Genomic DNA, 57430 nt, shown 5'->3' with positions numbered 1-57430 from the left:
TAAGGAATCATTCTTTTTATATAGGAATTAATGATGTTTCCTAAATATCAATGCATAGTAAACCATTGTTATTCCAAGTAAAGTCATTAGTACCTGATTTAGTAATTCTTCACCAGTTTGAGGTAATTGTTTTACAACAGTACTTGTAAACTTACTTACTCGTTTCGGTGTTTTTGGTGTGATGGTGGTCGTTGGTGATAATTGATTTGTAACCGTTAGTTGATAGGTTAATTCGGGTAAGTTATCTGTTAACTTAATTTCATAAATCTTATTATCTAATAGGTAATCCTTTGGCGCCTTAGTTTCTTTCAAATAGTAGGTTCCAAGAGGTAAATTTGAAAATATTAATTCTCCGTTTTTATCAGTAACTTTAACTTCAATCGTTTGTTTTTTATCATCAGACAGTGTAAACTCAGCATCTCTAAGACGTTTATTAGAGTTTTTAGCTTGCTTAGTTATCTTAATTGCCCCTAAGGAAGTCTCTTTTTTCTTATTGCTTAATGTGATAACTTGTAATAAATTAGGCGTTTTTTCGTTAATTATCACAGAGTGTAAGGTATTATCTAAAACAAAGCCATTCGGCGCTTTAGTTTCTTTCAAGTAATAAGAACCAAAAGCTAATTTAGAAAAGCTAATCTCCCCATTTTTATCAGTTATTTTTGTTTCAAGTACCTTTTTGTCTTTATCAAGAAGGGCAAATTCAGCTCCTTCTAATCGGTTTTTGGTTTTATCATCAGTCTTAATTAGCTTGATACCACCAAGAAGCACATCCTGTTTTTTATTAGTAAGAGTGATTTGCTGAACTAAACCAGGAGTTTTCTCATTAATCACCACAGAGTGTAAAGTGTTATCTAAAACAAAGCCATCAGGCGCTTTAGTTTCTTTCAAGTAATAAGAACCAAAAGGTAATTTAGAAAAGCTAATCTCCCCATTTTTATCAGTTATTTTTGTTTCAAGTACCTTTTTGTCTTTATCAAGAAGGGCAAATTCAGCTCCTTCTAACTGATTTTTGGTTTTATCATCAGTTTTGATTAACTTGATATCACCCATTTTTTCTTCTTGTTTTTTATTTTCAACAGTTAGTTGGTAAATAAAATCTGGTGTCTTTTCATCAATAGTAACTGTAAATTGTTGTTTATTATTTTCGTAACCTATTGGTGCTATTGTTTCTTCAAGTAAGTACTGTCCAAAATCTAAATTATCAAAAATAATTTCCCCATTATCATCAGTTGTTTTTGAATCAATGACTGTTTGATTGATATCTTTTAATGTAAAAGTGGCTCCAGTTAAAGGTTGTTTAGTAAGATTATCAATTTTATTAATTTTAAGCTGACCTTTATCTAAATAAATTTCAGCAGAAGCAGCTAATTTCTTTTCAAGGGTTAGGTTTTCAACAGCTCCTAAAGGTTGAAAGTTTGAGTTACTGGTGTAGTAGGCAACACCAACAAAAAATGATCCTTTGATAAGAGATGTCAGATCAACTTTTAAAGGGGTGCCAGCTTTGTAAATTGAGTTAAGAAAATTTTTATCAATACTGATAATTTTTCCCTCTTGAGAATCTTCCATAGATACATTTTTGGTGATATTTTGATTATTATAACTAAAAGAAAATTGATCTGTTTCAAAAAAATCAACAGATGCTAAATACTCATTAGGGATTGTGTTGAATTGAGCAAGATAACGCAATCCATCATCACTTAATTTAAATTTTTGACTAAGTGGGCTTATCGCTACTTCTGCTCGTTTAAGAATTTCCTCAGCAGATAAATCATTAGCGTGAGTGTTAGCTTCAGCGATTAAATCCATGATTATTTGGTTATTTGTTACAACGGCTAAATCAGCATATTTAGCTGGGTTAGTGATTGCCCAAATAGCTAATTGAGTTGCTGCATAACGAGTTTCTTCATTTTCATTTGAAATAACACTATTTCCATAATAGTAATTTTTGAGTAACCATGAAGTGATAGGGTTATTTAAAATCTCACTAGCACTATAATAATTATCGTAAGGGTACCATTTATCAGCATCTAAACAAAAAAACTTAGCGCCACTTTCATCTTCAATGTAGGCTAAACGTGTCACAATTGTATTTAAATCAACTAAATTAGTATTTGGATTATTTTTGATATCCGTAGTTATTTTTACACTTCCAGTTGGATTATGAACGGCAGGCTCTCCAAATACTGTCTTGTCAGTAGAAATGAATAGACAAAAAACAAACAGCAATAGCCCAATAAACATTTTTTTCTTCATACAAATCCTCCTTAAAAAATCACAATGACCTTTTATCCGACTTTAGACAAGCAAATCACCTCCTTTAGTTACTAAAAAAGATAATGAGTTCATTGTACATATTCATTTTATACTAATAGTTAAGAATTTGCTAATTGTTTTTTTGTTTAAACGTTTTTTTATGTTCGTTAACATTTTTTTACTATATATTTATTAAAATAAGAATATAATAGTTCGTTTAAATAGTGGGTTTATTGTGTTTAAAATGTTTAAAAAAGTGTGAAAACTTGCTTTTTTTCTTAAACATGTTAAAGTTAATGGATATTAATATTATTTATATGCAACATTAAGATTTATTTTTAAGAAGTTTATACGTTTTAGGCGCAGCTAAAGAGCTGCATAAGATGCTTTAGAGGTAGGGATTGCATTGTTTAAGCGAGAAATATATAGTAATTGAGTAATAGTACTGGTAACACTTTAAATATAAATAGAAGATTAATTAGATAGCCACCTAAGGTTTTAGGTGGCTATCGTCAATTATTGAGTTAAATTAATTGTTTAAAATTTCTTGTACGCGTCCAACTTGATTATCTTCAACTAGCATGACTTTGATGCCATGAGGATGAGAGGGACTATTGGTTAGTATTTTTTTGACGTGTCCTCTAGTTAATTGCCCACTTCGTTGATCTTTTTTTAGAACAATTGCGACTAGCTGTCCTTCTTTAATATCTTTTCTGTTTTTTCCGTTCATGATTTCCCTCATTTCTATTTACCAATCATAGCATAGATCTTTTTGCATTTAAATTTAGTTGTCAAATGATTAATTATCCTTCATACTACATAATAGTAACCAAGGAAAAGAGGAGAGAGTATGCGTTTAGTGATTGATGGAGATGGCTCTCCTGTTAAAGAAGAAGTGATTAAACTTGCTGGAAAATATCAGTTGCCGGTTTTAATTGTCACAAGTATTGACCATTTTACGACAAAAGAATATCCAGAATTTATCCATTTTATTTATGTTGATAAGGGAGCTGATGGAGCCGATTATCGTATTGTGAAAGAAATGAAAGAAAATGACATCGTTGTCACACAAGATTATGGTTTAGCTTCCTTGCTATTGAGTAAAAAAGTTCGAATTTTTCACCATAATGGTAAAGAGTATTTACCAGAAACAATTGATTCTCTCCTAACACAGCGCTATATTGGTGGACAAATGAGAAAAGCTGGTAAGAGAACAAAAGGACCAAAGCCTTTTACTCAAAAAGACAGAGAACACTTTACTGATATAATGACAAGAGTTATAGAAAACATGCTAAAAATAGCAAAAGGAGCAAATAATGAATCATAATGACCGATTAACCCGATTACGCTACGCTTTAGACATTAAAGACAGTGACATGATTGAAATTTTTCGATTAGGGGGAGAAACAGTTACCAAAGAAGAATATCTCTCAATGTTAAGAAAAAAGAATGAAGACGATTATGAATTAGAATTGTCAGATGAATCATTTGAACGGTTTTTAAATGGAATAATCATTTCTCAAAGGGGAGCTAAAAAAGATAGCCCTGAACCTGTTTTTGAACTTAGACAAGGAAATGCTAACAACGTTATGTTAAAAAAATTAAAAATTGCCTTAAAACTAACAAGTGATGAAATGTTAGATATTTTAGATGGTGTTGGTGTGACTGTTTCAAAAAGTGAAATGAGTGCATTTCTTCGTAAAGAAGGTCATAAAAATTATAAAACGTGTGGAGATAATTATACACGTAACTTTTTAAAGGGATTAATTGAGTTATATCGCAAGTAAATCAAACAAATATAAAACCATCTAACTCCAAATGCTCATGTTAGATGGTTTTTTAATATTATTATTTTTTCAATTCCTCTTCTATTTTTAATCGTTGAACTTTCATCGTCGCAGTTCTTGGAATTGCGTCATAATCCCAAATCAAAGGTTTGCTGAGAAGTGGGAAATCATTAATGGCTTGGAACCATTCTTCCCAGTTCATTTCTTTATGTTCACTCACTGAAATAATGGGTTGAGGAACATTATCCTTTCCTCTGACAATGACTACCTCATCTAGAAAATCTAATTTATCTAAAAGTAAATCTTCAATCTTCAGAGTACTCTCGATATCACGAATTAAATCCACTTGGCGGTCTAATAGGAATAAATCTCCATTTTCATCTTTGTAACCAAAATCTCCACTATCCCACCAAGGACCAAAGGTGTTTTCTGTAAAGCGTTGGTCTTCTTTGTAGTAAGTGAGCGCTCGTCCTTTTGATAACATATGAATATTTCCTGAAATATTAGGAGCCACTTCTTCATTTTTTTCATTAACAATCTTAACTTCAGTTAAGCCAAGCATCCCATTACCCATATTTCGAGCATCTAAATTTTTGATACTATCTCTTGTGTGGAATCTCATAATCATTGGACCACATTCACTTTGACCATAGACTTGCATAAAGACAGGTCTTTTGGCAGTAGAGGCATTAAGGAAAATTTCCATTGTTCCCTTGTTAATCGCGTCAAAAGTCGAGTGGAAATAAGTAAAGGAAGTAAAAAGATGAGGATGTTCCTTAACTAAATTGCTCCACTGAACGAAATCATTAGGATGAGTTTCTAAAGCGTAGGGATGAAATCGGGATAACGTTTGTTCTAAATCATCTTGTTGACTACTTCCAATCCATAATATAGGAAATCCTTTTGACATTAAGGAAGATATGCCGATATTAAATCGTGAATGAACGGGTGATATATGAAAAGCAACTAATTTTTTCTCAGGCATTAAATCAAATACGCTCTTTTGCCATTTAGTCCGCCAACCCATGGAGTTAGCAGAATGAGCAATTAATTTTGGAATACCAGTTGTTCCAGAAGTATGCGTCATATAGGAAATTGAATGAGTCTCTAAAAAATCTTGAGAAACAAGTTCAGTAGTAGGGATTTTTACTAACTCTTCAAGTTCAATTAACTGATCAGGTACAATACTCGAAATAAGTGGCGCTTTTTCTATTGTTATTCTGTCATAGATAAGCCAAGGATTTTCTAGACGAGCGCACATAACAGTCATCGTTTCAACAGGTAAGTGATAAGAAATCATGACAGGAATCGCTCCGAGATAGCTAATAGCAACTGCAAGTAAATAGGTATCAAACATTGGAGATTTATACAGGATAACTTTATCTCCCTTTTTGATTCCTAATTTATATAAACGATTAGCCTGGTTGATAATGGACTGATTTGCTTGATGGTAGGTTGTTTCTGTTCCTAGTTCAGGAAACCCAATTAGCTCCTTATCAAAGTAGATAGCTACCTCAGGAGATTTTTTAGCAGCAACTGAGAAGTTGGAAAATAAATTTAATGGTTCATAAGTGTTTTCAGGAAATTTCATTCTTAATATTCCTCTTTTCTCTTTTTTAATCGATTTATTATAACAAAAATAAATTTTTTTGTATAATATTTCACAACTTTTTAAGGGTGATTAATTAGTATATTTCTTATTTTCCATTATATCTAGTTTTTTTAACTGGACAATCGGTTTATTTTCTTATAGATTAGTATCTGGCAAATGATTGCTAGTTGTGGTGAGATTAGGTAGGTATATGGGATGGATATTTTAGTAGTAACAAGCATTATTGGCACAGTTGCTTTTTCATTATCAGGAGCAATGGTTGCTATGGAAGAAGATTATGACGTGTTAGGTATCACCGTTTTAGGTTTTTTAACAGCTTTTGGTGGTGGCGCACTTAGAAATATGATTTTAGATTTACCGATGTCTATTTTTTGGCGTCAAACAAATTTGTTTTATGTCTCCTTTGCAACGATTTTTTTGGTTTATTTTTTTCCAAAAAAGTTAATGTCTTGGAAAAAATTAGAGATGTTTTCTGATGCAATAGGGCTAGCTGCATTTAGTATTCAAGGGGCTTTATATGGACTTGATATCAACGGACATATTGGTCCAGTTATTGCTGCGGCAATTTTGACTGGAACAGGTGGCGGTGTGTTAAGAGATTTACTAGCTGGAAAGAAACCCAATGTTTTGTGTACAGAGATTTATGGCAGTTGGTCTATCTTAATTGCTATTTTCATGTACTATACAGTTCCAGTGAATCCAGTGATTTACTTAGTTATTATAGCTTTAACTGTGGGCTTAAGATTTGCTGGAAGTGCCTATAATTGGCATTTACCCAAAGCGTTCTTTTTTAATGCTACTTCTTTAAACCAGCTATCAGAAGAAGAACAAGATTTTTAAACATTCAAAGAAATTAAGGCCTTTCTTGTACTGGCTTTGGTTTCTTTTTTTGTGTCTTTATATAGAAAGGAATGATAAAAGTGGGAGAATCAGTTATAATAGCCAAGGAAAGAGGGATAAAATGACGCAAGCGTTAAAATTATTAGAAGAAAAATTTGGCTATCAGTCTTTTAGAAGAGGGCAAGAAGCAATTATAAATAAAGTATTGTCAAATGAAGATGTATTAGGGATTATGCCTACTGGTGGAGGAAAGTCAGTTTGTTATCAACTTCCTGCTTTAATGTTTGATGGTTTAACAGTGGTTGTGTCACCTCTTATTTCTTTAATGAAAGATCAAGTAGATGCCTTAAATGATATGGGAATTCCAGCTACTTATGTAAATAGCACTCTGAATTATCAAGAAATACAGCGCAGACTTGGAATGGCGGCAAGAGGTGATGTGACCCTTCTTTATGTTGCTCCTGAAAGGCTAGAAACAGCTGATTTTCTTGAATTATTACGTCATGTCACCGTTGATTTAATTGCTGTTGACGAAGCCCACTGTATTTCACAATGGGGACATGACTTTAGACCAAGCTACTTAAATTTAGCAGAGCGCATCAGAGCGTTCAATCCAAGGCCAAGAATTATCGCCTTAACAGCAACAGCAACGCCTGAAGTGGCTAAAGATATCTGTGATTTATTATTAATTCCTGATGAGAATGTCATTCAAACTGGATTTGCTAGAGAAAATTTAGCGTTTCAAGTTATTAAGGATCAAAAGGATGTTTATTTATTAGAGTTTTTAAAAATGAATCAAGGTCAATCGGGAATTATTTATGCCAGTACAAGAAAAGAAGTAGAACGAATTTATCGTTTGATTAAACACAGTGGGATTTCCTCAGCCATGTATCACGCAGGGATGTCTGAAATGGACCGGGCTAAAAATCAAGATGACTTTTCTTATGACCGAACACAAGTAATGGTAGCAACGAATGCTTTTGGTATGGGAATTAATAAAAGTAATGTTCGATTTGTTATTCATGCCCAGATGCCAGGCAATATAGAATCCTATTATCAAGAAGCAGGACGGGCAGGAAGAGATGGTTTACCTAGTGAAGCCGTGTTACTTTATAGCCCACAAGACGCTCAAATACAACAATATTTTATTGAACAATCAGAAGCCAATATTGAGTATCAGCAAAATGAGTACTTAAAATTGCGTGAGATGAATCAATACGCACATACAGAAGGCTGTTTACAAGCTTATATTTTACGCTACTTTGGCGAAAAGGGAGAAAAATGCGGTAGGTGTAGTAACTGTTTAGATGACCGAGAATCTGTTGATATTACAGTAGATGCCCAAAAAGTTCTATCTTGTGTGAAGCGAATGGATGAAAAATTTGGCAAATCACTCGTTGGAAAAGTATTAACTGGTTCAAAAGATCAAAAAATAACTCAGTGGCATTTTGAAAAATTATCAACATATGGCTTAATGAAAGAATGGACGCAAAAAGAAATCACTCAACTAATTGATTATCTGACAGCTGAACAACTGTTGATCCCATCAAAAGGTCAGTATCCTTTATTATCTCTTTCTGATGAGGGAATTAATGTTCTTTTAGGTAAGAAAAAAGTATTCAGAAAACAATTAGTAGTGAAGCAACTTGTTGTGGATGATGAGCTCTTTAATAAACTAAAAGAATTACGTTCAGACTTAGCATCTGAGCAAAATTTACCACCATATGTTGTCTTTTCAGATAAAACATTACAAGAGATGGTTGAAAAACAACCACAAACTTCTCTAGATTTTCTTCAAATTAAAGGTGTAGGACAAAATAAATTAGACAAGTACGGCGAAGCATTTATGGCGTTAATTAAGGAAAATAAAGAAAAATAACGTAACTTACTTTTTATGATAAAATAAAACCAAGACAGATAAGAAAAGAAAGGGTACTTACTAATGACGATGTCAAAAGATCAATTAAGTGTTGAAGTAGCTAAACTGTACTATCAATTAGAGTATGGTCAGCAACAAATTGCAACGGAATTAAATATCTCAAGACCAACCGTTTCAAGACTATTAAAACACGCAAAAGATAAAGGGTTTGTGACAATTACAATTACTGATCCCTATAGTGAAACCCTTGTTTTAGCCAATAAAATAAAAGAAAAGTACGAATTAAAAGACGTGCGAATTGCTCAAACACCAAGTGATAATTATGACTTAATTGTTGAGCAAATTAGTTTAGAAGCAGCCATTTTTTTAGAAGAGACCGTCGTTGAAGGTGATATTATTGGGATTGGTTGGGGAACAACTATTTATGAAGTAGGTAAGAAATTACGTCCTAGCCAATTAAAAAATGTTCAAGTGGTTCAACTAAAGGGGAGCATTACCCACTCTAAAGTGAGTACATATGCCCATGAAACCCTTTCTCTATTTGCAGATAACTATCATACAACAGGGACAGCACTCCCCCTTCCAGTAATCTTTGATAATAGTGAAGTAAAAAAAGTGGTTGAAAAAGATCGCCATATTCAACATATCATGCAATTACAAGAAGATTCAACTATAGCAATGTACACAGTCGGAACAACAAGAGAAGAAGCATTACTATTTCAATTAGGGTATTTGACGGAAGAACAAAAATTACAATTACAAGAAACAGCAGTAGGGGATATTTGTTCTCGTTTTTATGACGAGTCAGGTCAAATTGCTTCTAAAGAAATAAATGAGCGTACGATAGGCATTGAACTATCTGAATTACCTAAAAAGAGAGTGTCTGTTTTAGTTGCTGGTGGAGATCATAAACTTGCAGCAGTGGATGGAGCGTTACGAGGAAACTATGTTAACACCTTGATTACCGACTATTGGATGGCGCGTCAATTAGCTAAATGAAATTATGTTCAAAAAAAACTTTACATTTGTGCTGATAGGGAGTATACTCTGTTTATAGACAAATAGAGAGGAAGATTTATTTATGACAAACTTAGCAAAAATGATCGATCACACTAAATTAAAGGCAGATACAACAGAAGCAGATATTATTACATTAACTGGTGAAGCAAAAGAACATGGCTTCTGGTCTGTATGTATTAACCCAACTTGGATTCCATTAGCTAAAAAAGAATTAGCTGGAAGCGACGTGAAAATTTGTACAGTTATTGGTTTTCCTTTAGGAGCAAATTCATCAAAAGTTAAAGCTTTCGAAACTGATACAGCTATCAAAGATGGTGCTGATGAAGTAGATATGGTTATTAACGTTGGTGCTTTAAAACAAGCACAATATGACGTTGTTTTAGCTGACATTAAAGCAGTAGTAAATGAAGCAAAAGGCCGTGCGTTAGTTAAAGTTATTATCGAAACTGCATTATTAACAAAAGAAGAAATCGTTAAAGTATGTGAGTTAGCCGTTGAAGCTGGTGCTGATTATGTTAAAACATCAACTGGATTCTCAACAGCTGGAGCAACAGCAGAAAACGTTAAATTAATGAAAGATACAGTTGGCGACCGCGCTTTAGTTAAAGCTTCAGGTGCTGTTAGAACAACTGAAGATGCAGAAAACATGGTAGCAGCAGGTGCTTCACGTATTGGCGCTAGTGATGGTGTTAAAATTATTGGAGCAAGTACTGATTCAAGTGCTGCAAGTGATTATTAATTAAAAAACATTGACTTAAGAGTCGGGAGTTAGTTCTAGAAACTAACTTTCGGCTCTTTTTTTGTTAAAAATGAAAAACAGGTTGAAACAAAAATGTTTTTATTTTATCTTTAACGTAGTTTAAAGAAATAATATGTGAAAAAATAGTATTAGAATTAGATTAGAATGTACAGAAACTAACAAAATAAAAAAACACGAACATTATCATATCAAGCTTTCTAATGGGTATTAAAATAATTAATAGCTAAATAAAAATTAACAATTTGTTTCCGCTTACAAATCGAGGTAAATTAAAGGTGTCAAAAGGAAATAAAGAATGAGGTGAAAGAAATGATAACGATTTCTGTTGCAGGAGGATCTCAACCAGAGATATTAGCACTCGTAAAAAAAGCAAAGAAAGAGTATTCAGAGGGGCTTAAGTTTGTAGTGTTTGACACAAATAAAAACATTGCAGATGAGAGTATGTGGGATTATTTTCACTGTGAAGATGAATTGGATGTAGCAAAACAAGCCGTAAGTTTTGTGGCAGAAGGAAAAGCTCAAATTTTACTAAAAGGGATCATCCAAACTCATACACTATTAAAAGAATTACTTAATAAAGAACATGGACTAAAAACTCAAAAAGTTCTATCTCATGTTGCAATGGTTGATTTACCAACACATGACCAATCCTTCTTATTAACGGATTGCGCAATGAATATTGCACCAGACAAAGATAGCTTGATTGAGATTGTGGGCAACGTAAAACAAGTGGCTCATAAGATTGGCATAACACATCCAAAGATAGCTCTTTTAAGTGCTGCTGAGAATTTTAATCCAAAAATGCCATCATCTGTTTTAGCAACTGAAGTAACAGAGCATTTTAAAGATGAAACAGACAGTACCGTATTTGGTCCAATTTCTCTAGACTTGGCTTTATCAAAAGAAGCAGTAGAACACAAACGTTATGAAGGTCCTATCATGGGTGATGCAGATGTCATCGTAGTTCCAGCAATTGATGCAGGAAATAGCCTTTATAAATCACTAACAATTTTTGGTGGTGCGATGGTTGGCGGAACAATTATTGGGACAAAAGTTCCAGTTGTTTTAACTTCTAGAAGTGATTCTACCGATAGTAAATTACATTCGTTAAAATTTGCGATGAAGCAAGTATAAATAAAAAGGAGCGAACTGAATGGAAGCTATATTAGTTATTAATCCTGGTTCAACGTCAACGAAGACGGCAATATTTTCTGATCACAAACTAATTGCTGAAGAGACAATTAGACACAGTGTTGAAGAAATTGCACAATTTGATAGTGTGATTAGTCAAACCGAATTTCGTTATAAAATTATTTTATCTTTTGTTGAGAAGCTTGAGATGTCAGACAAATTAGTTGCTGTTGTAGGTCGAGGTGGTTTATTAAAACCAATTCCTGGTGGAACGTATAAAGTAGAAGCTGAGATGTTAGAAGACTTACGTACAGAAAAATATAATACACACGCATCAAATCTTGGCGGTATTTTAGCTAATGAGTTCGCAAAAGAATTGAATATTCCAGCCTTTATCGTTGACCCAGTTGTAGTGGATGAAATGAAACCGCTAGCAAGAATTTCTGGTCTTAAAGGAATTGAACGTCGAAGCGTGGGACATGCACTTAATCAAAAGGCTGTTTCAAGAAAAGCAACAGAGGAACTTGGTAAAACATATGAAACAAGTTCAGTAATCGTGGCTCATTTGGGTGGCGGCATTAGTATTGGTGCTCATCAAAATGGCAAGATGGTTGATGTGATTAATGGATTAGATGGTGAAGGTCCATATACACCAGAAAGAAGTGGATCATTACCATTAATTGATTTTGCTAATTTAATTATTTCAAATAATTTAGAATTAGGTGATGTGAAAAAACTTATTGCTGGAAATGCAGGTCTTAAATCTTATCTTGGTGAAACAGATTTAAGAGAAGTTGCTAAGAGAATGGAAAATGGCGAAGAGGAAGCGAAGTACTATTTAGATGGTATGTGCTACCAAGTTGCTAAAGGTATTGGGGAACTTTCAGTTGTGCTACAAGGAAAAGTAGATGCAATTGTTTTAACCGGTGGAGCTATTTACTCAGACTATATCTTAGGTAAGATTAGTCAGTTTGTAGAATGGATTGCCCCAGTTAAAGCTTTCCCAGGTGAAATGGAAATGGAAGCTCTTTATGAAGGTGCATTTCGTGTTTTAGCTGGTGAAGAAGATGCCTTGGATTATGGTGCTGTAGAGATTGTAAAGTAGGAGTGATGTAAAAAATGGCAGAGCAAACAGATTTACTGATTTTAGGTGGCGGAACTGGTGGCTATGTAGCTGCAATTCGTGCTGCTCAAAGCGGATTAAGCGTAACAATTGTTGAAAAATACAAATTAGGTGGAACATGTTTACACAAAGGTTGTATTCCAACAAAAGCTTTATTAAGAAGTGCCGAAGTTTACGACACAATTAAAGAAGCAGAAATGTTTGGTATTGAAGGACAAAATAATCATGTTGTTAACTTCAAAAAAATTCAAGAACGCAAACAATCAATCATTGACCAACTACATAGTGGTGTAGAAGGATTATGTAAGAAAAACAAAATCAAAGTTCTTGAAGGTGAAGGCGCAATTTTAGGCCCATCAATTTTCTCACCTGTTTCAGGTGCTGTTGCAGTAACTTTTAATGATAAAAGTAAAGAAGAAGAAATTATTGTTCCTAAAAATGTGATCATCGCAACAGGCTCAACACCAAGAACATTACCTAATCTTCCTTTAGATGAAAAAGATATTCTTTCATCAGATGGTATGCTTCAACTTGAAGAATTGCCAGAATCAATCGTGATTGTTGGTGGTGGCGTTATCGGAGTTGAGTGGGCATCGTTATTAAATAGTTTAGGTGTAGAAGTAACTATTGTTGAATTCTTAGATCGCTTACTTATCAATGAAAGCGCTAAAATTTCACGTGAACTTAAGAAGAGCTTAACTAAAAAAGGTATTAAAGTATTACTTAGCAGCAAAGTTGAATCTGCTGAAGTTAAAGATAGTGGCGTTGAAGTATCAATTGAAGGTCAAGATAAATTGACAGTTGATAAAGTGATGGTTGCTATCGGTCGTGCGCCAAAAGTTGAAGGTATTGGTTTACAAAACACATCTGTTAAATACGAACCAAAAGGAATTCAAGTGAACGAATTCTACCAAACAACTGAAAGTCATATTTACGCAATTGGTGATTGTATTGACACAATGCAATTAGCACATGTGGCTATGAAAGAAGGCGAATTAGCAGTTGCTCATATGGTAGGTGAAGACGTTGAACCATTGAACTACACTAATGTGCCTCGTGGAGTTTACACAAACCCTGAAGTAGCAAGTGTTGGTTATGTTAAGGAAACAGTTCCAGAAGGTAAAAAAGTTAAAATTGGTACATTCAATTTTGCTGGAAACGGAAAAGCCTTAGTTTATGGTGGAAACGAAGGATTTATCGAAGTCATTCGTGATCTTGAAACAGATGATTTATTAGGTGTTTCAATCATAGGACCACATGCAACGGATTTAATTTCAGAAGCAAGCACATCAATCTATTTAGATGCAACACCACTTGAGATTGGGGAAGCAATTCACCCACATCCAACATTAACAGAAGTACTTCAAGAAGCTGCATTAGATACATATGGCAAAGCCATTCATAAATAATAGAAAGGTTGATATAAATGAAAACATTAAAAAAATCAGGTCTAAGTAAAGAAGAGATTATCCAAGCATACCGTGAGGTGTTAAGAGGACGTCGTTTAGACGAACGTTTATGGCAACTAACAAGAATTGGTAAAACATCATTTAATATTTCAGGTCAAGGTGCAGAGGTAGCACAAGTAGCAATGGCTATGGCTTTTGACCATGAAAAAGACTATTTTCTACCATACTACCGTGACATGACAGCATGTCTTGTATGGGGAATGACACCAAAAGATATTTTAATGGGTTCATTTGGTAAAGACGCAGATCCATCTTCACACGCTCGCCAAATGCCTAACCACTATGGTTCAAAAGAGCATAATATTGTGTCATTTGCATCAACAGTAAGTACTCAAATGCCACTTGCAACTGGTGTTGCTTACTCAGCTCAACTAGAAAAATCTGATTTTGTAACATTAACGACAACTGGTGAAGGTTCAGCAAACCAAGGGGAAGTTCAAGAAGCAATGAACTTTGCTGGTGTTAAAAAATTACCATTAATCTTTGTTGTCGAAAATAATAAATATGCCATCTCAGTGCCAATCGAAGAACAATATGCAAATGAATTTATGTCAGATCGTGCGCATGGTTACGGATTTGAAGGTATCTCAGTAGACGGAAATGATTTTACTGAAGTTTACTTAACTTTCAAAAAAGCTGTAGAAGATGCTCGTGCTGGCAATGGATCTAAATTAATTGAACTTAGAGTATCTCGTTTAACATCTCACTCTGCTGATGATGACCAAACAATTTATCGTTCTAAAGAAGAAATTGAATCAATGAAACAAAAAGATCCAATTGACGCAATGGTGAAACAATTAATCGCAGAAAAATATCTAACAGAAGATGAATTAGCGAAAATTGATGAAGAAGTTCGTGCAGAAGTAGATGCAGCAACTGATGAAGCAGAAGCTATGCCAGAACCAACAGCAGAATCATTATACGACGAAGTTTACGCTAAATAATTAACAGATAAAAGAGAGGATTGAATAACAATGGCTGAAATGACATATTTAGAGGCAATTAATTTAGGAATATCTGAAGAAATGGGTCGCGACGAAAAAGTTGTAATTTTCGGAGAAGACGTTGGTGGAGATAAAGGTGGCGTGTTCGGCGTTACTAAAGGACTAGCTGCAAAATATGGTGACGATAGATGTTTCAACACACCATTAACAGAAGGGTTAATCGGAGGCTTGGCAATTGGTTTAGGCCTTAGAGGTTACCGTGCCATCGGAGAATTCCAATTTGCGGATTATATTTTACCAGCAACAAACCAAATTTTATCAGAAGCTCGTACAATGCGTTACCGTACTAAAGGAGATTGGACAGCACCTATTGTTTACCGTACGCCTTATGGTGGTGGTGTTCGTGGTGGACTTTATCACTCTCAATCAACTGAAAAAGTATTCTTTGGACAACCAGGATTACGTATTGTGACACCATCTAATCCATATGATGCAAAAGGTATGATTAAAGCTGCAATCAGATCAGATGATCCAGTTATTTTCTACGAACATAAACGTTTATATCGTCTACTTAAAGCAGACGTTCCTACAGATGATTACATTGTACCAATCGATAAAGCAAATGTTGTTCGTGAAGGTAGCGATATTACAGTTATCGCTTACGGCATGATGCTACAATATGCAATGTCAGCAGCTGAAAAATTAGCTGAAGAAGGTATTGATGCAGAAGTAGTTGACGTTCGTTCTCTTTATCCATTAGATAGAGAAACATTAGTAAACGCTGCTAAGAAAACAGGTAAAGTATTATTAGTTTCAGAAGATAACAAGGAAGGTGCAATCATTAGCGAAATCGCAGCAATGATTTCAGAAGATGCATTATTTGAATTAGACGCACCAATCCAACGTTTAGCTGGACCAGATGTTCCTGCTATGGGATACGCATTACCACTTGAAAGAGAATTCTTAGTGAATGAAGAACAAGTAACTAATGCAATGAGAGAATTAGCAGAGTTTTAATTTTAGTCTTATAGGAGGATGATGATAGATATGGCAATAAAAGAAATCTTACTACCTAGTTTAGGTGAAAGTGTAACAGAAGCATCAGTAGTACAATGGTTGGTTCAACCAGGAGACACAGTTAAACGATACGCTCCATTAATGGAGGTTGTTTCAGATAAAGTAACAACAGAAGTTCCATCTGATTTTGATGGAGTTGTAAAAGAATTTTTAGTAGAACTTGATACTGATTATCCAATTGGTACAGTATTAATGACTTTAGAAGTTGAAGGAGCAGAAGATACACCGGCAGCACCAGTTGCTGAAAAAGAAGCAGCACCAGCTCCAGTTGCAGCGACTCAAGAAAAAGTTGAAAAACCAGTAGCACCAGCTAAACCAGCAGGAGCAGCAGCAGGCCGTTTTTCACCAGCAGTTTTAAAATTAGCAGGTGAAAAAGGAATTGACTTATCTCTTGTAACGGGTACTGGTAAAGAAGGTCGTATTACTCGTAAAGATATCTTAAACTTTGTTCCAGGAGCAGCAGTGGTAGCACCAGTTATTGAAGAAACACCAGCTCCAGTAGCTCAAGCAGCACCAACTCCAAAAGCTGCAGCACCAGTTGTTGCAAGTGGCAACGATGAAATTGTTCCAGCTGATGGCGTTAGAAAAGCAATTGCTAAGAAAATGGTTCAATCTGTGAATGAAATTCCTCACGCTTGGATTATGGTTGAAGCAGACGTGACTAACATCGTTAACTTACGTAATAGTGTTAAAAATGACTTCAAAAAACAAGAAGGTATTTCTCTAAGCTTCTTCCCATTCTTTGCTAAAGCAGTTGTTCAAGCAATGAAGAAAAATCCGAAAATCAATACGTCATGGCAAGATGGTAATATCGTTTACCATAAAGATATTAATCTTTCAATTGCTGTGACAACAGATGACAATCTATTTGTACCAGTTATCCATCAAGCTGATAACTTATCACTAGCTGGACTTACAAAAGAAATTAACCGTTTAGCATCTGATGTTCGTAGTGGCTCACTTTCAAATGCAGATATGCAAGGTGGAACATTCACATTAAACAACACAGGTAGCTTAGGTTCAGTTCAATCAATGGGAATTATCAATCACCCACAAGCAGCAATCTTACAAGTTGAATCAATTAACAAACGTATTGTGCCAACTAAAGATGGCGGATTTAAAACAGCAGACATGGTTAACTTATGTCTATCAATCGATCACCGTATCTTAGATGGCCAACAAGCAGGTAAATTCTTGAAAGACATCAAAGAAAACTTAGCAAGATTCTCAAGCGAAGCAGACATTTATTAAGCTTTACACTAGGAAAAGATTTTCCGCACGATGCGGAAAATCTTCTTCCTTAAGATATTTATTTAAATAACTAAGTGCAATAATTCTCAAGGTTTATTTTTATTCGTTAAAAATTTTAAAAAAATAGGGGAAATTACCATGACAAACGAAGCTGTACAACCAAAAATGACGCCGAAAATCTTTTTTAACAAATTACTAGCTGGAACAGCACAAGGAACAATTATCGCTTTGATTCCAAATGCTGTGTTAGGAGCTATTTTAAAATATTTTGCTGATATCGCTATTATTCAAATGATTATCCATGCTGCTCAAATTTTCCAAGTAGCAACGCCACTTATTATTGCAGCATTAATTGCCAAACAATTCGATTTAACACCGCCAAAAATGATGATTGTTGGTGGAGCTGCTTTTGCTGGGTCTGGTGTAATTAAATTTAACCCAGAAATCAAAGGTTTTGTCGCTGCAGGTACAGGTGATATTATTAATATCATGATTACTGCTGCAGTTGCTGTTTTAATGATGATGTGGATTAAGAGCAAATTTGGTTCTGTTGAAATTATTGCTTTACCGATTGTAGTTGGAATTGGCGCAGGACTTATCGGAATGCTAACTTATCCATATGTGACTCAAATTACTGCAGTTATTGGTAATGTCATCAATACCTTTACTGATTTCCAACCAATTGTTGCAAGTATCTTGATTGCTTGTTCATTTGCAGCATTAATTATTTCACCAATTACAACTGTTGCAATTGGTATGGCGATTCAACTTAATGGTGTATCTGCCGGTGCCGCAGCGATGGGAATTGCCGCAACAACTATCGTTTTAGTTATTAATTCATGGAAAGTTAACGAATCAGGTGTCACACTAGCTGTTGCACTTGGTGGAATGAAAATGATGATGCCAAACCTTTTCAAATATCCAATTATTTTAGTACCATGTTTATTTACAGCAGCTATTTCAGCTATTCCAGTTGCACTATTTAACATTTCAGGAACACCCAACTCGGCTGGATTTGGATTAGTAGGATTAGTAGGACCACTAGCTTCATTAGATGCAGGATTAAATGTTGTTTTATTAATTGTTTCTTGGTTTATTATTCCAATTGCTGTGGGTCTTTTATCTAAATTCTTATTTGAAAAAGTATTAAAACTTTATGACAGTAGTGTTGTCTTTAAATATCAAGGATAATAAAAAAATCGAGATTATTAATTGTTCTTAATAATCTCGATAAAATCCTTTATGTCTCTAGTGATATGATAATCTTTTCTAAGAGCAATGCCGATTGGAAAATAATCATATTTATCGACTAATGGAATCCATTTTACTCGGTCGCTTTTACCGACTTCTCGGTATTCAATTGGTAAAATACAAATAGATTGGTTTTTATTAATACTATGCAGTAAAACTTGTAAGTCATCATTGTGTAAGACGATGTTAGGTTTGTAACCACAATCACTTGCTCGGTCAATCAGTAGTCTTCCTAACATGAAGTTAGTTGTTAAAGATGAAAAGCGTTGACCTTCTAAGTCTTTAAAAGTTAATTCTTTTTTCTTAGAAAGAGGGTTATCTTCTGGAACAACAACGTGGACATTGTATCCTTTAGTTGATGTACCTAGAGGCTCGATAGTCAGTGTTTCTGGATAGAGGTTTGGAAATGAAATTAAACCAACATCTAGTTCATTTTGATTAAGTAAACCTTGTAAGTAAGGTGAACCATCTTGTTTAATAACAAGATCTACATGGGGATGTGTTGCAAGATATAGTGAAATTTCTTTCATGAATTGAACTGAAAAAAGTGTAGTGATACCTAATTTGATTTGCTTCTTTTTTTCAGTTGGATTTTCGTTCATGTTGTGGATATCTACAACTAATTGGTCAAAATCCTCAACAATTTGTTGACCATGATCATATAAATAAAGCCCAGTATTGGTTAACTGAAAGGGTTTATCAGTATGTGTGAAGAGTGACGTTCTCAACTCATTTTCCAACTTTTTAAGAGCTAAGGATAAAGTGGGTTGTGTGACAAATAAATTTCTTGCCGCAGCAGATAAGTTGTTTGTATTTGCAATTTCGATAAAATATTTTAATTGTTGAATATTCATAAAATCACCTTTCAATTTGTTTAAAAAAACGGTTCCATTTTTACACCGCAAAAAAAGGCATATCAAAATGCACCCTCTACTCTAGATTCTACCACAAAAAAAATTGTTTTAAAGTATTCTTTTTATTATTAATTTTTTCTCTTTTTTTTGTTAAAATAGAAATGAAAATTTCAAAAAAATATTACATACAGGAGTGAAACAATATGAAAATTATTATCGCAGGCGCAGGTGCAATGGGAAGTCGTTTTGGATTAATGCTTCATCAAGCTAAAAATGATGTTATCTTAGTTGATGGCTGGCAAGAACATATCGACAACATTAAGCGTGATGGATTAAAAGCTAATTTCAATGGAGAAGAAGTAGCAGAAAATATTGCTATTTATCATCAAGATGAAGTTTCAAACGTTGATTTCTCTGCTGACTTAGTTATTCTATTTACAAAAGCTATGCAATTAGATGGCATGCTTAAATCAATTAAAAACATGATTGGTGAAAATACGAAAGTATTATGCTTATTAAATGGAATTGGTCACGAAGATGTGATTAAAAAATATGTACCATTAAGTAGTATTTTATTAGGAAATACTATGTGGACAGCAGGACTTGAAGGACCAGGTAGAGCTAAATTATTTGGAAACGGCTCAATTGATTTACAAAACCTTGGAACAGACGGAAAATCAGCTGCTGAAGAAATTATTACTGTTTTAAATGAAGCTAAATTGAATGCAAAATACTCAGACAATATTCTTTCTTCAATCTATAAAAAAGCGTGTGTGAATGGAACAATGAATGGTCTTTGTACTATTTTAGATTCAAACATGGCTGATTTTGGTGAAACTAATGTTGCGGATAATATTGTGGAAAGCATTGTTTCAGAATTTGCAGCAGTTGCAAAAAGAGAAAATGCGACACTGAATGTTGATGAAGTATTAGCTCAAATAAAAACATGTTATAATCGTGAAACAATTGGCTTACATCATCCTTCAATGTACCAAGATTTAATGATTAATAATCGTTTAACAGAAATTGATTTTATCAATGGTGCTATTGTTCGAAAAGGAAAAGAATACGGCATTAGCACACCGTACTGCTCATTCTTAACTGAGTTAGTTCATGCCAAAGAACAAATTCTAGGCGCAAAATAGAAATACTAAAGGAGTTGACCTTGTTGTCAGCTCTTTTTTTGCTTTTTTATTTCTAAATGATTGACTTATAAAGTTGAAACGAGGAAAATTAGATTATAGTATTCGAAGGGAGCTTTTTTAACATGGAAAATTTTAATTTTAAAGTTGAAACAAACATTTTATTTGGAAAAGGACAAGTTTCCAAATTGCCTAACGTATTAAATGAGTTTGGAAAAAATGTCTTACTTGTTTATGGTGGAGGAAGTATTAAGAGAAATGGTTTGTATGATACGATCCAAGAACTTTTAGGAAAAGATTTTAATCTCTTTGAATTGTCTGGAGTAGAACCAAATCCAAGAGTATCAACGGTTAGAAAAGGGGCAGAACTTTGCCGCGAGCATCATATTGATGTCTGTTTAGCAGTTGGAGGTGGCTCAACAATCGATTGTACTAAAGCCATAGCAGCAGCAACTTTTTATCAAGGGGATCCTTGGGATTTTACAAGTGATAGTCGTTTAGTGACACAAGCATTGCCAATAGTAACCATTCTAACGATTGCAGCAACTGGTTCTGAGATGAATGGTGGTTCAGTATTAACCAATGCTGATACAAAAGAAAAATTGAGTTTTGGTTCTCGAAAAGTTGTTCCAAAAGTCTCTATTTTGGACCCAACATACACATTCTCAGTACCTAACTACCAAACATTAGCAGGTTCATCAGATATCTTAAGTCATTTATTTGAAAATTACTTTAATAAAACAACTGATACAATGGTACAAGATGGCATTGCGGAAGGGTTAATGAGAACCGTGTATCATTACACACCAATTGCTCTTGAAAATCCAGAAAATTATGATGCACGAGCTAACTTAATGTGGGCAAGCTCGTTAGCACTAAATGGATTAACAGGTTCAGGTAAATCAGGAATTTGGTCTTGTCATGGTATGGAGCATGAGTTAAGTGCCTATTATGATATTACTCATGGTATTGGTTTAGCTATTATTACGCCAAGATGGATGAAACATATTTTAAGTGAAAAAACAGCTGAACGCTTTGCAGAGTTTGGACATCGAGTGTTTGACCTTGAAAAAGATACCAATCCTATGAAAACAGCAGAAAAAGCCATTGAGTTGACGTATCAAACGTTTAAAGAGTGGGGAGTTCCAATGACGCTAGGTGAAGTTGGAATTGATAATAAATTATTAGATGAAATGGCAGAGCAGACCGTAAAACATAAAGAATTAACAACAGAAGCTTATGTATCATTAGAAAAAGAAGATGTGCTAGCTATTTTTGAAGCATCTCTTAAAGAAATGACATTTTAAACATCTGAAGGGAGTGATTCTTTGCAGCATTATTTCATGATTTTTATAACATATGCCGTTATAGGTTGGTTGTGGGAAAGTGTGTTTTGCTCATTTAAGGCAAAACATTTTGTCTACCGAGGATTTTTATTAGGACCTTATTGTCCAGTGTATGGATTTGGTGTTGTTGCAGTATTGTTGCTAATACCAAAAGAATACGGAACCTTATTAAATCTCTATTTCAATATAGTTGTTATTGTAACGATAGTGGAGTATGTAACAAGTTGGTTGCTTGAGAAGTTCTTCAATATGCAGTTATGGGATTACAGTAAAGTCCCTCTCAACATTCACGGGAGAGTAGCTGTTCCAGTTTCAGTATTTTGGGGTATTGGTTGTTTGTTTTTAGTTCAGGTGATTCAACCAAGAGTGGAAGAGATGATTCAATATTTTGGTCAATTAACAAATGGTTGGTTACCAATTATATTGTTTGTTGCCTTTAGTATGGATGTTTTAAGCACGTTACTATTTATTGTAACAACTAAAAAAGAAGTGGAGGCTGTGGTGGATACTTCCGATAGCGAGAATGCAGCAGTGAAGGAGTATCGCTTAAAACATATCTTTATTAATGTGGAAGAGTCAGTTAGTAGAAAACGACTATTAACCAACTTAAGCACCATAAAACCACAGTTAAAACATCGTAACTTACGTCGTATTGTTTCTAATTATCCTAATTTTAAAGTTAAAAAATAATAGAAAGAAACCATCTGTTTTAGGGGAGTAAAACAGATGGTTTCTTTTTTATATCTTATTCAAGGAAGGTTTATTGTGGAATGTAGAATGGTAAGAATCCTAGACCAACTAATGTAACAACAAAAATTACAAAAATGCCTAGTGCCCATTTGGCAGATTCTTTTTGCCATTCACCCATATCAAGACCAGTTAATCTTAATAATAGATAAATGAATGCAACTAATGGGCTTAATAAATGGAACGCTTGTCCCATTAATGACGCTAAAGCCATCTGCATATTTGAGAAACCATAAGAACGACCGGCTTCTGCTAATACTGGTAAAATACCAAAGTAGAAACCATCATTTGAAATGAAGAATGTACCTGGTGCAGAAATTAAGGCAATTACCAAGCCCCAGAATCCAGCTAATTGTTTAGGAATGATTTTAGTGAAACTCATTGCTAAAGCATCAGCCATACCAGAACCTTGGAATAATCCCATAAAGATACCAGCAGCAAATACTAAAATAACTACTTGAACAGCGTCTCCACCGTTAGCACCGATACGTGCTGATTGATCTTTTAAGTTTGGATAGTTAACCATTAAAGCAATACATGTACCTACTAAGAATAATAATAAAGGTGGTAAACCAATAGCTGGAATAAATGAACCAGCAACTAACCAGGCAATTAAAAGAATAGTAAGAATTCCGTTAAAAGCAAAGTTTTTAGGACGTCTGATTTCAAGTAATTCAGGATCTTGAATGGTTGTCATTGTTAAAATTTCATCTTCAGTTAAGTTAACAATTCCTAAACGAGCGCGTTCTTTTTTACCCATTCTAGGAGCAACAAAACAAATAACATATAGTAATGAAAGAATCATACCAGGAATTAAGTAAGATAAAATTTCAGGTCCAACATCTAAAACAGCCATTGCACGAGCAGTTGGTCCTCCCCATGGTAGTAAATTCATAATTGTGTTTTGTAAAATAACCAAAACAGCTAAGTTCATTAATTTCATGTCTAATTTTTTGTAAATCGGAATAAATGCAGAACAAGTAATTAAAGTTGTTGTTGTTCCGTCTCCATTTAACGAAACAGCAGCTGCTACAACAGCAGTTGCAATTAAAACTTTCATTGGATCGCCTTTTGCAAAACGAATCATTTTTTCCGTGATTGGATCAAATAATCCTGCATCTAGCATAATTGAGAAATAAAGAATTGCAAATAATAACATGATACCTGTATTGGAAGTTGTTTTTACCCCTTCCATTACAAAATCTCCAATATTTCCTTTCTTAGCAACGCCAGCTACCATAGCAATGATTGTAAAGACTAATGGCACGATGACAAGTGAAGTAAACGGTGATAATTTTTTCTTCATAATGGCATACATGAAAACGATAATCATTGCATAAGCTAAAATAGTTAATAACATACTCTCTCTCCTTTTCTATTTTGCCTACCAACATTGTGAACACATGAATGATTGTTTTTTTGTGCTATTGGTAATGCTTACATAGATGTTACAACTTTTTTTGTATAAAAATGTATAATTTAAAATTAAAAAACACAAAAAAAACACTAAAAACATATGCTTGTTAAATTAAAGTTAATTAAAAGTTAAAAAAAGGTTAAATCTTTAAAAACGTTGATATATCAAGGTTCTAAATCAATTTAAAGAATTATATCGAATAAAAAACAACAAAAGAACACTGATATATCAGTAATTGTCAATAAATGACTCTATAATAAATGTAAATCAAGAAAAGAAAGGGAGGAAGAATGGAGATGGGTTTGTTAGACTTTTTTTTCAAACGAAACGAGCAAGAATTAGAAAAGAATCAATCACCATCATTAGAATCTGAAAACGTTTCAAACAAGTATGTTGATATAGAACCTTATATAGAAACAACAGACGAAAAAGAGACGAAAATAGTAAGTATTCTAGCAACAAGCATTGCTAGTGGGGATTCACCAGAGTCAAAATTTGTTGTAAAAAAAGTAATGAAACGAAATCCTGAAGCAAGAAAGATAGCTATTATTGCTTCAAGTATTGCTGCAACAGAATCAGCTGACTCAAAACTAGTTGTTAAAAAAATTCAAAAGAGAAAGGAAGATTAGAATGTTAAGAAAGTTCAAAATCAGAGTTGATGGAGAAGAGTATTTAGTAGAAATGGAAGAAATTGGAGGAACACCCGTAGCGCCAGTGGCACCAGTTGCAGCTCCAGTAGCACCTGCGGTAGAAGCAGCTCCAGTAGCAGAGGCAGCACCAACTCCTGCAGCACCAACATCAGCACCATCAGCTGGCGATAAAACGTTAGATGCACCAATGCCAGGAACTATTTTAAAATTATTAGTTAATGTAGGTGATACTGTATCTGAAAATCAACCATTATTAATTTTAGAAGCAATGAAAATGGAAAATGAAATTGTTTGTAAATCAAATGGTGTCGTAAAAGGAATTCACGTAACACAAGGTCAAGTTGTTAATGCTGGAGATGCATTAATTACTGTTGAATAAAAGGTTGTTAAAAAAATAGAAAAAAGGAAGTGACGTAGGTGGAATCATTAATAGCAGGTATAGCTTCTATTACGATGGGTCAAATTGTCATGATGGCCATCGGATGCGTTTTAATGTATTTAGGAATTAAGAAAGAGTATGAACCAACTTTACTTGTACCAATGGGATTAGGAACATTATTAGTAAACTTTCCGGGTACAGGTGTACTAACACAAACTGTGAATGGCTCAGAAGCTGAAGGTGTTTTAGATATTCTATTTAAAGCAGGAATCAGTACTGAATTATTCCCATTATTAATCTTTATTGGAATCGGAGCAATGATTGACTTTGGTCCATTGTTACAAAATCCATTCATGCTATTATTTGGAGCTGCGGCTCAATTTGGTATTTTCTTTACAATTGTTGTCGCTATTTTCTTTGGTTTTGATATTAAAGAAGCAGCATCAATTGGTATTATCGGAGCAGCGGATGGTCCAACAGCTATCTTTGTTTCCAATCAATTAGCGCCTAAATTACTGGGGCCAATAACCGTAGCAGCATATTCGTATATGGCACTTGTTCCTATTATTCAACCAATAGCAATCAAGGCTGTAACAACTAAAAAAGAACGTCAAATTAGAATGACTTACAAAGCTGAAAGTGTTTCTAAAATGACTAAAATTTTATTCCCTATTATCATAACAATCGTCGCTGGATTTATCTCTCCTATTTCATTACCATTAGTTGGTTTCTTAATGTTTGGTAACTTGCTAAGAGAATGTGGTGTGCTGGATCGTTTATCACTTACAGCACAAAATGAATTAGTAAACATAGTAAGTATCCTTTTAGGATTAACTATTTCTGTCAAAATGCAAGCTGAATTATTCTTAAATGTTCAAACATTAATGATTATTGCCTTTGGTTTGGTAGCATTTATTATGGACTCAGTTGGTGGTGTGTTGTTTGCCAAATTAATCAATCTATTTAGAAAAGAAAAAATCAATCCAATGATTGGTGCAGCTGGTATTTCAGCATTCCCAATGTCAAGTCGTGTTATTCAAAAAATGGCAACTGAAGAAGATCCTCAAAACTTTGTCTTAATGTATGCCGTTGGAGCAAACGTTTCTGGACAAATCGCGTCAGTTATTGCTGGTGGATTATTATTAGGTTTCTTTAGCTAAAAATGAAAGACATGATATAGAAAGCGAAGGTGAAATAAATGAGCGTAGATATGGAAGCATTGAAATTAGCAGGTGAATTGATGTTGTTTGGTATGGGTGGCGTCTTTTTAGTACTATTCGTTTTATTCTTAGTTTCTAAAATGTTGCTAAAAGTTTTCCCAGCAAGCAAAGAATAATAAAAAAAGAAAACAGGTGAAAAAAATGTTTGAGATTAAGCGGATTTGGTTAAATCGAGATAAAAAACTATTGAATGAATGGTCAGAACTTTTAATGTCAAATAACTTAATGGTAGATACCCAAGTGGATTATACTATTGGTATTTTTGATAAGGACCAATTAATCGGTACTGCGTCGCTATATCAAAACATTATCAAGTGTGTCTCGATTTCTAATCAGTATCAAGGTAATGATTTGTTAGCTAAACTAATAACTTATTTACTTGATTACTTGAAAGAACAAACAGTTTTTCATGTGTTTTTATATACTAAACCTGAATCAGCAATTTTATTTGAGTCTTTGGGATTCAAACAAATTATTGAAACAGAACACGTTGTTTTTATGGAGTTAGGTTATCCTGATTTTAAGGATTACCTTACTTCTATCAACGAAAAAAAGGTGAACACCAAACAGGCAAGTGGCATTGTAATGAATGCTAATCCATTCACTTTAGGCCATTTTTACTTAATTGAAAAAGCTGCGAGTGAAAATGAATGGGTTTACGTTTTCGTTGTGTCAGAGGATCGTTCAGAATTTTCAACAGAAGAAAGAACGACTCTTGTAAAAAAAGGATGCGCTTCACTTAGTAATGTGACTGTTTTGCCGACTGAGCAATATCAAGTATCTTCTGCTACTTTTCCAAGTTACTTTTTAAAAGAGCAAGCGGAGTTAGATATCTCAGCTGTTCAAGCAAGATTAGATGCCAAATTGTTCAAACAATATATCGCAAAAAATTTAGGAATTACAAAACGATATGTTGGAAATGAACCTTACTCTGAAGTAACCAATATTTATAACGGAGCAATGCAAGAAGAATTTGGAGATGAGCTTGAACTTATTATTTTAGACCGAAAACAAATCGATTCTGAGATAATAAGTGCGACAAAAGTCAGACAAGCGTATGGACAAAGAGATTTTGAAAAGCTTAAAAAAATGGTACCAGAAACCACGTATAATTATTTAAAAACTAGAGGAGAATGAACATGGAAATCAAAAAAACAGCTTCTGCTGGCACTTTAGAATCTAGTGACATTATGATCACGATTCAAACAAGTGACACAGAAGGAATCAGTTTACATCTAGAAAGTAGCGTTGAAAAGCAATTTGGAAGAAGAATCAAAGAAGTTATCACAAAATCATTAGAAAACTTAAACGTTTCTTCTGCTAAAGTCGTAGCTATTGATAAAGGCGCACTAGATTGTACGATTATGGCAAGAACAATTACTGCTGTACATCGCGCGTCAAGAGAAGATATTAATCAATACGATTGGAAGGAGATTGACTCATGGAACGTTTAAGAAGAACAATGATGTTTGTACCTGGTGCAAATGCTGCAATGTTAAGAGATGCTGCCCTATATGGTGCAGATTCAGTGATGTTTGACTTAGAAGATGCAGTTTCTTTAAAAGAAAAAGATTCAGCTAGAACTTTAGTTCACTTTGCTTTAAAAACATTTGATTACTCAAATGTTGAAACAGTGGTAAGAATTAATGGTCTTGATACAGTAGGTGCCCAAGACGTTGAAGCAATGGTGCTTGCAGGAGTTAATGTTATTCGTCTGCCAAAAACTGAAACAGCTCAAGATATCATTGATGTTGAAGCAGTTATTGAAAAAGTCGAAAAAGAAAACAATATTCCTGTTGGACGTACAAAAATGATGGCAGCTATTGAATCAGCTGAAGGTACATTAAACGCACGAGAAATCGCTTTAGCTTCTGATCGTTTAATTGGTATTGCCTTAGGTGCCGAAGATTATGTTACTAACATGAAAACCAAAAGACACCCAGATGGTCAAGAATTATTCTTTGCTAGAAGTTATATCCTACACGCTGCAAGAGCAGCAGGTATTGCGGCAATTGATACAGTTTACTCTGATGTTAATAATATGGAAGGTTTTGCTAATGAAGTCAACTTAATTAAACAGTTAGGCTTTGACGGCAAATCAGTCATTAACCCTCGTCAAATTCCAGTGGTGAATGGTATTTACGCACCAACGGAAAAAGAAATTCAACATGCTAAAGAAGTTATTTGGGCGATTCGTGAAGCCGAAGAAAAAGGTTCTGGTGTTATCGCGTTAAACGGTAAAATGATTGATAAACCAATTGTTGAACGTGCTGAAAGAGTGATAGCTTTAGCAAAAGCAGCAAAATTAATTTCTGAGGAGGAGTTATAAAATGAGTCAAAATAAATTAGGTAGAGACATTCCTCAAGAATTTGCAGATCAATTTGGAATTTTTGATGGTGAATTAGCACAAATTAAACCTTATAAAGAACATAGTCGTAATATTAATCCAGTTAAACCAAGAGATACTAAAATTTTAGGTAGTATTAAAGAAGCTATCGAGAAAACTGGTTTAAAAGATGGTATGACAATTTCATTCCATCACCATTTTAGAGAAGGTGACTTTGTGATGAACATGGTCATGGAAGCTATCGCTGAAATGGGAATTAAAAATCTATCCATTGCACCAAGTTCTATTGCAAATGTTCATGCCCCGTTGATTGATCATATTAAAAATGGTGTGGTAACAAATATTACATCAAGTGGATTAAGAGACAAAGTAGGTGCTGCAATTTCTGAAGGTATTATGGAAAATCCAGTCGTGATTCGTTCTCATGGTGGTCGTGCCAGAGCAATTGCTCGTGGCGATGTGAAAATCGATGTTGCTTTCTTAGGAGCTCCAAGCTCAGATGCTTATGGTAATGTGAACGGAACAGTTGGGAAAGCTACATGTGGCTCATTAGGATATGCTATGATTGATGCCAAATATGCAGATCAAGTAGTTATTATTACAGATTATTTAGTAGACTATCCCAATACACCAATCAGCATTCCTCAAACAGATGTTGATTATGTTGTCGAAGTAGACGCAATTGGTGATCCAGATGGTATTGCTAAAGGTGCAACTCGTTTCACTAAAAATCCAAAAGAATTATTAATTGCTGAATACGCGTCAAAAGTGATTACTAAATCACCATACTTTAAAGAAGGTTTCTCATTCCAAACAGGAACAGGTGGTGCATCACTTGCAGTTTCTCGTTTTATGAGAGAAACAATGATCAAAGAAAATGTTGTCGCTGATTTTGCATTAGGTGGTATCACAAATGCTATGGTTGAATTATTAGAAGAAGGATTAGTTAAGAAAATTATTGACGTTCAAGACTTTGATCATCCATCAGCAATTTCGCTAGGAAATTCTGAAAATCACTATGAAATTGATGCTAACTTTTACGCATCTCCATTAAGTAAAGGTGCTGCAATCAATCAATTAGATGTGGCTATTTTATCAGCATTAGAAATTGATACCGATTTTAACGTTAACGTCATTACTGGTTCTGATGGTGTGATTCGTGGTGCTTCTGGTGGACATAGTGACACAAGTGCCGCATGTAAAATGAGTTTAATTATTGCTCCTCTAGTGCGTGGAAGAATACCTACAATCGTTGAGGCTGTCAATACGGTTGTTACACCAGGATCTAGTGTTGATGTAGTTGTTACTGAAATTGGTATTGCTATTAACCCAGCAAGAGAAGATTTGATTGAAGCATTTAAACACTTAGATGTTCCTCAATTTAGTATAAAAGAATTACAAGAGAAAGCTTACGCAATCGTTGGTGTTCCAGATAAAATTGAATATGGCGACAAAACAGTTGCTTTAATCGAATATCGTGATGGAACAATTATCGATGTGGTAAAAAATGTCTAACAATATTTTTAGTGGTGGAAAAGATGTTCAACTTTTGGAAATGCTAGACGCAAGAGAAAAGCGTCAACTAAAGCAGCAACAACTTCTAGAAAAGTCTACCAATGATACACTTATTAGTATGACAATGAATATACCTGGAAGTGTGAAAGTAACAGATGAGCTGATTAAAATTTTTCACTTGGTCTATGATCAAGTGAAAATGGATTGGCAATCTGAATTACTTCATGAAGAACTGCTACCTTTAAAAACAGGATATGAGGGTTATTTTTTAATCAAGGAAAATGCCAGTGTTGTAAAAAAACATTTAATTAATTTGGAAGAAGAATTACCATTTGGTCGGTTATTTGATTTAGATGTTTTAGAATTAAGGCAAGAAGAGTTAGTTGTACTAAGTCGCAAAGATTTTAATTTATCACCAAGAACCTGTTTTATTTGCAAAGAAAATGCCAAAGAATGTGGAAGATCTCGTAGTCATTCTATTGAGGAGCTTCAACTGGCTATTTCAGACTATATTAATGAAAGAAGGGATATGCTAAATGACAAAAGAAGTTAAATTTATGGAAACTGTCTTGCGTGATGGGCAACAAAGTTTGATAGCCACACGTATGCCAATAGATGATATGCTTCCTATCTTAAAAACAATGGATAATGCGGGCTTTTATTCCTTAGAAGTATGGGGAGGCGCTACTTTTGATTCTTGTTTAAGATTCTTAGACGAAGACCCATGGGAAAGATTACGCACAATCCGTAAAGAAGTAAAAAATACGAAATTACAAATGCTATTAAGAGGTCAAAACTTACTTGGTTACAAAAATTACTCAGATGATGTGGTTGAAAAATTTATTGAAAAATCAATCAAAAATGGGATTGATATCATTCGCGTATTTGATGCCTTAAATGATTTAAGAAACCTTGAAACATCCATTAAAGCCATCAAAAAATATGGTGGACATTGTCAAACCGCAATTTCATACACAACAAGTGATGTACATACAGTGGACTATTTTCATAAATTGGCCATTGATATGGCTAATTTAGGCGCAGATTCAATTTGTATTAAAGATATGGCTGGAGTTCTTTTACCAGAAACAGCATATGAATTAGTAAGTAAAATCAAACAAGATGTGAATTTACCAGTTGAAGTTCATACACATGCAACAAGTGGTATTTCAGAAATGACTTACTTAAAAGCTGTGGAAGCTGGTGCAGACATTATTGATACGGCTATTTCACCATTTAGCGGTGGAACCAGTCAACCAGCAACTGAATCAGTAGCGTTTGGTTTACAAAACTTAGGATATGATACTGGTTTAGATATGTCTAAACTAGAAGAAATTTCAGACTATTTTGGTGGGATTCGTGATAAATTTAGAGATGAAGGATTACTTAATCCTAAAGTAAAAGATACACAACCTAAAACGTTGATTTATCAAGTTCCTGGTGGAATGCTTTCTAATCTTTTAAGCCAATTAACAGAGCAAGGAAATGCAGATAAATACGAAATGGTTTTAGAAGAAGTTCCTAAAGTACGTAAAGATATGGGATATCCACCACTTGTAACACCGTTATCACAAATGGTAGGAACGCAAGCTTTAATGAATGTGTTGTCAGGAGAACGTTATAAGCTAGTGCCTTCTGAAATTAAAGATTATGTCAAAGGGTTATACGGCGCATCTCCAGTTCCAATTGAACAAGACATTGTTGAAAAAATTATCGGAGATGATAAAAGAATCACAGGACGTCCAGCTGATTTACTTGAGCCAAGCTTTGAGTCGTTTAAAGATGACATCAAAGAATATGCTAAATCTGATGAAGACGTGTTAAGTTTCGCCTTATTCCCTAAACAAGGAAAAGATTTCTTAGGTAAAAGAGAAGATCCATTTTACGATGTACCAGTCCAAACGGTGGATGTAGAAATCAATTTATAATCATAATAAAAAGTAGTTTCTTATTCTTGTGAGAAACTACTTTTTTTCTAGTCTATACAGGATTCAAAAAAAAAGTTAAGATAGAAGAAACAGAAGAAAAGATGAGAGTGATTAGATTGGTAAAAACAGTAGATATTGTTAAAAAGAATATAGATTTGACGTCAAACATTCCATTGAAAGAAGCCATTTATTTAGCCTTGAGAAAAACTATTGTTTTGGGCGAAATAAGTGCAGGAGAGAGAATTAATGAAATGGAGTTTTCTGAGAGCTTTAATATTAGTCGAACACCAATTCGTTATGCGTTACAACGATTATTAGATGAAAAATTAGTGATGCATCAAAAAGGGATTGGAACCATTGTTAAAGGAATCAGCATAAAAGATGCCTATGAAATATACGATATTCGTAAAGCTTTAGATACACTAGCGACTGTTAAAGCAATGGAATTAATGACCGAAGAAGATTTAGTTGAAATGGAAAAATTACTAGAATACGGGGATAAATTAAATGAAGAAAATCGAGTTGACGAATTACTTGATAATTTTTCAGATTTTAATTCCTTTATTTATGAAAAAAGTGAAATGTTACGATTAAAATCAATTGTGACAAAACTTCAAACATACTTAGTTTACTTCCGAGATATTGCTATTCGTTCTAGTGATAGAAGAGATGACGCTATGGCAGAACATTGGTTGATTTATCGAGGAATTAAAAATAAGGATATTGAGCAAATTACATTAATAACTCATGAACACTTAGATCGTTCTTTACGATTTATCGTCAAAGAAATGGAAGAAAGAGAAATTGCTTATGGAGAGAAATAAAAAAATATCAATTATGGCTTATGAAGCCTTACTAGAAGAGGTAAATCTAAGTCCAAAACCAGGACTTGTGGATAGGTTGAACAATGGATCTCACCAAGATATGACGATTGAAACTTTTTATGCGAGTGCTAATGCCATTGCTCCCTACTTTACTAATTATATTCAAATTGGGTATGAGCATAAAGGTACGCCTTTAGAATTGTTCGATAAAATGCGATTTGAAGGAGCTAAAGCCGAAAAAGAAATGATGAGAGCAACCAAAAATATTAATACTCACAAAGGTGCCAATTTTTCATTTGCTGTCATTCTCGGTGCACTTGGAAAATATGAACAAACTTTTTTAGGTGAAGTCTATTCAATGAAAGATATCCATTTAGTTTTAGACTATACATCTAAAATGTGTGAAGGTTTAGCTAGTCGTGATTTTTTAGATTTAAATCAAAAAAAATCCTTATCAAACGGTGAAAAATTATACTTGAAAACAGGAATAACAGGTATTCGCGGTGAAGCTGAATCAGGTTATGCTTCTTTGGAAAAGGTATTATTACCTCAGTTATTAGCGTATAAAGAGTTAACGAGAGATGAGAGAAATTTACGAGGCTTTATTGATTTAATGAGTGCAGTTGAAGATAGTAATATATACCATAGAGGTGGCCTTGAAGGTATTCAATTTTTAAAAAAAGAAGCATTACTAATTAAAGAGAAGGATTTAACCTATGAGGAGTTAATCACAGAAATGAGTGAATTAGATCAGAAAATGATCAAAAAAAATTTAAGTCCGGGAGGTTCCGCGGACTTATTATCTCTTGGTATTTTTCTGTTTTCATTACTAGAAAATAAAATTAGTTAGGACTAAAAGAATAACCAACACCCCAAATGGTTTTTAAGAAGAGAGGTTCCTTTGGATTGTCTTCAATTTTATTCCTTAAATAGTTCATATAAACTTTGACGAGATTTAGGTCACTAGATTGGTCATCCCAAACATTTAGTAAAATTTGTTGTTTAGAAAAAACTTGGTCAGGATTTTCCATGAAAAATAGCATGAGATTAGCTTCTTTTGAAGACATATCAACTTTTTTATCTTCTTTATAAAAGCTGAATGTTTTTTTATCAAAAGTAAACGGACCTGATGTTATTTTTTCTGTTTTTGGCCGTAAATCTTTTTTTATTATTGTGTAACGATTTAACGTACTCATGATTTGAGCTTTTAAGAATTCAATCGAAAAAGGCTTAGTAATATAATAGTCAGCCCCTGTTTCAAGACCAGTGATAATGTCTTGCTCGTCTGATTTTCCACTTAAAAAAATAATAGGAATCAACGGAAATGCTTCTCTTAAGTGTTGGGCCAAATAGTAGCCATCATTTTCATAAGTTAGCCCGACATCCAGTAAAAATAAGTCAAAGGAAATACGAGATGAAATATCAATGGCAGAATCAATAGAATCTGCTTGATAGATTAGTAAACCAGTTGATTGAAATGCTTTCCAACATAATTTACGAATAATTGGATCATCATCAACAATTAATAGCTTTTGATTTTTCAATATAAAATGTCTCCTCCTCAACCATCAAAAATAAAAAGGTGATAGTATGCTGTCAAAACCATCCGATAAGCGGATAAAAATTATGTTTATAACCTTACTAAGTCTAATAGTACTATCAATGTTTTTAATAGTAAATAGCTATTTTAGTATAGAAAAAAGAATTAACCAAAGTGCTGAAGACTACTTAGAAAAAACCAATGAATATGCCATCGGTATTTTAGAACAAACTTTTGAAAAGTATCGAGTTCTCTTGCAAGAGCAGTCATCAGAGTTGATTATGTCTCTTGAAAGCCCTGATAAAAAACAATCCGAGTTAACCTCATTATCAAAAGTAGCAAAGGATGAAATTGAAGGTATTTTTTTAATGGATTCTAAAGGTGAGATCCTCCAGTCTGTTTCGTTTAATAAAAAGGAGCAGCCTCATTTAGACGAGGAATACATCAAACGTGATACTAGTTTACCTGTTTTTTTAGGAAATAAAAAATTACAAAATAGTAAAGAGTATTTTCTCAATGGCTTTTATTATGTCAATTTCTATATTTATGATAAAAAAAATGATAAAACATTGGTTGTGCCTATTAATTTACAAGCGCTCTATAAGAATCAAATAAAAAATGGCAAAAATAACTATCATGGTTATTCGATTGTTAAAAACAAAGATATGGTTGTGATTATGCATCCATCAAATAATCAGATTAATTTGAATATCACTAAAGACAGAAAACGAGAATATCCAAATTTTGATTTTCAAGGCTTAGAAAAAGTTGAAGAGACACAGTTAAGTCAAAAAGAAGGGACTATTTATTACGATTCCTATTGGTGGGATCAAAAGACACCTACAGAGGCTGAAAAATTAAGTGTCTTTAAATGGGTGAATATGGGAGATAGCCATTGGGTTGTTTCAACCAACTCTGATATTAAAGAAAGAAAAGGACTTCCGCTTGCTAATGTATTACTACTATTAGTTATATTTATTATTATTGTGATTATCTTTATTCTTTTTATTATTATTTTAAGACAGTATCAGCATCAGTATAAAGTTTACTTAAAATACAAAGAATCTGAAAAACGCCGAGAAGAAGATCAAATTCGTCATGATTTAGAAAAGAAAATTCAACAAGAATCAAAATTAGAAACTATAGGAATCGTTTCAACAACAATCGTTCATGATTTGAATAATATATTGACTCCATTACTTGGTATTACCAAGTTAATGATGGATGAGTACCAAGACGATGAGGCTTTGTTAAGTGATTTGGAATCCATTTACATTTCAGCTAAGAAGGGTCAGGAGTTATCAAGTAATATTTTAAGATTTTCTAAGTTAGATAGTAAAGAAAAGAAACAGGCTGATTTAGAAGAAGTAATAAAAGATGGAGTAAAAACAATTCGCTTGTTGATTCCCAAAAATGTTGAATTAGTTTTAGATATTAAATCAGATAATTATCCGCAAGTTACAATGGAGCCACAAGATTTGCAGAATGTTTTATTTAATCTAATAACTAATGCGTATCAAGCTATTGGTTCAGCTAAAGGCAAAATTACAATTTCGATGTTCAAAGAAAAAGAAGATAGCCAACAATTTGTACCAGCACATTTTAAAAATAAACAAGTGGTTGTTGTGAGAGTTATGGATGATGGACCTGGTATTCCATTAGAGATTCAGGATAAAGTTTTAGTAACGCCATTTTATACAACAAAAGATGAGGATGGTGGCACGGGTCTTGGTTTGTTTGTTGTAACATCTTTAGCTAAAAAATACGGATGGGATGTTCAACTGTATTCAGGAAATAAAGGGACCAGTTTCTTTATACGTATCCCTATTTAAAAAGCACTTCTCTTAAGTAAAATTAAGAGGAGTGCTTTTTTAGGACAATAAAATAAAAAATATGAGATAATCAATGAAACAAAGAAGTGATGAGGAAGCAAATGAAAATTGAACGAATGATGTATATATTAATTACGTTACTATCTCAAAAATATTTTAAAGCAAGTGACATAGCAGAAATGTATCATGTCTCTTCGCGTACTATTTACAGAGACATTGAGACCCTTAGTTTAGCTGGTATTCCAATATACTCTCGTCAAGGAAATGAAGGAGGTTTCTACTTAGATGAAGATTATAAACTTTCATCATTACTATTTTCAGATATGGAAAAGAGAACATTACTTGAGCTGAGTCAGAGTATATCAACAAGTTACCACCATCCAAAAATGGAAGAATTGAGTCAGAAAATGTCTTATATGATTAAGGATAATGAGACTAGGTCACCGTATTTTTTTGACTTAAGTTTATGGAAGAGTCAAGATTACGCTCTTGAGAAAATTGAACGAGCCATTGAAAATAATCAAGTTATCTCATTTGATTATGTACGATATGATGGAGAAGCAAGTCAGCGAGTGGTTGAACCGATTAATTTAGTATATAAGTCTTACCATTGGTATTTGTATGCTTTTTGTCGTTTGAGAGAAGACACACGTTTATTTCGGTTAAGCCGAATTCGCCACACTAAATTTTTAGAAGAAACCTATAAACAAGAGAATAGAGACACCTTAAACAAAGAAACATTGGAGCAGTTTTTTACTAAATTAGAGCAGAAAATTGAGATGATTCCTGTTGAATTACATTTTAGTAACCAAGTAAAAGCAAAAGTATACGATTCATTTTTGGAAAAAGATATTAAAGAAATGTCAGAGTATATAATTGTAAAAAAAAGTATGCCTGATGAGGAGTGGCTGGTGGAGATGCTTCTTGGATATGGTGAAGATGTAAAAGTCATTTCACCTAAAAGTTTACAAGAAAAAATTATCAACAAGGCTAGAAATATTTTAAAGCAATATGACATACAGGTGTCGTAGTACTTTGTTAAACTAGGTTTAAATTTGATTAAGGAGAAACGAAAATGACAACAAGTATTTTTAATGTAACTAATTGGGAAGAAGTTTTTACAATTGAAAAGAAGATAGCACATGCTGTGGCAACTTATAGCGTTACTGGGGATTTAGAAGGAGAAATGTCAGTCGATTATAGTATCTTTTATTTGGATTATAATGAAGTGGATAGTCATCAATCATCAAGTTCTTTTAAAGGTTTTAATATTTTTACTGGAAAGATTGGCAATCAATCAGGCTCGTTTGCATTAATTGATCAAGGGAGTTTTATTAAAAATGAGTATGAAGCAACAGTTGAAATTATTGAAGGAACTGGAACAGGTGATTTTAAAGCAATCAGTGGCAAAGGAACGTATCACCCAACCTCAGAAGGAATGGAATTGTTGCTAACAATTGAAATGGAGTGATATCAATGAAGTATGAATGGCGTAAAGAAGAAAAACATTTGTATTTTCCTAAAAAAGTAGAAATAGTTGATGTACCGGAATACACTTTTTTTATTATTGACGGCATGGGAAATCCTAATGATGCATTGTTTAGTAAAGAAATAGAAGCTCTATATCAGGCGTCTTATTCACTTCGGATGTTGTTAAAAAAAGGCGAGTTTGGAGAACCTTTTGAGTATACAGTTTACCCATTAGAAGGCTTATGGACAACGAGTGATGGGTCACGTGATGACGGATTAAACAAAGACGCGCTTGTTTACCGCATTATGATTAGACAGCCAAGTGGTGTGACTAAAGAGATGGCTAACCAAAGTTTAGCACAAGTAAAAATAAAAAAAGAAAATCCGTTTCTTGATCAAATTAAAGTTGAACAATATACAGATGGAAAAGTCGTACAAATGCTTCACGTTGGTCCTTTTGAAAATGAAAAATATACATTTGAGAAAATGAAAGATTTTTTAAAGAAAACTTCCTTTGAACCTAAAATGTATATGGACAACTATGCACACCGAGAAATTTATTTATCAGATGCTAGGCGAGTGGCTCCTGAGAAACGAAAAACACTATTAAGATATCAACTAAAGGAGAAAAAAACGTTATGAAATTAGATATGATTGGCATTATTGTTAAGGATATGAAAAGAGCTATAACTTTTTACCAAATGCTTGGATTGAATGTTATTTTTGGAGATGAAAAAGCAGATTATGTAGAGCTTAATAATGCGAGTGTCCGCTTGTCCCTTAATACTAAACAAATGATTACGACAGTACTGGGCTTTGAACCAAAGACTACTGGAGACAAAATAGAACTAGCTTTTTTATGTGAAAATAAAGAAGAGGTTAATAGCCGAGTAGAGTCATTACGTAATGCAAATGTCGAAGTGTTAAAAGAACCTTGGTCTGCTCCTTGGGGACAATATTATGCTTTGGTGAGAGATTATGATGGGAATATTATTAGTTTGTTTGTAGAAGAGTAAAGAAAAAAGAGACTATTTATGTGTAGTCTCTTTCTTTTTCTTAAAAAATAAATCCAGTGAGAATAACAATTATTTCAGCAATTAAGGTTCCAACTGACACGGTAATGAAAGTTTGTTTAAATGCATTTTTATGATTTAAACCTGTCAAAGCAAGGAATGTTAAGAACACGCCACTTTGAGGTACGATAGTTAAAATATTTGAAGCAATTGCTGCAACTCTATGGATCATTTCAGGATCGACGCCCTTGTCTAAGTAAAATTGGGCAAAATTGGGCATAACAATACCAAGTGCTCCAGAGGAAGAACCAGTAATAGCTGACATAGAAGATGTCAAAACGGTTAAACTAATTAAAGGATTTCCTGGAATGTTTAAAATTAAATCAGAGAAAAATTTAAATCCAGGAGCGATCATAACAACAGCTCCAAAAGCAACTGCAGAAGCAGTCGCGAAAATTGGGGCAATTGAACCACTAGCTCCCAAGTTAAATGTTTTTATTTTTTCAGGGATAAAATTTCTAAATAAAATAAAAGCTAAGATAATTGCTGAGAGTAGAGCAATATAAATAATATTTTTCTTTAAAAATTCGCCGCCAAAAATACTACCAGATAGAGCGAGCACGATTAAAAGTAGTAATGGGGAGATGCTAGGGAAAAAGTTAGGTAGTTCTTTTTCTTCAACTTCTTCATTTGCATCTAAAGCATAAGTAGAATAAGTTTCACCTTTAGCAAGACTTTTGTTTAGACAACGTTTCATATAAAATAAACCAAAAGCAATACAACCAATTGACCCTAAGATACTAGGGATAGCAGCTGCAGTTAATGATGTATTTAAATATTGAATAGGAATAACATTTTGAATAGCTGGAGTACCAGGTAGAATAGTCATTGTAAAAGTAGCAATTCCTAACCATAATGGTACCTGTATTAGATTCCAAGATAAATCCATTTTTTTAAATAAACTTCTTGCAAGAGGTAGAACAGCAAACATAACAACGAATAAACTAATACCTCCGTAAGTTAAAATAGCACTTACAGCAAAAATAGCTACAAGGACTTTATAGGGACTGTCATAACCAACTTTTTTAAGTATGTAATCAGCAATAGCTGTTGTTGCACCACTAACCTCCATTAGTTTTGCTAAAATGGAACCCAATAAGAAAATGGCAAAGTAATTTAATATATATGTAGAAAGAGCTCCCATATATTGATTAGCTTCTTTACCTAATAAAGATGTTACAGGATTCATTTGATTAAATAAAATAACGATAGCTGTAGCTAGGGGAGCGGCAATAATAATGTTAATTTCCTTTAGTGAAAAGTATATGATGGCAATAACGCCCAAAAGTACACCAATAGAACCAATAATTTCCATAATAATAAATATCCTCCTTAAGTGAGAAAATAAAAAGACGACTAAAAGTGTCAGTCTCTTTATTTTGCTATTAAACTATTGAGCAGTATAACCGCCATCTAAAATACAAGCTTGTCCAGTAACACCTTTTGCCTTGTCACTTGCTAAGAAAGAAACGTAATCAGCAATTTCTTGCACATCGATTAAACGTTTTTGAGGAACTAGTGGATATAAAACTTCTTCTAACACCTTTTCTAAAGGAATATTACGTGTTTTAGATAAGTCTTCAAATTGTCCTCTAACAAGTGGTGTATCAACATAGCCAGGACAAATAGCATTAACAGTAATTCCAGAATCAGCAGCTTCCAAAGCAGCAACTTTAGTTAAACCAATCAAACCATGTTTTGAAGAGTTATATGCTGATTTACCAGCAAAACCAATTACTCCGTTAATAGAAGCCATGTTGATGACACGACCATGCTTTTGAGCTTTCATCGTTGGAAAAGCACGTTTAATGGCAATAAATGGAGCAATTAACATAATTTTTACCATAAACTCAAATTTATCTGCAGGAAAATCTTCGATCATGGAAACATGTTGAAGACCAGCGTTATTAACTAAAATATCGATACGACCGTATTTTTCAACAACAGTATCAATAGCAGTATTAATAGCTTCTTCACTAGTAACATCACAAAGTACACCAAATGCATCCAATCCTTGAATTTCATATTCGGCAACGACATCGTCTAACTTTTCTTTGTTAATATCTGAAAATACGACAGTTTTTCCTTCTTTTAAGAATGTTTCACCAATTTGTTTACCAATACCACTTGCTGCACCTGTTACGAATACTACTTCTTTTGAATGAGTCATTATAAAATCCTCCAATATTTTTTTATTTTGTTTTATTAATTAGTGTTGCTTCGGTTGCCGCTTGTACTTCTTCAAAAGTAAAATCAGGATGAATCTCAGTCGCACACAAGCCATCTTCTTGGTATTCAAAAACACCCATTTCAGTAATAATCATGCTAACAACATTTTTAGCAGTTAGTGGAAGAGAACAGCTGTTTAATATTTTATGTTTACCTTTATTTGTGTGTTCCATAGCTACTATAACTTTTTTTGCACCAATTAATAAATCCATCGCACCGCCCATACCAGGTACCATTTTTCCAGGAATTAAATAATTAGCAATATTTGCATATTGATCAACTTGAAGAGCTCCTAAAACCGTTGCTGCGACATGTCCTCCTCTAATGATACCAAATGAGGTAGAGCTATCGAAAAATGCCCCTCCAGGTAAAATTCCAACAGGTTGTCCACCTGCGTTAACAATAGATGGGTCAAAATTTTCTTCGGTAGCTGCAGTTAAACCTACAAATCCATTTTCTGATTGAAGTGTAATGGTCACATCTTCTGGAATATAGTTAGCCACTTTAGTTGGAAGACCAATTCCTAAATTAACTAAAGTATTGTTTTCTAATTCTTTAGCAACGCGTTTTGCAATACGTGACTGAACTTCTTCTTTTGATAACTCAACTTGTTTTTCAGACATTGATTATTCTCCTTTCACTAAATAATTTACAAATATTCCTGGTGTATGGATAAAGTTTGGATCAAGATCTCCAACTTCGACAATTTCTCTTGTTTCAACAATTGTTGTAGTTGCGTTACTTGCCATGACTTGGTTAAAGTTATTTTCAGATCCTGAATATTGTAAGTTACCATTTTTATCGGCTTTGTTAGCAAAAACTAATGCAACATCTGCTTTAAGTGGTTTTTCTAATAAATATTCTTTATCATCAATAGTAATAATATCTTTTCCTTCTTCAACTAGTGTACCAATACCTGTTGGTGTTAAGAAGCCACCTAAACCGAACCCACCAGCACGAATTTGTTCGGCTAGAGTACCTTGTGGAACAAGATTAATAACTGTTTCACCATCATTCATTTGTCTACCTGCTTCGCGATTTAAACCAATGTGTGAAGCAATGATAGTTGAAAATTGTTTTTGAGCCACCATTTTCCCGACACCTTTGTCAGGAAAACCAGCATCGTTACAGATTAGAGTTAAATTTTTAACACCTTTTTCTACTAAAGCATCAATTAATTTTTCAGGTGTTCCGTTAGCCATAAATCCGCCAACCATAACGATATCGCCATCATTAATTAACTTAGTAGCATCTTTAATAGTGATCGTTTTACACATTTTTTTTCCTACTTTCTATTCCAATTATTGTTCGTTTTTAACGATAACTGCTGTACCTTGCCCGCCGCCAATACATAGAGTGGCCAAACCATTAGTTGCGTTACGTTTTTTCATTTCATGAATTAGTGAGACTAGGATTCTCGCACCGCTTGCACCAATTGGGTGGCCTAAAGCAATTGCTCCTCCATTAACATTGACAATTTCAGGATTTAATTGTAATTCTTTTAAAACAGCAATTGATTGTGAAGCAAAAGCTTCGTTTGATTCGATTAAATCTAGGTCTGTAACACTTAAACCAGCTTTTTCAAGAGCTTTTCTTGAAGCTGGAATTGGACCAGTTCCCATTAATTCTGGTGCTACACCAGCACTTGCATAGCTTGAAATCGAAACTAAACTTGTTAAGCCTAATTCTTTTGCTTTTTCTTCAGACATTAGCATAACCATTGCTGCTCCGTCATTGATACCAGAAGCATTACCGGCTGTTACAGTTCCTTCACCAGGTAAAAAAGCAGGTCTTAATTTTTGTAAAGTTTCAAAAGTACTTCCGGGTTTTGGATATTCATCTTGTCCCACTAAAATGGGTTCTTTTTTACGTTGTGGAATAGAAACAGGAACGATTTCATCAGCAAAACGGTTAGTTTTAAGAGCGTTAGCGGCTTTTTCCTGACTACCTTGTGCGAACCTATCTTGATCTTCTCGAGTAATAGAGTATTGTTTTGCTACATTTTCAGCGGTAATTCCCATGTGGTAGTTATTAAAAGCATCAGTTAAGCCATCATTAACGAGTGTATCAACAACTTTTCCATTTCCAAGACGTTGACCAAATCTTTGGTTGTCCAATACATAAGCCGCTTGAGACATGTTTTCAACACCACCAGCGATGATAATTTCAGCATCGCCCAAAAGTATGCTTTGAGTAGCTAATTCAATTGCTTTTAACCCAGAACCACATACCATATCTAAAGTAAAGGCAGTTTTATCATTTGGGATACCTGAATGAATGGCAAGTTGTCTAGCAACATTTTGCCCTAAACCAGCATGAAGGACGTTACCTAAAATAACTTCATCTACCATCTCAGGTTTTAATTTAGTTTTTTCTAATATTTGTTTCATAACTGTAGTGCCAAGATCTACAGCAGAAATATTTTTGAATGCACCTCCAAATGAACCAATAGGTGTTCGTAATGCTTCGACAATAACAATGTTTTTTTTCATAATGTTGTTCGACCCTTTCTGTTATGTAAAACGCTTTCTACACACATAAGATATCAGTGAATTAGATTAAAGCAAACTATATAAAATTTAGATAAGTATAAAATTTATTTATACTATACTTGAAAATAGCTTTTAAATAAGCTTTGTGACATAATGAAATAAGAAAAAAGTATAAGTATACATAATAGTTATTGGGTGTATAACTTAAAAGTATAAGAAAGGTGAGCGTGATGGATATAAAACAATTGCGATATTTTATGACTATTGTAGAGAACGATTATAACTTAAGTAGAGCTGCTGAATTACTTTATATTTCACAACCCACTCTAAGTATGATGATTAATGATTTCGAGAAACGTGAAGGGGTTAAACTTTTTAAAAGAGAACGTGGAAGAATTGTTGGTTTAACTTATTTAGGAGAAAACTACTATGATGACGCATCAGAAGTAATAAAAAAATATAACGAAATGTTTAGCCATCTCCATGAACAGTTAAAAGGGGTTAAAGGAACAATAAATATAGGAATCCCTCCACTTGTTTTATCAGTAGTGTTCTCAACAGTAATGCCAAAATTAATTTTAGAAAATCCGGATATAAAATTTAACATCAAAGAAACGGGAGCCTTTGATTTAAAAAATGATTTACTACTGGGAAATGTGGATATTGCTGTTTTGTTGTCTCCAACTGGTTTAGCGGATAATTTGATTGAGACAATTGAAATACAGAAATCTGAGCTTGCAGTTTTTGTTTCGCCACAACATAAATTGGCAAAAAAAAAGAAAATTAAATGGCAGGATTTAGATAATGAAAAATTGGCTTTATTTGATTCAACATTTATGATTCATCATCTTTTAAATGAGACATTTGAAAGGCATCAAGTTCACCCTAATATTATTTTGACTTCGGGGTCTTGGGACTTTATGTTAAATTCAACAAAAATTAATCATGATATTGTTACTATTTTACCTAAACCAACTATTGATCTCTATCAAGTGACAGATGTTGTTTGTATTCCGATGGAGCGTCCAGTTTCGTGGAAAGTAGTTTTAACTAGATTAAGAAAAGAAAATTATTCAAAAATAGAATCATATATAGTTGACTCATTAACACAGTCTTTTATTGAAAATTAACATTATGTTTCAAAGATTTTGAAATAATAAAAAACAATTTCATAACTTTAAGTTATACTCTGTATGAAAAAACAGTATTAGATATTATCACAAAAAGGTATTATATTCGAGTTGTTAAAAAGAGCAGTCGAAATATAATACATAGTGGTTATATCTTTTATTGTTTTTTTATTTTATTTTTTATTGCTCAATAATTAACAAAATAAGATAGGAGTGGAATGTAGATGCAAAAAGAATACAAAAGTATTACGCAAGAAAATATTGAAATTGGTCAAATTGCTGAAAAGTCAAAACGAGTAACAGAACAAGATGTGGATATGTTTGCTCAAACAACCGGCGATATGAATCCAGCGCATACTGATGAGGAGTATGCAAAAAATAGTATTTTTAAAACTAAAATTGCTCACGGCATGTTAGGTGCGGGTTTAATTTCAGCGACTTTAGGAATGGACTTACCAGGCCCTGGTACTATTTATTTAGGGCAAGAACTAAAATTTATACACCCAATCTTTTTTGATGATGTTATTGTGGCAAAAGTTGAAGTAGTAAATCTTATCGATAAAAAGAAATTTATTATAGCAGAATTACATACGACTGTAGTAAATCAAGATGGCGAATTATTAATAGATGGAAAAGCAACTGTTATTCCACCAAAGGGAGAGTAAAAGAATGAAAGTAGAAATGAAATTAAAAGGTAACGTAGCAAGAGCGGTTAATCCATATGGTTGTAAACAAGAAGTATTAAATCAAATAAATTATGTAAAAGAACAAGGTGCTTATGATGGTGCCAAAAAAGTTTTAGTATTGGGTGCATCTTCAAGCTACGGTTTAGCAAGTCGAATAACTACAGCTTTTGGTAGTCAAGCGGATACAATAGGAGTTTCATTTGAAAGAGGACCAAAAGATGAAACCATGTTAGGTACTGCTGGATGGTATAACAACATTTTCTTTAGAGAGTTTGCTGAAAAAGAAGGTTTAATTGCAAAAAACTTTATAGGTGATGCTTTTAGTTTAGAAATGAAAGAACAAGTTATTTCTTACATCAAAGAATCATTTGGCGGGAAAATTGACTTATTGGTTTATAGTTTAGCTGCTCCGAAACGAACAGACTACAAAACAGGTGTAACATATTCTTCAGCATTAAAACCTGTGGGACAATCTGTAACAGGGGAAAATATTAATTTAGAGAAAGAAGAGTTGTTTACTCAAGTCGTTGAAGCTGCCACTGAAGAAGAAATTGAAGGTACAGTTAAAGTTATGGGCGGTGAAGACTGGGAATGGTGGATTGAATTATTAAAAGAAGCTGGCTGCTTAGCAGATGGATTTAAAACATTACTATATTCATACATTGGACCAGATGTTACGCATGCATTCTATCATGATGGCTCTCTAGGAGTTGCAAAAGAACAAGCCGAAGAATCTTCAAAACGTATTAATGAGACTATAAAAGATATCAATGGTCAAAGTTTAATCTGTGTTTCAAAAGCTGCAACAACAAAAGCAAGTGTTGTTATACCAATCTTACCTAAATATTTAATTTGTTTATATAAAGTTATGTTAGAAGAAGGTACTCATGAAACACCAATTATGCATAAAGATAGAGTGTTTAGAACAATGTTATATGGCAACGAAGCGAACTATGATGAAAGAGGACGTTTACGTCCAGATAGTTGGGAATTATCTGATGCTACTCAAGAAAAAGTAAATGAATTGATGTCTAAATTAACAGCGGATAATTTTAAAACAGATTTGACAGCGTATAGTCTATTTAAAAAAGAATTTTTAAATTTAAATGGATTTGAAGTTGAAGGTAATACGATTGATGAAGTTAATGTTGAAGAATTAAAAGCAATGAAACCTTAGGAGGAAAATCATGACTGTAAAATTTATTAAAGCAACAGAAGTTCCATCTTTAATTAAAGATGGTGATGTGCTTGCAGTTGAGGGCTTCATTGGAACTGGAGTGGCAGAAGAAATTCATGAAGCAATTGAAATAAATTACGAAAAATATCAACAACCAAAAGATTTAACATTGTTATATGCAGCAGGAATTGGTGATAGTGGTGAAAGAGGTTTAAATCACTATGCTAAAGAAGGTTTACTGAAACGTGTTATAGGAGGTCACTGGGGATTAGCACCTAAACTACAACCTTTAGTTTCTGCTAATTTGATTGAAGCATACAATTTTCCTCAGGGAGTTTTGTCACAAATGTTTAGAGAAATGGCGGCTAAAAAGCCATTTCTAATTTCTAAAGTTGGTTTGGGAACATTTGTTGATCCAGATATTTCTGGTGGAAAATTAAACGAAGTAACAAAAGAAGATTTAGTTACCAAAATGAGTTTCAATGGTGAAGATTATTTAGCTTATAAATTATTAGCCCCAAATATTGCCATTATGAAGGGAACTTACGCTGATGATAAAGGTAATATTTCTTTTGATGATGAACCATTGACTCTAGAAGCAACCTCTTTAGCTATGGCAGTTAAAAACGCGGGAGGTATTGTTATTGTTCAGGTGAAAAATCGTGTTTCAGTAGGTTCTCTTGATCCAAAATTAGTTAAAATTCCTGGCTTACTTGTTGACTACATTGTTGAAGTTGAAGATGAACGTAAACATATGCAAACTTTTGGTACTCAATTTAATTCTGATTTTATTAAATCAAATGTTATTAAATCAGAAGGAGCTGCTAATGTTCCTTTAAATGAACGAAAAGTAATTGCTAGACGTTCTGCTGAATTAATTCCTTCAGATGCCAAGATTGTAAATTATGGTATTGGAATGCCAGAAGTTATTTCTTCTGTTTTAAAAGAAGAAGGCGTAAATGATCGCTTCACTACAACTATTGAACCAGGAAGCTTTGGTGGAATTCCAGTTGGTGGTTTAGATTTTGGAGCAGCTATTTCTCCAGAAGCTATTATCGATCAATCGTATATGTTTGACTTTTATGATGGCGGAGGAATTGATATTGCCTTCTTAGGTCTTGCGGAATGCGATAAACATGGTAATATCAATGTATCAAAATTTGGACCTAAAATTGCTGGAGCTGGCGGATTTATTAATATCACACAAAATACTAAGAATGTTGTTTTTTGTGGTACGTTTACTGCAGGTGGCTTGAAGACTGAAGTAAGAGATGGCAAGTTAAACATTGTGAATGAAGGTAAAAAATCTAAGTTTGTTGAAGACGTTGAACAAATAACTTTCAGTGGTGATACTGCTATCAAAAATGGTCAAAACATTTACTATGTTACAGAACGCGCTGTCTTTAAATTAGTTGAAGAAGGCGTTGAATTAATTGAAATAGCGCCAGGTATTGATATGGAAAAAGATATTTTTGCTCATATGTCTTTCAAACCAATTGTATCTAAAGAACTAAAAATGATGGATGAGAGAATCTTTTTAGACAATAAAATGAATTTAAAATATTAATACAAAAAGAGGTTGAAATTTATTTTCAACCTCTTAATTAATTTAGATATTGTGATTATTTCGTTTGAAAAAAATGAATAAAAAAATCTTCAACAAATTCGATTAAGTGATTATGATAGATGTTTTCTAATCTACATATTTTTACTATCCAACTAAAACGTGGTTCAAGTGGACGGGATAGTAGTGTTTTTTCTGAATAATGCGGGACAATAGGTGCTGGCAAAATAGTAACAATATCAAGTGATTCACACATACTTGCTAGCAAATCCCAGGCTCCTGATTCAAAGAAAATATGTGGAGTAACTCCTGCTACTTGAAAGTTTTTTTTAATTTGATGATGAATCATAAATGAGTTATTTAAAAGAATAATTTTTTCATTTGCTAAATCTGGATAAGTTAGCGGACTCTGACTTTTAGCAAAAGGATGATGTTTGTTGAATATAACAACAGCTTGATCCTCAACGACTGTTTTACTTTGAATATTATTTGTTGTGATTGGATCGATTAAAAAAGCAATATCAATTTCTTGAAGAAGCAACATTTTTTGTAATTCGTAAGCACCCGCTTCAATGATTTCTAATTGAATATTTGGATTATCAAGAATAAATTGAGGAATAGCTTTCTTAAAAAGAACAGTTAAAATAACTGGAGGAATACCGACTCTAATAGTACCCTTTATTGTTGTTTTGTTGATTCTTAAATCTTGCATCAATATATCATATCTCTTTAAAACTGATAAAGCATTCTCATAAAATTCTTTACCGATAGGAGTTAAGTCAACAAGCCGTCCTTTGGATCTAACGAATAATTCAACATTTTCCTTATCTTCAAATTCTTTAATAAATTTTGTCAGACCGGGTTGAGAAATAAGTAATATCTTTGCAGATTGAGAAAGATTAAAATTATTTTCAACAATAGTTGTAAAATATTCTAAATGTTTAATGTCCATATGAACCTCCAATAATAAATAGAATAGGAAAGAAATAAAATGTATCTTAAAGACATTGTAGCGAATTATTTACCAAACATAAAGGTGAAAAATAATTTCTTAGTTATCGGCATCACAGGAAACATCGCATCAGGTAAATCTACATTTGCTGATTACCTGAGGCAAGAGTTACTAAAAACTTTTCCTGATGAAAAAATTGAAATCATTTCGACAGATGATTTTCTTTTTAGTAATAGTTATTTACATCAACATAATTTATTTGAAAAAAAGGGTTGGGAACAGAGCTACGATATTAAAAAAATAGATGCCTTTTTTGATAGTTTGATAAAAAAAAATTACGGTTTATTAAAAGGTCGATACTCTCAAAAGCATGGAGATATGATGGAAAACATCCAAATTATTAATCAACCAACTGTTTTAATTTTAGAAGGAACAATGGCGTTAACAGCAATGTTTTCGAGATTCATTAATTATTCTATTTACTTGGAAGTTGATTTATTAACTAACTATAATTGGTTTAAAAAACGATCATTAGAAAATTTATCTAGCAAAATAGAATATCAACATCTTGATGAGTATGAGGCAATTAATGTTATCTATGCTGTATGGGAAAAAATCAACATAAAAACTTTTTATAAATATATAGAACCTAACAAAAACAAAGCAAATCTTTGCATCGAACTAGATGCTAATCATCAAATAAAATATTATAATGAAAGAAAATTTGATTTGATTTGTTGCTAATTTAGTGGGAGAAGGTAAATGAATTTAGTATTAAGACGGGTAACGATAACTGATTTAACAATAGAAATGATACCAACTTTTATGAAATACCATAACGATCTGGAGTGGATGATTTTTCAAGGCTTAAAAGGATTAACATTGGTAGAGTATCAGGAAAAATTACTTGTAAAAACTGACTGGTTTGAAGGAAAACAGATAGGAATAATCGACAATGAAAATAAAAAATTAATTGAAGATATTTACGTGAAATTTGATTCATTATCAACATGTACTATTGGTTATACCATTCGTCCAGAATACGCCAAAATGGGTTATATGAAAGAAACTTTGCAAGGTTTAATTAGTTGGTTGAAAATGCAAGAAATAACAGAAGTTTGTGCGACTGTACTAATGGAAAATGAAGCTTCGATACAATTATTGCGAAGTTTATCTTTCAATATTTTTCAGGAAAATACGAAAGAATGTATATTAAATCGATTTTTATAAATAAAAAAACTATTATCTAGAGACCTGTACGTTTTAATATTCATACAGGTCTTTTTTTTAACCTGGGAATTTTGAGCATTTGTTTTGATAATAATTATGTGATTTGTTAAAATCGAACAAGTAATAATAACACTCATTGTCATAGGTAAGGGGGAATAACAATGAAAAAATTCTTTTTAATATCCGGTCTTTTAGTGTTAAGTTTAATACTCGTATCTTGTGGGAATCAAGTAGCTACAATAGTGAAGACTGATTTTGATTCTGTGGAGTTCAAAGCGAAAGAAAAAGAAAAGAAAATAGTTTATTTAGATAATGAATATGTCATGAAGTATCCAACTACCAATATTGTAACGGCAAGTTTGGAAGCAATGGAAGATGCAGTAGCACTTGGGATAGAACCTTTAGGAGCAGTAAGTAGAAATGGTGAGATACCCAATTATTTAGTTTCTGATTTAGGTAAAAATATCGTTGATGTGGGAAAGCTATCAGATCCCAATCCAGAACTAATAAAGGTCCTACAACCAGATATTATATTAGGTTCAAATGAATTTGATAAAGAAAAAACAGCAACTCTTGAAGATATAGCATCAACAATAAACCTTTCTCATACATCAGACACTTGGCGAGATAGCCTATCGTTACTTGGTGAAGTTTCTGGAAATAAAGAGAAGGCGACAACATTAATTTCAGAATACAATGATGATTTAAAAAATATTAAAGAACTGAATCCAGAAATTAAGAATCTATCTATTCTTATTTTACAAGTAAAAGATGAAGAACTTTATATGTTTGAAAGTCAAGAGTACTATAATTCAATGCTTTATGACGAGTTAGGGTTTAAACAGCCAGCAAAAATAGAGGAAAATAAGGAAAGAGAAATAATTTCGATTGAAGAATTAGCTAAAATAAATCCAGATATTATTTTAGTGGAATTTTCAACACATGAAAATCATAGAAATGATGATTTTGTTAATGATCTAAGAAGAAATTCTCTTTGGAAAAATATGAAGGCAGAAAAAGAAGACCGAGTTTATTTTAATTTAGTTGATGATGGTTATCAAGGTGAGACATATTTAAGCAAAAGAGCTATGTTAGATGAACTAAATAAAAAGGTATTATTTTAAATTTGACGTAAGAATTGTTATTAAACAGCCAATTTATTAAAGACTTGATAAAAATTTAATATTGTAGTAATAAAGAGTGCTAATACAAGGGGATAGCCTCTTTTTTTGTTTTTAATAATCTTAAAAAATTGGTAGTTGTAACTTACAAAATATGATAGGATAACGTTATTAACTGATAATTTTGTGACAAAATTTGAATAATAGTTAATTTATTAAAAATCATAAATTGAGGTGTCAAAATGGGAAAAATTCGTATTAACAATCTTAAATTTTTTACAAAAAATGGTGTATTAAAGGAAGAACGTGTACTTGGTCAACAATTAGAGGTTGACGTAGAATTAACCATGGATTTAACAAAAGCTGGAAAAACAGATAATGTTGAAGATACAGTCAGTTATGCTGAAGTAAATGATAAAATTGCAGAACGATTAGCTAAAGATTCGTTTGATTTAATAGAGGCTGTTGCATCAGCTATTTTAGATGATATTGAAGTAGAACATGGGAGCAAGTTGGAGAAAGCATTGATAAGAATTAGAAAATATAGTGTTCCAATGCCTGGCATTTTCGATAACATAGAAATTGAGATGGAAAGAGAGATGACTAAATAATGCCAGTTGCATATTTAGCATTAGGAAGTAATCTTGGTGATAGTCTTGTTTTACTTAAAGATGCAGTGTCTCTTCTTTCAAATGAAAAGGATATTATTGTGTCTAATAAATCAAAAATATATGAAACAGAACCTTATGGCGGTGTCTCACAAGATAATTTTTTGAATGCTGTTGTAAAAATAGAAACAAGTTTGACTCCTATTGAGTTATTGGATGTCATTCAAGAAATAGAAATAAAACTTGGCCGTGAGCGTATTATAAGATGGGGTCCAAGAACAATTGATATTGATATTTTATTGATGGAGGGAATTGAGATGACCAGTGAACGTCTTAATATACCTCACATTGAATTAGTTAAAAGATCATTTGTCCTTATCCCACTGAAAGATGTTTATGAGAATAAGACATTATTTGGTGAGTCGATAGACCAATTAATAGAAGATACTGGTAATAAAGATGATGTTTGGCAAAGCAAAGAAAGTTGGTAATGGTTATGGAAAATGAAAATCAAAAGAAAATAGAATTAGCAGTAACTCATATTTTAGAAGCAATAGGAGAAAATCCTGAAAGAGAAGGGTTAAAAAATACACCTAAGCGAGTGGCAAAAATGTATGCAGAAGTTTTTAGTTCATTAGAAGGCCCGGAGTTTGATGATTACGCCCTATTTGATAGTAAAAATGATAATGATATGGTGTTAGTAAAAGATATTCAATTTTACTCGATGTGTGAGCATCATTTGCTACCATTTTTTGGTAAAGCACATGTTGCGTATGTTCCTGAAGGTAATAAAGTGTTAGGGTTGAGTAAACTTCCTCGCTTAGTCGAGTTTTGTGCTAAACGACCCAATGTTCAGGAAGATTTAACTATTATGATAGCTGAAGAGTTGATAAAACATGTTCCTGTTAAAGGCGTTGCTGTATCGATTGAGGCTGAACATATGTGTATGACAATGCGAGGAGTAAAAACACCACATAGTTCAACAAAATCTTTCCATTATACAGGGGTTTTTAAAGAAGACCGTGAGTGGAAAAATGATTTTTTGAAAGCTATTGATTAGGTAGATTAGATGGATATTATTGTTGGAACAAATAATCATAGTAAACTAAAAGAAATGCAAGATAGTATAGGAAATCCTACAATTAATTTAATTTCCTATACAACGATTATAAATAAATTATTGAATTTTGAAGAGACAGGGAAGAATTTTAAAGAAAATGCCATTGAAAAAGCTACAAATTATGCCAACTATATAGAGCAACCAGTATTAGCTGATGATGGCGGACTTATTTTGGAGGCATTTCCTGAGTTGTTAGGGATAAAAACAGCTCGCTTTTTTTCTAAAGGTGCCTCAGATAGTCAAAAAAATGAAGAATTACTTAAATTATTGGAGAATAAATCTGATAGCCGTAAACTAACACTTTTTTCAACGATATCCTATGTATATCCAGATGGAAAAGTACTTTTGGTAGAAGAAAAACTTGAAGGAGAATTAGCTGAGAAAGAGACAGGAGCTCTAGGTTACGGCTTTGATCGGATTTTTTATCTACCAAACCGCGGAAAAACATTGGCAGAACTAGCAGATGATGAAAGAAATAGCTACAGTCCTCGAGTTTGTGCTTTAAAAAAAATCATTCAATTAATAGAGGAGGAATCTTAGTTAATGATGGAAAATGTAAAAATAATGGGTATTGTTAACGTGACACCAGACTCATTTTCAGATGGTGGAAAATTTTTTGATGCAAGTGACGCGATAGAACATGGACTAAAATTAATAAAAGATGGCGCTGATATTTTAGATATAGGTGGACAGTCGACTCGTCCAGGCTATATTGAAGTATCAGCTGAAGAAGAAATTAATCGAATTGATCCAGTTATAAAAGGAATAAGAAAAATAAGTGATATACCAATTTCTATTGATACCTATTTTCCAGAAGTTGCAGATCATGCATTATCAATTGGAGCTGATATAATTAATGATGTCCGAGGATTAGACTTACCAGGAATGATGGACGTAGCTATTCAGTATCCTGAAAGTGATTTAATTATTATGCATTCTAGACCTAGAAAAAAAGAAATGACTGTTGAAGAAGATATTCAAAGTTTCTATGAAGAAAAATATCAAGCTTGCCAAAAAGCTGGTATTGCTAACAATCGAGTTTATTTTGATCCAGGTATTGGTTTTGGAAAAACAGTTGAAGAAAATATTGATATTTTAAAAAATCCATCGAAATTTCGTTTTAAAGATTTTCCGTTATTATATGGTGTTTCTAGAAAGCGAACAATCGCTCAACTAGTAGATGAAAATAATCCTTTAGAACGTGATTATGCTTCAGTTACCGCGACATTATTTTCAGCTATTAAAGGAGTAGAAATTATCAGAGTTCATGAAGTCAAAGGAATGAAAGATGCATTAACTGTTTGGCAAAAACTTTCAAATTAAAAGATAATAGTTAATCAAAACTTGTGAAATATAGAGTAAAGTAAATAAATAATAAAATTTCTTTTTAGTTAAAAAGGAATGATTCAATAAATAATCACTTTTTATATTCGACTTTGTGAAAAATAAACCTATACAAACATCATTATTTAGATGTTTGTATAGGTTTTTTATTATAAGTCAAATAAGGAATAGTGATTATTCTAATTAGTGAACCGTTTAAGAAAAGGAAAATGCTATACTTTATTTGCACAAGAGTAAGCGCTTTAAAATGGCTTTAAGTGAATAAACAGACATGATAAGCGTTTAAAACGAGCAAAAAATATTCATATTATTGAAATATTTAGTTGCTTGGTCAAATGGAGAGAGAAAGGAGAGACGTTTTTAACATACTTTATTATCAAAATAATTGAGTAATTAGGAAAGAAAACCTAGCCTGCTAAATTATTAAATAAAGTTTTTACCGGATTCATTTAAATAGATAAATCGAAAATAACTTAATCAAAAATCATTAACTTAGTAAACATTATCAATGATGAGAAAGCGAACTAAATAGAATGTAACCGTTTTTTGTTATTTATAATGACCACAATGAAATTATTAAAAATTATTTAGTAATGTAAAATTTTGAAAAAAATTATTGGAGGTATAAATATGTCTGATAGTGGTACTCATCAGTTAAAGAAAACGTTAGGCTTTACAGTTGCCCTAACAACGATCATTGGGATGGTTGTTGGTTCTGGGATATTTTTTAAACCATATGCAATTTTTAATGCAACAGGTGGTGCACCAGGGTTAGGAATGTTGGCCTGGGTTGTAGCAGGTCTGTTATCAATGGCAGGTGCCTTAACAGCTGCAGAAATCGCAGGAATGATTCCTAAAACAGGTGGAATGGTAACGTATATTCATGACATTTATGGACCAAAACTAGGTTTTATGACTGGTTGGGTGGATTCAACACTTTACCAAACCGGCTCTACAGCAGCAATTGCGGTTGTATTCGGAATTCAAGCAGCAAGTCTTTTAGGGTTTCCAGCAGACAATTACTGGCCGAAAGTATTACTTGCAATTGGCACAACTGGATTTTTAGCTATTATGAATAACTTTGGAGCTCGTACGAGTGGTATTATCCAAAATATAGCAACTGTGGGTAAATTAATTCCATTAATTACAATCATTGCAGTCAGTTTCTTTAAAGGAACTGGTAATGATGTTTTGACACCTTTATTAGGACCTGATTTGAATCCAGGTAAGGCATTTTCTTTAGCATTACTTGCAGCCTTATTTGCTTTTGATGGTTGGATGGGTGTAGGAATGATTGCTGGAGAAATGAAAAATCCTGGAAAAGATTTACCTAAAGCACTTATCTTAGGTATCTCCGCAGTTTCTATTATTTATATAGTTATGAACGTTGCCTATCTTTGGGTACTTCCAGCAGATCAATTAATGTTAACTGAAACACCAGCAGCAGATGTATCAAAAGTATTATTTGGTGCTAGAGGGGGACAATTTGTCTCTATTGGTATTTTAATATCTGTGTTTGGTGGTTTGAATGGTTACGTCTTTACGGCAGCAAGATCTACTTTTACATTAGCTCAGAGCGACCGTATTCCATTTAGTAATGTGTTGAAAAAAGTTAATAAAAATGGTGTGCCTTCTAATGCAACTTGGTTTGTATTTATTGTTTCATCATTATATTGCTTAACTGGTAAATATGATTTGCTAACTGATTTATCAACATTTATGGTTTGGAATTTCTATATTTTAACGTTCTTTGGTGTGATTAAATTAAGAAAATCTCATCCGGATGCTGAACGTCCTTATAAAGTTCCTTTTTATCCAGTTATTCCAATTATAGCAATTGCAGGTGGTGCTGCTGTGGTTATTAGTACAATCATCACTCAATTTACTTACGCACTTGCAGGTATTGGGATCATGTTATTAGGACTTCCAGTGTACGCTTATTATGAAAAGAAAGAAAAAAAAGAAAAATTGAATAGCTAATTAAACATTTGTAATTCACGCCTAGTTTTACTTGCACTTGCATGTAGGCGTGATTACGAATGTTCTTTTTTTAAGAAATGTTATTAATACAAATTATTTATAATCGAAAGAAGGAAAAGTCATGGTACCAAGTTTTTGTAGACCAAGTAGAGTAGTCGTTGATTTAGAGGCAATTCGTCATAATGTGTCAGAAGAGAAAAAAAGAATTGGAATAGAAAAAGAACTTTTTGCTGTTGTTAAGGCAAATGGATATGGACATGGAGCAGTTCAAGTGGCTAAAGCGGCAATTGAAGCAGGCGCAACAGGGCTTGCAGTATCTAATCTTGACGAAGCTTTGGAGTTGAGACGAGCAAACATAGTCGAACCGATTTTGGTTTTAAGCTATGTATCTATTGAATTTGTTCCACTTGCAATCGCAAATGATATCACTTTAACAGCAACTAATTTAGAGTGGATTAAAGACTTAAATAATATTGTGAAACAATCAATAAAGATTCATTTAAAAATAGATTCGGGGATGGGGCGAGTTGGCTTAAATGATATTGATGAAATGAAAGAAGCTAATCAGATTTTAAAAAGTAACTCGTTAATAAATTTTGAAGGATTATTTACTCATTTTGCTAAAGCAGATTCGCGCGACACGTCGTATGTTGTGTTACAACAAGAAAGGTTTACAAAAGCAATTGATATTTTTGGTCGTGACATTAAATATATTCATGCCTCAAATTCTGCTTTGGCATTATGGCATGATGCATGGGAAAGTAATTTGGTCAGATTTGGTGTCGCGATGTATGGCATGAACCCTTCAGGAACAGAGGTTAAGGAACCATTTATTCTTAAACAAGCATTAACTCTTGAAACAGAAATCACTCATGTTAAACAACTAGAACAAGGCGAAAAAGTTGGATATGGCATCACTTATGAGACAAGTGAAAAAGAGTGGATAGCAACATTACCAATCGGTTATGCTGATGGTCTTGTTAGAAAATATCAGGGATTTGAAGTGTTAGTAAATGGCAAAAAAATGCCTATTGTCGGAAGAATATGTATGGATCAATGCATGATTAAACTGGATGAAAAATTACCAGTTGGAACTAAAGTAACCATCTTTGGTT

59 protein-coding genes are annotated in these 57430 nt (G+C 33.1%); 47 read left to right on the top strand and 12 right to left on the bottom strand.

All coding sequences use genetic code 11. The annotated features are described in order from the left end of the window. Positions 1 to 27 precede the first annotated feature (27 nt). Together RR554_RS03225 and RR554_RS03220 are read right to left on the bottom strand one after the other, a co-directional pair. Complete coding sequence (locus RR554_RS03225; protein WP_332467404.1) at positions 28 to 2253, bottom strand: SpaA isopeptide-forming pilin-related protein; 2226 nt, start codon at positions 2251 to 2253, stop codon at positions 28 to 30. Between the two features lie 529 nt (positions 2254 to 2782). Beyond that, positions 2783 to 2983, bottom strand: coding sequence for a YwbE family protein (locus RR554_RS03220; RefSeq protein WP_332462734.1), 201 nt, complete (start codon positions 2981 to 2983; stop codon positions 2783 to 2785). Between the two features lie 120 nt (positions 2984 to 3103). Here RR554_RS03220 and RR554_RS03215 point away from each other — a divergent pair, with 120 nt between their 5' ends. Both RR554_RS03215 and RR554_RS03210 read left to right on the top strand, forming a co-directional pair. Further along, entirely contained in the window at positions 3104 to 3580 is a 477-nt protein-coding gene (locus RR554_RS03215; protein WP_332467403.1) for a YaiI/YqxD family protein, read from the top strand. Next, positions 3570 to 4040 carry a DUF1456 family protein gene (locus RR554_RS03210; protein ID WP_332462736.1) on the top strand — a complete coding sequence of 157 codons (471 nt, stop codon included), beginning with the start codon at positions 3570 to 3572 and terminating at the stop codon, positions 4038 to 4040. Before RR554_RS03215 ends, RR554_RS03210 begins: the two co-directional genes overlap by 11 nt. A 61-nt stretch (positions 4041 to 4101) precedes the next feature. Here RR554_RS03210 and RR554_RS03205 read toward each other — a convergent pair whose 3' ends face one another. After that, complete coding sequence (locus tag RR554_RS03205) at positions 4102 to 5631, bottom strand: acyl-CoA synthetase (RefSeq protein WP_332462737.1); 1530 nt, start codon at positions 5629 to 5631, stop codon at positions 4102 to 4104. A 216-nt stretch (positions 5632 to 5847) separates the two neighbouring features. Here RR554_RS03205 and RR554_RS03200 point away from each other — a divergent pair, with 216 nt between their 5' ends. The 11 genes from RR554_RS03200 (at position 5848) to RR554_RS03150 (ending at position 18337) form a co-directional block, all read left to right on the top strand. After that, on the top strand, positions 5848 to 6492 hold the full coding sequence (locus RR554_RS03200) for a trimeric intracellular cation channel family protein (protein WP_332462738.1): 645 nt from the start codon (positions 5848 to 5850) through the stop codon (positions 6490 to 6492). Positions 6493 to 6613: 121 nt separating this feature from the next. Then, positions 6614 to 8371, top strand: a complete 1758-nt coding sequence (recQ, locus tag RR554_RS03195) for a DNA helicase RecQ (RefSeq protein WP_332462739.1) — start codon at positions 6614 to 6616, stop codon at positions 8369 to 8371. 63 nt (positions 8372 to 8434) lie between these two features. Further along, entirely contained in the window at positions 8435 to 9370 is a 936-nt protein-coding gene (locus RR554_RS03190) for a sugar-binding transcriptional regulator (protein ID WP_332462740.1), read from the top strand. Positions 9371 to 9452: 82 nt separating this feature from the next. Beyond that, the gene (deoC, locus tag RR554_RS03185; protein WP_332462741.1) at positions 9453 to 10130 is read left to right on the top strand and encodes a deoxyribose-phosphate aldolase; all 678 of its coding nucleotides are present in this window, start codon (positions 9453 to 9455) and stop codon (positions 10128 to 10130) included. A gap of 330 nt (positions 10131 to 10460) precedes the next feature. Further along, positions 10461 to 11285 carry a phosphate acyltransferase gene (locus RR554_RS03180; RefSeq protein ID WP_332462742.1) on the top strand — a complete coding sequence of 275 codons (825 nt, stop codon included), beginning with the start codon at positions 10461 to 10463 and terminating at the stop codon, positions 11283 to 11285. A 19-nt stretch (positions 11286 to 11304) separates the two neighbouring features. Continuing rightward, positions 11305 to 12387, top strand: a complete 1083-nt coding sequence (gene buk / locus RR554_RS03175) for a butyrate kinase (protein ID WP_332462743.1) — start codon at positions 11305 to 11307, stop codon at positions 12385 to 12387. Positions 12388 to 12401: 14 nt separating this feature from the next. Beyond that, positions 12402 to 13814 (top strand): dihydrolipoyl dehydrogenase, encoded by a 1413-nt coding sequence (gene lpdA, locus RR554_RS03170; RefSeq protein ID WP_332462744.1) that lies wholly within the window; start codon positions 12402 to 12404, stop codon positions 13812 to 13814. Positions 13815 to 13831: 17 nt separating this feature from the next. Next, positions 13832 to 14818 (top strand): thiamine pyrophosphate-dependent dehydrogenase E1 component subunit alpha, encoded by a 987-nt coding sequence (locus RR554_RS03165; protein ID WP_332462745.1) that lies wholly within the window; start codon positions 13832 to 13834, stop codon positions 14816 to 14818. Between the two features lie 30 nt (positions 14819 to 14848). Continuing rightward, positions 14849 to 15835: an alpha-ketoacid dehydrogenase subunit beta gene (locus RR554_RS03160; RefSeq protein WP_332462746.1), complete on the top strand. Its 987-nt coding sequence runs from the start codon at positions 14849 to 14851 to the stop codon at positions 15833 to 15835. 30 nt (positions 15836 to 15865) lie between these two features. Then, positions 15866 to 17146, top strand: coding sequence for a dihydrolipoamide acetyltransferase family protein (locus RR554_RS03155; protein WP_332462747.1), 1281 nt, complete (start codon positions 15866 to 15868; stop codon positions 17144 to 17146). A gap of 138 nt (positions 17147 to 17284) precedes the next feature. Then, positions 17285 to 18337 (top strand): PTS sugar transporter subunit IIC, encoded by a 1053-nt coding sequence (locus RR554_RS03150; protein ID WP_332462748.1) that lies wholly within the window; start codon positions 17285 to 17287, stop codon positions 18335 to 18337. 17 nt (positions 18338 to 18354) lie between these two features. Here the strand turns inward: RR554_RS03150 and RR554_RS03145 are convergent, their stop codons facing one another. Then, positions 18355 to 19251 carry a LysR family transcriptional regulator gene (locus RR554_RS03145; protein ID WP_332462749.1) on the bottom strand — a complete coding sequence of 299 codons (897 nt, stop codon included), beginning with the start codon at positions 19249 to 19251 and terminating at the stop codon, positions 18355 to 18357. 203 nt (positions 19252 to 19454) lie between these two features. Here RR554_RS03145 and RR554_RS03140 point away from each other — a divergent pair, with 203 nt between their 5' ends. The 3 genes from RR554_RS03140 (at position 19455) to RR554_RS03130 (ending at position 22429) form a co-directional block, all read left to right on the top strand. After that, positions 19455 to 20396, top strand: coding sequence for a 2-dehydropantoate 2-reductase (locus RR554_RS03140; RefSeq protein ID WP_332462750.1), 942 nt, complete (start codon positions 19455 to 19457; stop codon positions 20394 to 20396). A 122-nt stretch (positions 20397 to 20518) separates the two neighbouring features. After that, positions 20519 to 21700 (top strand): iron-containing alcohol dehydrogenase, encoded by a 1182-nt coding sequence (locus RR554_RS03135; protein WP_332462751.1) that lies wholly within the window; start codon positions 20519 to 20521, stop codon positions 21698 to 21700. A 36-nt stretch (positions 21701 to 21736) separates the two neighbouring features. Next, positions 21737 to 22429 (top strand): putative ABC transporter permease, encoded by a 693-nt coding sequence (locus RR554_RS03130; protein ID WP_332462752.1) that lies wholly within the window; start codon positions 21737 to 21739, stop codon positions 22427 to 22429. Between the two features lie 70 nt (positions 22430 to 22499). Here the strand turns inward: RR554_RS03130 and RR554_RS03125 are convergent, their stop codons facing one another. Next, the gene (locus tag RR554_RS03125; RefSeq protein WP_332467402.1) at positions 22500 to 23846 is read right to left on the bottom strand and encodes a CitMHS family transporter; all 1347 of its coding nucleotides are present in this window, start codon (positions 23844 to 23846) and stop codon (positions 22500 to 22502) included. A 353-nt stretch (positions 23847 to 24199) separates the two neighbouring features. On the opposite strand from RR554_RS03125, the gene RR554_RS03120 reads away from it, so the two are divergent. From RR554_RS03120 to citG, 12 genes are all read left to right on the top strand, one after another. After that, positions 24200 to 24532 carry a hypothetical protein gene (locus tag RR554_RS03120; protein WP_332467401.1) on the top strand — a complete coding sequence of 111 codons (333 nt, stop codon included), beginning with the start codon at positions 24200 to 24202 and terminating at the stop codon, positions 24530 to 24532. A gap of 1 nt (position 24533) precedes the next feature. Beyond that, a complete protein-coding gene (locus RR554_RS03115) occupies positions 24534 to 24932 on the top strand; it encodes an acetyl-CoA carboxylase biotin carboxyl carrier protein subunit (RefSeq protein WP_332462755.1) in 399 nt (132 codons plus the stop codon). A gap of 38 nt (positions 24933 to 24970) precedes the next feature. Then, complete coding sequence (locus RR554_RS03110; protein ID WP_332462756.1) at positions 24971 to 26092, top strand: sodium ion-translocating decarboxylase subunit beta; 1122 nt, start codon at positions 24971 to 24973, stop codon at positions 26090 to 26092. A gap of 38 nt (positions 26093 to 26130) precedes the next feature. Beyond that, positions 26131 to 26268 (top strand): OadG-related small transporter subunit, encoded by a 138-nt coding sequence (locus RR554_RS03105; RefSeq protein WP_332462757.1) that lies wholly within the window; start codon positions 26131 to 26133, stop codon positions 26266 to 26268. Between the two features lie 34 nt (positions 26269 to 26302). Continuing rightward, positions 26303 to 27289 carry a [citrate (pro-3S)-lyase] ligase gene (citC, locus tag RR554_RS03100; RefSeq protein WP_332462810.1) on the top strand — a complete coding sequence of 329 codons (987 nt, stop codon included), beginning with the start codon at positions 26303 to 26305 and terminating at the stop codon, positions 27287 to 27289. Between the two features lie 2 nt (positions 27290 to 27291). Next, the gene (citD, locus tag RR554_RS03095) at positions 27292 to 27606 is read left to right on the top strand and encodes a citrate lyase acyl carrier protein (RefSeq protein ID WP_332462758.1); all 315 of its coding nucleotides are present in this window, start codon (positions 27292 to 27294) and stop codon (positions 27604 to 27606) included. Continuing rightward, on the top strand, positions 27594 to 28481 hold the full coding sequence (citE, locus tag RR554_RS03090; RefSeq protein WP_332462759.1) for a citrate (pro-3S)-lyase subunit beta: 888 nt from the start codon (positions 27594 to 27596) through the stop codon (positions 28479 to 28481). The genes citD and citE overlap by 13 nt, the downstream gene beginning before the upstream one ends. 1 nt (position 28482) lies before the next feature. Further along, positions 28483 to 30015, top strand: coding sequence for a citrate lyase subunit alpha (gene citF, locus RR554_RS03085; RefSeq protein WP_332462760.1), 1533 nt, complete (start codon positions 28483 to 28485; stop codon positions 30013 to 30015). Further along, complete coding sequence (gene citX / locus RR554_RS03080) at positions 30008 to 30568, top strand: citrate lyase holo-[acyl-carrier protein] synthase (RefSeq protein ID WP_332462761.1); 561 nt, start codon at positions 30008 to 30010, stop codon at positions 30566 to 30568. Before citF ends, citX begins: the two co-directional genes overlap by 8 nt. Then, positions 30552 to 31943: an oxaloacetate decarboxylase subunit alpha gene (locus RR554_RS03075; protein WP_332462762.1), complete on the top strand. Its 1392-nt coding sequence runs from the start codon at positions 30552 to 30554 to the stop codon at positions 31941 to 31943. The genes citX and RR554_RS03075 overlap by 17 nt, the downstream gene beginning before the upstream one ends. Positions 31944 to 32044: 101 nt before the next feature. Continuing rightward, positions 32045 to 32767, top strand: coding sequence for a GntR family transcriptional regulator (locus RR554_RS03070; RefSeq protein WP_443081315.1), 723 nt, complete (start codon positions 32045 to 32047; stop codon positions 32765 to 32767). Continuing rightward, on the top strand, positions 32754 to 33617 hold the full coding sequence (gene citG / locus RR554_RS03065; protein ID WP_332467400.1) for a triphosphoribosyl-dephospho-CoA synthase CitG: 864 nt from the start codon (positions 32754 to 32756) through the stop codon (positions 33615 to 33617). The genes RR554_RS03070 and citG overlap by 14 nt, the downstream gene beginning before the upstream one ends. On the opposite strand, the gene RR554_RS03060 is transcribed toward citG, so the two are convergent. Further along, positions 33610 to 34311, bottom strand: a complete 702-nt coding sequence (locus tag RR554_RS03060; RefSeq protein WP_332462765.1) for a response regulator transcription factor — start codon at positions 34309 to 34311, stop codon at positions 33610 to 33612. The genes citG and RR554_RS03060 overlap by 8 nt on opposite strands. Positions 34312 to 34429: 118 nt before the next feature. Here RR554_RS03060 and RR554_RS03055 point away from each other — a divergent pair, with 118 nt between their 5' ends. From RR554_RS03055 to RR554_RS03035, 5 genes are all read left to right on the top strand, one after another. Further along, on the top strand, positions 34430 to 36139 hold the full coding sequence (locus RR554_RS03055; protein ID WP_332462766.1) for a sensor histidine kinase: 1710 nt from the start codon (positions 34430 to 34432) through the stop codon (positions 36137 to 36139). Positions 36140 to 36240: 101 nt separating this feature from the next. Then, on the top strand, positions 36241 to 37170 hold the full coding sequence (locus RR554_RS03050) for a helix-turn-helix transcriptional regulator (RefSeq protein WP_332467399.1): 930 nt from the start codon (positions 36241 to 36243) through the stop codon (positions 37168 to 37170). A gap of 44 nt (positions 37171 to 37214) precedes the next feature. Further along, a complete protein-coding gene (locus RR554_RS03045) occupies positions 37215 to 37610 on the top strand; it encodes a DUF3224 domain-containing protein (RefSeq protein WP_332467398.1) in 396 nt (131 codons plus the stop codon). A 5-nt stretch (positions 37611 to 37615) separates the two neighbouring features. Beyond that, positions 37616 to 38251, top strand: coding sequence for a GyrI-like domain-containing protein (locus RR554_RS03040; RefSeq protein WP_332467397.1), 636 nt, complete (start codon positions 37616 to 37618; stop codon positions 38249 to 38251). After that, complete coding sequence (locus RR554_RS03035; RefSeq protein ID WP_332462770.1) at positions 38248 to 38625, top strand: VOC family protein; 378 nt, start codon at positions 38248 to 38250, stop codon at positions 38623 to 38625. The genes RR554_RS03040 and RR554_RS03035 overlap by 4 nt, the downstream gene beginning before the upstream one ends. A 40-nt stretch (positions 38626 to 38665) precedes the next feature. Here RR554_RS03035 and RR554_RS03030 read toward each other — a convergent pair whose 3' ends face one another. The 5 genes from RR554_RS03030 to RR554_RS03010 form a co-directional block, all read right to left on the bottom strand. Then, positions 38666 to 39997 carry a GntP family permease gene (locus RR554_RS03030; protein WP_332467396.1) on the bottom strand — a complete coding sequence of 444 codons (1332 nt, stop codon included), beginning with the start codon at positions 39995 to 39997 and terminating at the stop codon, positions 38666 to 38668. A gap of 75 nt (positions 39998 to 40072) precedes the next feature. After that, positions 40073 to 40852, bottom strand: coding sequence for a 3-hydroxybutyrate dehydrogenase (locus RR554_RS03025; RefSeq protein ID WP_332467395.1), 780 nt, complete (start codon positions 40850 to 40852; stop codon positions 40073 to 40075). Between the two features lie 22 nt (positions 40853 to 40874). Continuing rightward, entirely contained in the window at positions 40875 to 41534 is a 660-nt protein-coding gene (locus RR554_RS03020) for a 3-oxoacid CoA-transferase subunit B (RefSeq protein ID WP_332462773.1), read from the bottom strand. Between the two features lie 3 nt (positions 41535 to 41537). Next, positions 41538 to 42188, bottom strand: a complete 651-nt coding sequence (locus RR554_RS03015) for a CoA transferase subunit A (protein ID WP_332462774.1) — start codon at positions 42186 to 42188, stop codon at positions 41538 to 41540. 24 nt (positions 42189 to 42212) lie between these two features. Then, positions 42213 to 43403: an acetyl-CoA C-acetyltransferase gene (locus RR554_RS03010; RefSeq protein ID WP_332462775.1), complete on the bottom strand. Its 1191-nt coding sequence runs from the start codon at positions 43401 to 43403 to the stop codon at positions 42213 to 42215. Positions 43404 to 43633: 230 nt separating this feature from the next. Here RR554_RS03010 and RR554_RS03005 point away from each other — a divergent pair, with 230 nt between their 5' ends. From RR554_RS03005 to RR554_RS02990, 4 genes are all read left to right on the top strand, one after another. Continuing rightward, positions 43634 to 44533 (top strand): LysR family transcriptional regulator, encoded by a 900-nt coding sequence (locus tag RR554_RS03005; protein ID WP_332462776.1) that lies wholly within the window; start codon positions 43634 to 43636, stop codon positions 44531 to 44533. Positions 44534 to 44757: 224 nt separating this feature from the next. Continuing rightward, positions 44758 to 45198 carry a MaoC family dehydratase gene (locus RR554_RS03000; protein WP_332462777.1) on the top strand — a complete coding sequence of 147 codons (441 nt, stop codon included), beginning with the start codon at positions 44758 to 44760 and terminating at the stop codon, positions 45196 to 45198. A gap of 4 nt (positions 45199 to 45202) precedes the next feature. Beyond that, positions 45203 to 46396 (top strand): enoyl-ACP reductase FabV, encoded by a 1194-nt coding sequence (gene fabV / locus RR554_RS02995; RefSeq protein WP_332467394.1) that lies wholly within the window; start codon positions 45203 to 45205, stop codon positions 46394 to 46396. Positions 46397 to 46406: 10 nt separating this feature from the next. Beyond that, the gene (locus RR554_RS02990) at positions 46407 to 47963 is read left to right on the top strand and encodes an acyl CoA:acetate/3-ketoacid CoA transferase (protein WP_332462779.1); all 1557 of its coding nucleotides are present in this window, start codon (positions 46407 to 46409) and stop codon (positions 47961 to 47963) included. A gap of 55 nt (positions 47964 to 48018) precedes the next feature. On the opposite strand, the gene RR554_RS02985 is transcribed toward RR554_RS02990, so the two are convergent. Beyond that, on the bottom strand, positions 48019 to 48912 hold the full coding sequence (locus RR554_RS02985; protein WP_332462780.1) for a LysR family transcriptional regulator: 894 nt from the start codon (positions 48910 to 48912) through the stop codon (positions 48019 to 48021). A gap of 39 nt (positions 48913 to 48951) precedes the next feature. Between RR554_RS02985 and RR554_RS02980 the strand changes: the two genes are divergently transcribed. The 10 genes from RR554_RS02980 to alr form a co-directional block, all read left to right on the top strand. Continuing rightward, entirely contained in the window at positions 48952 to 49656 is a 705-nt protein-coding gene (locus RR554_RS02980; protein WP_332467393.1) for a hypothetical protein, read from the top strand. A gap of 18 nt (positions 49657 to 49674) precedes the next feature. Then, positions 49675 to 50142 (top strand): GNAT family N-acetyltransferase, encoded by a 468-nt coding sequence (locus RR554_RS02975; protein WP_332462782.1) that lies wholly within the window; start codon positions 49675 to 49677, stop codon positions 50140 to 50142. 161 nt (positions 50143 to 50303) lie between these two features. After that, complete coding sequence (locus tag RR554_RS02970) at positions 50304 to 51266, top strand: ABC transporter substrate-binding protein (protein WP_332467392.1); 963 nt, start codon at positions 50304 to 50306, stop codon at positions 51264 to 51266. Positions 51267 to 51505: 239 nt separating this feature from the next. Further along, complete coding sequence (gene folB / locus RR554_RS02965) at positions 51506 to 51874, top strand: dihydroneopterin aldolase (protein ID WP_332462784.1); 369 nt, start codon at positions 51506 to 51508, stop codon at positions 51872 to 51874. Further along, positions 51874 to 52362: a 2-amino-4-hydroxy-6-hydroxymethyldihydropteridine diphosphokinase gene (folK, locus tag RR554_RS02960; RefSeq protein WP_332462785.1), complete on the top strand. Its 489-nt coding sequence runs from the start codon at positions 51874 to 51876 to the stop codon at positions 52360 to 52362. The genes folB and folK overlap by 1 nt, the downstream gene beginning before the upstream one ends. 5 nt (positions 52363 to 52367) lie before the next feature. After that, entirely contained in the window at positions 52368 to 52931 is a 564-nt protein-coding gene (gene folE, locus RR554_RS02955) for a GTP cyclohydrolase I FolE (RefSeq protein ID WP_332467391.1), read from the top strand. 9 nt (positions 52932 to 52940) lie between these two features. Further along, positions 52941 to 53531, top strand: coding sequence for a non-canonical purine NTP pyrophosphatase (locus tag RR554_RS02950; protein WP_332467390.1), 591 nt, complete (start codon positions 52941 to 52943; stop codon positions 53529 to 53531). Positions 53532 to 53534: 3 nt separating this feature from the next. Next, the gene (gene folP, locus RR554_RS02945; protein WP_332462788.1) at positions 53535 to 54314 is read left to right on the top strand and encodes a dihydropteroate synthase; all 780 of its coding nucleotides are present in this window, start codon (positions 53535 to 53537) and stop codon (positions 54312 to 54314) included. A 651-nt stretch (positions 54315 to 54965) separates the two neighbouring features. Then, positions 54966 to 56315, top strand: coding sequence for an APC family permease (locus tag RR554_RS02940; RefSeq protein ID WP_332462789.1), 1350 nt, complete (start codon positions 54966 to 54968; stop codon positions 56313 to 56315). A 121-nt stretch (positions 56316 to 56436) separates the two neighbouring features. Next, a partial coding sequence (alr, locus tag RR554_RS02935) for an alanine racemase (RefSeq protein ID WP_332467389.1) occupies positions 56437 to 57430 on the top strand: 994 nt, incomplete at its 3' end.

It is taken from the genome of Vagococcus sp. (assembly GCF_036639995.1).
Taxonomy (GTDB): Bacteria; Bacillota; Bacilli; order Lactobacillales; family Vagococcaceae; genus Vagococcus.
The sequence above is the reverse complement of the archived record's forward strand: the minus strand, read 5'-3'. Positions and strand labels throughout refer to the sequence as shown.

Coding starts and splice junctions, on each gene's coding strand:
- RR554_RS03120 (WP_332467401.1), top strand. CDS start 24,200: ATGGGTTTGTTAGACTTTTTTTTCAAACGAAACGAGCAAGAATTAGAA.
- RR554_RS03150 (WP_332462748.1), top strand. CDS start 17,285: ATGACAAACGAAGCTGTACAACCAAAAATGACGCCGAAAATCTTTTTT.
- citD (WP_332462758.1), top strand. CDS start 27,292: ATGGAAATCAAAAAAACAGCTTCTGCTGGCACTTTAGAATCTAGTGAC.
- RR554_RS03025 (WP_332467395.1), bottom strand. CDS start 40,852: ATGACTCATTCAAAAGAAGTAGTATTCGTAACAGGTGCAGCAAGTGGT.
- citF (WP_332462760.1), top strand. CDS start 28,483: ATGAGTCAAAATAAATTAGGTAGAGACATTCCTCAAGAATTTGCAGAT.
- RR554_RS03040 (WP_332467397.1), top strand. CDS start 37,616: ATGAAGTATGAATGGCGTAAAGAAGAAAAACATTTGTATTTTCCTAAA.
- RR554_RS02990 (WP_332462779.1), top strand. CDS start 46,407: ATGACTGTAAAATTTATTAAAGCAACAGAAGTTCCATCTTTAATTAAA.
- RR554_RS03160 (WP_332462746.1), top strand. CDS start 14,849: ATGGCTGAAATGACATATTTAGAGGCAATTAATTTAGGAATATCTGAA.
- RR554_RS03220 (WP_332462734.1), bottom strand. CDS start 2,983: ATGAACGGAAAAAACAGAAAAGATATTAAAGAAGGACAGCTAGTCGCA.
- RR554_RS03015 (WP_332462774.1), bottom strand. CDS start 42,188: ATGTGTAAAACGATCACTATTAAAGATGCTACTAAGTTAATTAATGAT.
- RR554_RS03045 (WP_332467398.1), top strand. CDS start 37,215: ATGACAACAAGTATTTTTAATGTAACTAATTGGGAAGAAGTTTTTACA.
- RR554_RS03165 (WP_332462745.1), top strand. CDS start 13,832: ATGAAAACATTAAAAAAATCAGGTCTAAGTAAAGAAGAGATTATCCAA.
- RR554_RS03010 (WP_332462775.1), bottom strand. CDS start 43,403: ATGAAAAAAAACATTGTTATTGTCGAAGCATTACGAACACCTATTGGT.
- folB (WP_332462784.1), top strand. CDS start 51,506: ATGGGAAAAATTCGTATTAACAATCTTAAATTTTTTACAAAAAATGGT.
- citG (WP_332467400.1), top strand. CDS start 32,754: ATGGAGAGAAATAAAAAAATATCAATTATGGCTTATGAAGCCTTACTA.
- deoC (WP_332462741.1), top strand. CDS start 9,453: ATGACAAACTTAGCAAAAATGATCGATCACACTAAATTAAAGGCAGAT.
- RR554_RS03225 (WP_332467404.1), bottom strand. CDS start 2,253: ATGAAGAAAAAAATGTTTATTGGGCTATTGCTGTTTGTTTTTTGTCTA.
- RR554_RS03030 (WP_332467396.1), bottom strand. CDS start 39,997: ATGGAAATTATTGGTTCTATTGGTGTACTTTTGGGCGTTATTGCCATC.
- folP (WP_332462788.1), top strand. CDS start 53,535: ATGATGGAAAATGTAAAAATAATGGGTATTGTTAACGTGACACCAGAC.
- RR554_RS03210 (WP_332462736.1), top strand. CDS start 3,570: ATGAATCATAATGACCGATTAACCCGATTACGCTACGCTTTAGACATT.
- RR554_RS03140 (WP_332462750.1), top strand. CDS start 19,455: ATGAAAATTATTATCGCAGGCGCAGGTGCAATGGGAAGTCGTTTTGGA.
- RR554_RS03155 (WP_332462747.1), top strand. CDS start 15,866: ATGGCAATAAAAGAAATCTTACTACCTAGTTTAGGTGAAAGTGTAACA.
- recQ (WP_332462739.1), top strand. CDS start 6,614: ATGACGCAAGCGTTAAAATTATTAGAAGAAAAATTTGGCTATCAGTCT.
- RR554_RS03020 (WP_332462773.1), bottom strand. CDS start 41,534: ATGTCTGAAAAACAAGTTGAGTTATCAAAAGAAGAAGTTCAGTCACGT.
- RR554_RS02970 (WP_332467392.1), top strand. CDS start 50,304: ATGAAAAAATTCTTTTTAATATCCGGTCTTTTAGTGTTAAGTTTAATA.
- RR554_RS03200 (WP_332462738.1), top strand. CDS start 5,848: ATGGATATTTTAGTAGTAACAAGCATTATTGGCACAGTTGCTTTTTCA.
- folE (WP_332467391.1), top strand. CDS start 52,368: ATGGAAAATGAAAATCAAAAGAAAATAGAATTAGCAGTAACTCATATT.
- folK (WP_332462785.1), top strand. CDS start 51,874: ATGCCAGTTGCATATTTAGCATTAGGAAGTAATCTTGGTGATAGTCTT.
- RR554_RS03055 (WP_332462766.1), top strand. CDS start 34,430: ATGTTTTTAATAGTAAATAGCTATTTTAGTATAGAAAAAAGAATTAAC.
- RR554_RS03215 (WP_332467403.1), top strand. CDS start 3,104: ATGCGTTTAGTGATTGATGGAGATGGCTCTCCTGTTAAAGAAGAAGTG.
- RR554_RS03105 (WP_332462757.1), top strand. CDS start 26,131: ATGAGCGTAGATATGGAAGCATTGAAATTAGCAGGTGAATTGATGTTG.
- RR554_RS03145 (WP_332462749.1), bottom strand. CDS start 19,251: ATGAATATTCAACAATTAAAATATTTTATCGAAATTGCAAATACAAAC.
- RR554_RS02985 (WP_332462780.1), bottom strand. CDS start 48,912: ATGGACATTAAACATTTAGAATATTTTACAACTATTGTTGAAAATAAT.
- RR554_RS02975 (WP_332462782.1), top strand. CDS start 49,675: ATGAATTTAGTATTAAGACGGGTAACGATAACTGATTTAACAATAGAA.
- RR554_RS02940 (WP_332462789.1), top strand. CDS start 54,966: ATGTCTGATAGTGGTACTCATCAGTTAAAGAAAACGTTAGGCTTTACA.
- RR554_RS03115 (WP_332462755.1), top strand. CDS start 24,534: ATGTTAAGAAAGTTCAAAATCAGAGTTGATGGAGAAGAGTATTTAGTA.
- RR554_RS02980 (WP_332467393.1), top strand. CDS start 48,952: ATGTATCTTAAAGACATTGTAGCGAATTATTTACCAAACATAAAGGTG.
- RR554_RS03125 (WP_332467402.1), bottom strand. CDS start 23,846: ATGTTATTAACTATTTTAGCTTATGCAATGATTATCGTTTTCATGTAT.
- RR554_RS02950 (WP_332467390.1), top strand. CDS start 52,941: ATGGATATTATTGTTGGAACAAATAATCATAGTAAACTAAAAGAAATG.
- RR554_RS03205 (WP_332462737.1), bottom strand. CDS start 5,631: ATGAAATTTCCTGAAAACACTTATGAACCATTAAATTTATTTTCCAAC.
- RR554_RS03005 (WP_332462776.1), top strand. CDS start 43,634: ATGGATATAAAACAATTGCGATATTTTATGACTATTGTAGAGAACGAT.
- lpdA (WP_332462744.1), top strand. CDS start 12,402: ATGGCAGAGCAAACAGATTTACTGATTTTAGGTGGCGGAACTGGTGGC.
- RR554_RS03050 (WP_332467399.1), top strand. CDS start 36,241: ATGAAAATTGAACGAATGATGTATATATTAATTACGTTACTATCTCAA.
- RR554_RS03070 (WP_443081315.1), top strand. CDS start 32,045: ATGAGAGTGATTAGATTGGTAAAAACAGTAGATATTGTTAAAAAGAAT.
- buk (WP_332462743.1), top strand. CDS start 11,305: ATGGAAGCTATATTAGTTATTAATCCTGGTTCAACGTCAACGAAGACG.
- RR554_RS03000 (WP_332462777.1), top strand. CDS start 44,758: ATGCAAAAAGAATACAAAAGTATTACGCAAGAAAATATTGAAATTGGT.
- RR554_RS03190 (WP_332462740.1), top strand. CDS start 8,435: ATGACGATGTCAAAAGATCAATTAAGTGTTGAAGTAGCTAAACTGTAC.
- RR554_RS03130 (WP_332462752.1), top strand. CDS start 21,737: ATGATTTTTATAACATATGCCGTTATAGGTTGGTTGTGGGAAAGTGTG.
- RR554_RS03075 (WP_332462762.1), top strand. CDS start 30,552: ATGACAAAAGAAGTTAAATTTATGGAAACTGTCTTGCGTGATGGGCAA.
- RR554_RS03035 (WP_332462770.1), top strand. CDS start 38,248: ATGAAATTAGATATGATTGGCATTATTGTTAAGGATATGAAAAGAGCT.
- RR554_RS03135 (WP_332462751.1), top strand. CDS start 20,519: ATGGAAAATTTTAATTTTAAAGTTGAAACAAACATTTTATTTGGAAAA.
- fabV (WP_332467394.1), top strand. CDS start 45,203: ATGAAAGTAGAAATGAAATTAAAAGGTAACGTAGCAAGAGCGGTTAAT.
- citE (WP_332462759.1), top strand. CDS start 27,594: ATGGAACGTTTAAGAAGAACAATGATGTTTGTACCTGGTGCAAATGCT.
- citX (WP_332462761.1), top strand. CDS start 30,008: ATGTCTAACAATATTTTTAGTGGTGGAAAAGATGTTCAACTTTTGGAA.
- RR554_RS03180 (WP_332462742.1), top strand. CDS start 10,461: ATGATAACGATTTCTGTTGCAGGAGGATCTCAACCAGAGATATTAGCA.